This window comes from Camelimonas sp. FR25 (genome assembly GCF_059740505.1).
Genome location: NZ_JCAWFG010000107.1, coordinates 57,672 through 98,665, shown reverse-complemented (window position 1 = coordinate 98,665; position 40,994 = coordinate 57,672). Strand labels below are relative to the sequence as shown.

35 protein-coding genes and 1 tRNA gene are annotated in these 40,994 nt (G+C 66.3%); 11 read left to right on the top strand and 25 right to left on the bottom strand.

The features are described from left to right. The 3 genes from AC6A67_RS16625 to AC6A67_RS16615 form a co-directional block, all read left to right on the top strand. Positions 1–920, top strand: a 920-nt coding sequence (locus AC6A67_RS16625) for a glycosyltransferase family 4 protein (protein ID WP_498037675.1), incomplete at its 5' end; no start/stop codon positions are given. A 1,347-nt stretch (positions 921–2,267) separates the two neighbouring features. Continuing rightward, the gene (locus AC6A67_RS16620) at positions 2,268–4,421 is read left to right on the top strand and encodes a GumC family protein (RefSeq protein ID WP_498037674.1); all 2,154 of its coding nucleotides are present in this window, start codon (positions 2,268–2,270) and stop codon (positions 4,419–4,421) included. 753 nt (positions 4,422–5,174) lie between these two features. Continuing rightward, positions 5,175–5,951 carry a glycosyltransferase gene (locus AC6A67_RS16615; protein WP_498037673.1) on the top strand — a complete coding sequence of 259 codons (777 nt, stop codon included), beginning with the start codon at positions 5,175–5,177 and terminating at the stop codon, positions 5,949–5,951. Between the two features lie 314 nt (positions 5,952–6,265). On the opposite strand, the gene AC6A67_RS16610 is transcribed toward AC6A67_RS16615, so the two are convergent. From AC6A67_RS16610 to AC6A67_RS16575, 8 genes are all read right to left on the bottom strand, one after another. Beyond that, positions 6,266–6,592, bottom strand: a complete 327-nt coding sequence (locus tag AC6A67_RS16610; protein WP_498037672.1) for a hypothetical protein — start codon at positions 6,590–6,592, stop codon at positions 6,266–6,268. A 641-nt stretch (positions 6,593–7,233) separates the two neighbouring features. Then, positions 7,234–7,686 (bottom strand): acyl-CoA thioesterase, encoded by a 453-nt coding sequence (locus AC6A67_RS16605; protein ID WP_498037671.1) that lies wholly within the window; start codon positions 7,684–7,686, stop codon positions 7,234–7,236. Between the two features lie 21 nt (positions 7,687–7,707). Further along, on the bottom strand, positions 7,708–8,388 hold the full coding sequence (trmD, locus tag AC6A67_RS16600) for a tRNA (guanosine(37)-N1)-methyltransferase TrmD (protein WP_498037680.1): 681 nt from the start codon (positions 8,386–8,388) through the stop codon (positions 7,708–7,710). A gap of 119 nt (positions 8,389–8,507) precedes the next feature. Then, positions 8,508–9,245 (bottom strand): ribosome maturation factor RimM, encoded by a 738-nt coding sequence (gene rimM / locus AC6A67_RS16595; RefSeq protein ID WP_498037670.1) that lies wholly within the window; start codon positions 9,243–9,245, stop codon positions 8,508–8,510. A 6-nt stretch (positions 9,246–9,251) separates the two neighbouring features. After that, positions 9,252–9,611, bottom strand: a complete 360-nt coding sequence (rpsP, locus tag AC6A67_RS16590; protein ID WP_498037669.1) for a 30S ribosomal protein S16 — start codon at positions 9,609–9,611, stop codon at positions 9,252–9,254. 91 nt (positions 9,612–9,702) lie between these two features. Then, entirely contained in the window at positions 9,703–11,301 is a 1,599-nt protein-coding gene (gene ffh / locus AC6A67_RS16585) for a signal recognition particle protein (protein WP_498037668.1), read from the bottom strand. Further along, positions 11,301–11,555, bottom strand: coding sequence for a glutathione S-transferase (locus tag AC6A67_RS16580; RefSeq protein WP_498037667.1), 255 nt, complete (start codon positions 11,553–11,555; stop codon positions 11,301–11,303). Before AC6A67_RS16580 ends, ffh begins: the two co-directional genes overlap by 1 nt. 317 nt (positions 11,556–11,872) lie before the next feature. Beyond that, on the bottom strand, positions 11,873–13,024 hold the full coding sequence (locus AC6A67_RS16575; protein WP_498037666.1) for a GyrI-like domain-containing protein: 1,152 nt from the start codon (positions 13,022–13,024) through the stop codon (positions 11,873–11,875). 525 nt (positions 13,025–13,549) lie between these two features. On the opposite strand from AC6A67_RS16575, the gene dapF reads away from it, so the two are divergent. From dapF to AC6A67_RS16560, 3 genes are all read left to right on the top strand, one after another. Continuing rightward, on the top strand, positions 13,550–14,428 hold the full coding sequence (gene dapF / locus AC6A67_RS16570) for a diaminopimelate epimerase (protein WP_498037665.1): 879 nt from the start codon (positions 13,550–13,552) through the stop codon (positions 14,426–14,428). After that, on the top strand, positions 14,428–15,699 hold the full coding sequence (mtaB, locus tag AC6A67_RS16565) for a tRNA (N(6)-L-threonylcarbamoyladenosine(37)-C(2))-methylthiotransferase MtaB (protein ID WP_498037664.1): 1,272 nt from the start codon (positions 14,428–14,430) through the stop codon (positions 15,697–15,699). The genes dapF and mtaB overlap by 1 nt, the downstream gene beginning before the upstream one ends. A gap of 278 nt (positions 15,700–15,977) precedes the next feature. Next, positions 15,978–16,053: transfer RNA gene (locus AC6A67_RS16560), tRNA-Ala, on the top strand. Between the two features lie 198 nt (positions 16,054–16,251). On the opposite strand, the gene AC6A67_RS16555 is transcribed toward AC6A67_RS16560, so the two are convergent. The 6 genes from AC6A67_RS16555 to AC6A67_RS16530 form a co-directional block, all read right to left on the bottom strand. Beyond that, entirely contained in the window at positions 16,252–16,689 is a 438-nt protein-coding gene (locus tag AC6A67_RS16555) for an acyl-CoA thioesterase (RefSeq protein WP_498037663.1), read from the bottom strand. A 109-nt stretch (positions 16,690–16,798) separates the two neighbouring features. Further along, complete coding sequence (locus AC6A67_RS16550; protein ID WP_498037662.1) at positions 16,799–18,292, bottom strand: phosphomannomutase; 1,494 nt, start codon at positions 18,290–18,292, stop codon at positions 16,799–16,801. Between the two features lie 133 nt (positions 18,293–18,425). After that, positions 18,426–19,844: a mannose-1-phosphate guanylyltransferase/mannose-6-phosphate isomerase gene (locus tag AC6A67_RS16545; RefSeq protein ID WP_498037661.1), complete on the bottom strand. Its 1,419-nt coding sequence runs from the start codon at positions 19,842–19,844 to the stop codon at positions 18,426–18,428. A gap of 152 nt (positions 19,845–19,996) precedes the next feature. Further along, entirely contained in the window at positions 19,997–20,608 is a 612-nt protein-coding gene (locus AC6A67_RS16540; protein ID WP_498037660.1) for a TPM domain-containing protein, read from the bottom strand. 70 nt (positions 20,609–20,678) lie between these two features. Further along, positions 20,679–21,695 carry a TPM domain-containing protein gene (locus AC6A67_RS16535; RefSeq protein ID WP_498037659.1) on the bottom strand — a complete coding sequence of 339 codons (1,017 nt, stop codon included), beginning with the start codon at positions 21,693–21,695 and terminating at the stop codon, positions 20,679–20,681. Between the two features lie 327 nt (positions 21,696–22,022). Continuing rightward, positions 22,023–22,598, bottom strand: coding sequence for a LemA family protein (locus tag AC6A67_RS16530; RefSeq protein ID WP_498037679.1), 576 nt, complete (start codon positions 22,596–22,598; stop codon positions 22,023–22,025). Positions 22,599–22,976: 378 nt separating this feature from the next. Between AC6A67_RS16530 and AC6A67_RS16525 the strand changes: the two genes are divergently transcribed. Further along, a complete protein-coding gene (locus AC6A67_RS16525; protein WP_498037658.1) occupies positions 22,977–23,627 on the top strand; it encodes a LysE family translocator in 651 nt (216 codons plus the stop codon). Positions 23,628–23,641: 14 nt separating this feature from the next. Here AC6A67_RS16525 and AC6A67_RS16520 read toward each other — a convergent pair whose 3' ends face one another. From AC6A67_RS16520 to AC6A67_RS16475, 10 genes are all read right to left on the bottom strand, one after another. Then, a complete protein-coding gene (locus AC6A67_RS16520; RefSeq protein ID WP_498037657.1) occupies positions 23,642–24,193 on the bottom strand; it encodes a hypothetical protein in 552 nt (183 codons plus the stop codon). A 94-nt stretch (positions 24,194–24,287) separates the two neighbouring features. Then, complete coding sequence (gene rlmN, locus AC6A67_RS16515) at positions 24,288–25,568, bottom strand: dual-specificity RNA methyltransferase RlmN (protein WP_498037656.1); 1,281 nt, start codon at positions 25,566–25,568, stop codon at positions 24,288–24,290. Positions 25,569–25,739: 171 nt separating this feature from the next. Further along, a complete protein-coding gene (gene folD / locus AC6A67_RS16510; protein ID WP_498037655.1) occupies positions 25,740–26,630 on the bottom strand; it encodes a bifunctional methylenetetrahydrofolate dehydrogenase/methenyltetrahydrofolate cyclohydrolase FolD in 891 nt (296 codons plus the stop codon). A 200-nt stretch (positions 26,631–26,830) separates the two neighbouring features. Further along, complete coding sequence (locus AC6A67_RS16505) at positions 26,831–27,169, bottom strand: DUF167 family protein (protein ID WP_498037654.1); 339 nt, start codon at positions 27,167–27,169, stop codon at positions 26,831–26,833. A 6-nt stretch (positions 27,170–27,175) separates the two neighbouring features. After that, a complete protein-coding gene (locus tag AC6A67_RS16500; RefSeq protein ID WP_498037653.1) occupies positions 27,176–27,466 on the bottom strand; it encodes a YggT family protein in 291 nt (96 codons plus the stop codon). Positions 27,467–27,567: 101 nt separating this feature from the next. Beyond that, positions 27,568–29,103: a VWA domain-containing protein gene (locus AC6A67_RS16495; protein ID WP_498037652.1), complete on the bottom strand. Its 1,536-nt coding sequence runs from the start codon at positions 29,101–29,103 to the stop codon at positions 27,568–27,570. Between the two features lie 101 nt (positions 29,104–29,204). Continuing rightward, a complete protein-coding gene (locus AC6A67_RS16490; protein WP_498037651.1) occupies positions 29,205–30,203 on the bottom strand; it encodes an AAA family ATPase in 999 nt (332 codons plus the stop codon). Between the two features lie 161 nt (positions 30,204–30,364). Next, positions 30,365–31,396 (bottom strand): acyl-CoA dehydrogenase family protein, encoded by a 1,032-nt coding sequence (locus AC6A67_RS16485; RefSeq protein ID WP_498037650.1) that lies wholly within the window; start codon positions 31,394–31,396, stop codon positions 30,365–30,367. 77 nt (positions 31,397–31,473) lie between these two features. Continuing rightward, positions 31,474–33,312 (bottom strand): acyclic terpene utilization AtuA family protein, encoded by a 1,839-nt coding sequence (locus AC6A67_RS16480; RefSeq protein WP_498037649.1) that lies wholly within the window; start codon positions 33,310–33,312, stop codon positions 31,474–31,476. Between the two features lie 243 nt (positions 33,313–33,555). Then, positions 33,556–34,482, bottom strand: a complete 927-nt coding sequence (locus tag AC6A67_RS16475; RefSeq protein WP_498037648.1) for a glutamine amidotransferase — start codon at positions 34,480–34,482, stop codon at positions 33,556–33,558. Positions 34,483–35,045: 563 nt separating this feature from the next. Here AC6A67_RS16475 and AC6A67_RS16470 point away from each other — a divergent pair. From AC6A67_RS16470 to AC6A67_RS16455, 4 genes are all read left to right on the top strand, one after another. Next, on the top strand, positions 35,046–35,378 hold the full coding sequence (locus AC6A67_RS16470; protein ID WP_498037647.1) for a hypothetical protein: 333 nt from the start codon (positions 35,046–35,048) through the stop codon (positions 35,376–35,378). Positions 35,379–35,806: 428 nt separating this feature from the next. After that, positions 35,807–37,150 carry a cytochrome P450 gene (locus AC6A67_RS16465; protein ID WP_498037646.1) on the top strand — a complete coding sequence of 448 codons (1,344 nt, stop codon included), beginning with the start codon at positions 35,807–35,809 and terminating at the stop codon, positions 37,148–37,150. Between the two features lie 120 nt (positions 37,151–37,270). After that, positions 37,271–38,383 carry an NAD(P)-dependent alcohol dehydrogenase gene (locus AC6A67_RS16460; RefSeq protein ID WP_498037645.1) on the top strand — a complete coding sequence of 371 codons (1,113 nt, stop codon included), beginning with the start codon at positions 37,271–37,273 and terminating at the stop codon, positions 38,381–38,383. An 80-nt stretch (positions 38,384–38,463) separates the two neighbouring features. Beyond that, entirely contained in the window at positions 38,464–39,882 is a 1,419-nt protein-coding gene (locus AC6A67_RS16455) for an aldehyde dehydrogenase family protein (RefSeq protein ID WP_498037644.1), read from the top strand. A 108-nt stretch (positions 39,883–39,990) separates the two neighbouring features. Here the strand turns inward: AC6A67_RS16455 and AC6A67_RS16450 are convergent, their stop codons facing one another. Then, positions 39,991–40,881: a LysR family transcriptional regulator gene (locus AC6A67_RS16450; RefSeq protein WP_498037643.1), complete on the bottom strand. Its 891-nt coding sequence runs from the start codon at positions 40,879–40,881 to the stop codon at positions 39,991–39,993. Positions 40,882–40,994: the final 113 nt, after the last annotated feature.

Genomic DNA, 40,994 nt, shown 5'->3' with positions numbered 1-40,994 from the left:
ACACGCTTTTCCTCACCTGTGCGGCGCGATTATCAGGCTGCGTTCTGCGATTGCATCACCACAGCTACGCCCGCATTGGCCGGCGTAGCGCGCTATTGTCACTGCTCATCCTGTTGGCAGGCAAGCGTGCAATACATGTGGCCCTACGCCAGCCGATGGCCGAAGCATTGCAGAAGAATTATGCGGGCGCCAGGATCGTGACGCTGTCCAACGCCGCGTTCATTCGCCCTGGACCCGAGCCAGAACTGGAAGTCACAACCACAAAATTATCCGGCAAAGCAATTAATGTCGGGATGATTGGCAACCTTGGCGCCGCCAAGGGGTTGCCGTATTTTCTGGCGCTCGCCGATGCGCTGCGTCTGCGATACGGAGCGGCAGGCGTGCAGGCGCTGCTTGCGGGACCGGTCAGTGACCGTACAGACAGGGCGGCCGTTCGCCGACGCGTCAAAAGCGGCTCGTTGCATTGGCTCGGTCCGCTGAAAGACGATGAGCGTACGCACAGCTTTTACAGTCAGATCGATCTGCTGATTTTTCCATCGCAATACGTCCATGAGGCAGAACCCTTCGTCGTGCTTGAAGCACTGGCGCATGGCGTCGCGCCGATCGCCAGCGACCGGGGATGTATTGCGGATCTGGTGGGTGACGCGGGCATTGTCATTCCTGCCAATGGCGACTTCGTGCGCGCGTGCATGACGGCGATCGAGCAGTTGCTCAGTGATCCACCGATGCTGTTGCAGATGCGCATGGCCGCACGCGCCCGCTTTCTACAACTGCATTGTGCAGCGCTGTCTGAAGCGCGCGCCTTGCTTGAGGTGGATAGTGCTGGACGCCCCAGTGCGGCGCCTGTCGATGCGGTGGTCGCTGAACGCCGTGTCACCCTCCCGCCCCCATATTCCATGGAGGGCGTGCAGGATGACTGACCTCGCGATTGCCCTGGTGCTCGCCAGCGAAACAGCCATGCTGGCGTGGTGGCTCCGCCGCCATGGGTGGATGACGGCTGCAGGTCTGTTCGGCGGCTATCTGGTTATCGCGCAAGTTACGGCATGGCTGGCGATGCATGGCCTCGTCACCCATGAGATGATGCTGGTTTATGGCGGCACTGATCCTGCATCCGATCTGTTCCGGGCGATCGCAGCATCAGCCGCGCTGTTCCTTATTGTGTTCGCCCTGCAGCTGCTGGCGCAGCCCAGGGGCCGCATTCCTGTGCAAGTGAACGGCGCCAACGACGCGACGGTCCAGGACCACCGCCTGCGGGCCTTCGCCTGGCTGGCGGTCATTGCGTGGCTGGCGGCGCTGGCCACCGTCAGCGGGTCGCTGGATTGGTCGCGGCTCTGGTTTACCCCATTCTATCTGGAGTTGACCGATCCCGCTGTGATGACCAGCGGCGGCGGCGTCTCCGCCCTGGCGCTCAGCGCCCTGGCCCCATTGGGGGCGGTCTGCGCAGGGACAGCGGCGATCATCTTTGGCGCGATGAAACGCGTCTCCGCTGCAGACCTCGTTGCCGGCGGCCTGCTCGCCTGTTCGGCGACATTGACCATGTTGTGGCTGATGGCGGCTCATTCGCGCGCGGCGGCGCTACCTCCGCTGGCCTTCCTGCTCGCGACGATCATGACGCAGCGCCCTCCGCGCGCGTGGAAAATGGCGTCGGCGGCGGCCCTGCTCGCCGTTCTGGCGATTGCTGGAGCCCTTGTTGGTCGTGGCCAGAACAGCCATGGCTTCGCCAGCCTCCGCGACTTGCCTGATCTGCTGTCGCGGCCCGCGTTGTGGGCGCCGCAACTCGCCACCAATCTGGCAGAGGGAATTTTTGCCGTCGCATCTGGACTGGGCGAATGGAGCAAACGGGCGTCGGGCATCGAGCTGTTTCCGGTACAATATATCGAGCTCAGCTTCTCGCCTCTGCCATCGGCAATCGATGGTTTTTCCGATGTTCTGAATGCGCAGGTTCGTTTGCATGATTTTGCGCCAATGCCGGGCTTTGTCGAGCTGGTGTGGTTTGGGGCAGGGCCGGGGCTGGCGTTCATCGGCCTTGTCACGCTCGCCATGGTCATCGCCGGGTTGGCTGCACGTCATTCGCCCGTGGCCGGTCGATGCTCAGAAGCATTGCTGGCGGCCTGCCTTTATCTGATGGCCGCCTATCCGGTGCGCACGTCGCTGAAAATGCTGTGGCTCAGCCTCGGAGTGAGCTTGCTGTCGCTGGCAATGCGCGCGGGCGAGAGAGCGGGCGCAGAAGCTCGGGACAATCATGCAGACGTTGGAGCAAGCACGCCATGACGGCGCATCTGAACGACGTCACCGCAGGCCGCCTGCTCAGTGGAGCATCGCCGCAACCGCAATCCGCCTCCATGGTGTGGATCTATATGTTGCTGCATCACCGGCTAATCCTGGCTGGTGCGTTGACCGGCCTGGCGATTATGGGCCTCCTACAATTGTGGTCACCGCAGCCATGGCGCGCCTCGGCGGATATCGACATGCCGGGGATCACGGGGACCGACGCGGGCCGCGCGGATCTGGGCGCGGTCATGACGGATTCCATGGTGGAGAATCAGGGTGTGCTCGCGCTCTCCCGTCCGGTGATGACGCGCGCCGCGCAGACTCTGCAGGCAACCTTGCCTGATAAGGCCAAGCGTCAGGCCGGAGATGTCGACGTCAAGGCGTTGCAGCGCGACGTGACCGTGCGACGGCTGCCGCGCACCATGGTGTGGCGGATAACCGCCGCCGCGACGACGCCGGATGCGGCGGTGGACAAGGCCAACGCTGTCGCGGCAGCCTGGATGGCGGAGCGCAAGGCTGGCCAGGCGCAAACCGCAGCGCAACTGGGCGCTAATCTCGACAGGATCATTCCGGAACTGGAGCATCGCCTACAGCAATCGGAACGCGTCGCCGCGCAATGGCGGCGACGCCATGCGCTGGCGCCCCAGGGCGACGACGGCGCCAGCCTGGCTGATCGTCAGATCACCAGACTGAATGAGCAACTGGCGTCGGCGCGCGCAGCGACCATTGCGGCCCAGGCGCGCGTGCAACGGCTGCGGGCGAACGGAGCAGAGCATGCCGACGATGAACCGGAACCAGCCTTGCAGGCGCTCCAACTGGCTCTGGCTGCGCTGACGCGCCGTGAAGCCGAACTGGCCGCGCGCTACGGCCCTGGCCACCCTGATCGGGTCAATTTGCAGGCTCAGATTGCCGCGACCACGCGCAGCGTTGTCGCCGAGCGCGCGCGCCGGCAGCGCCAGTTCGAAGCGGAGCTCGAGGAAGCCCGGCAACGTGAAGAGGCGCTACGCCAGACGGTGGCCGCCGCTGGCGCACCCTCGTCCGCGGTACAGTCACAAACTGATCGGGCGGTGCAGTTGCGTGAACTTGAGCGTCAGGCCACTGCGGACCGGACTGCGTATGAGGCGGCGCTTGGCCAGCGTCGACAAGCACAGATGCTGCAGCATGTGGCGGGGCCAGAACCACGCATTGTTCGTGCCGAGCCAGACGACGCCGTGCGCAGGGCGACGCCCGGACAGTTAATGTTGCTCGGCGGCGCCTTCGGGGGCCTCGTGATGTTTGCCGTCGGGGCATTCTACACCAGGCTGCAAAACCCTTGCCTCACCCCGCAACAACTGGCGCTGGATCTTGGGGGCCAGCCGGTGGCGCAAGCTCCGCTGTTGTTCAGGGATGAGCGGAAGGCCCGCGGTCACATTGCGGAGCCCGCCACCCTGGTCGCGCTTCGGCCGCAATCGGCGTTCGCCCAGGGTTTCCGCGGGTTGCTCGCCTGTCTCGACGCGAGCAGACGAGCCGCCTCATCCCGGCGCCGGCCTGTCGAACCTGCTGGCCAGACACTGACGCCGGCGCCTGGTCGCGTCACCGTAGTGACCTCGGCCCAGCCAGGCGATGGCAAAACGACCACAGCAATCGGCCTCGGCCTGACCATGGCGGCGGCAGGCCGCCGGGTCCTGCTCATTGACGCCGACATGTACGAGCGAGGCATGAGCCGGTGGTTTGATCTGCCGGCTCACTCCGGTCTGGCGGAGCTGCTTCAGGATGAAGGAACCTTCGCCACCGCCAGCGCCCGGCGCCACAATCTCACGGTGGTGCCAGCGGGCATCGCCAGCACAGGCATCGGCGGCTCGCTACAGGCCCTTCCTGTCAGACGTCTCCTGCGCCGTTTCGCCATGGTGTTTGACGAGGTGATTGTTGATGCGCCGCCCCTCGACGTCACCGAGGACGCCGCCGTCGTCGTGTCGGCGAGCGACAGGGCGGTGATGGTGGTGCGCTGGGCGCATACGCCGCGTGTGCGCGCCAGGGCGATAGCGGCAGATCTGGCGGCGGAGGGCAAGCTGGGTGGCGTTATCATGACGCTGGCCGACCGGCGCCGTATGCCGCGCTCAGCCTACCAACCTCGCTATGGCCATCGGGTGGGAGCGGCGGTGCATGTCTGAAGCGCCAGTCGAGCTGCGGGGCCCTGACCCAGGCGGGGTTAGCATAGGTCGGGCAAACGTTGGGGCTGGCGGGCAGACGCCGCAGACCGCGCTGATCTGCGCGATGAATTACGCGCCGGAGGTGGTGGGGGTTGGGAGGTTTGTGGCGGATGTCGCGCGCGTGATGGCGCGTCGTGGCGACAGGGTGACGGTTGTAACCACGCCACCGCACTATCCGCACTGGAGCACGGGTCCATGGCGGGGGGCAGGTTTTCGCAATCGCTATTCATCTGGGTCGGAGCCGGTGGACCGGCCCATGGCGAATGTCGAACAAGGTGACCCGGTGGTGAACACTGACGTTTCGGTGACGGCCAGTCCCAGGCTGCGCGAGCGCATGATCGGACGCGAGGGCAGCGGATCGTCTCACGAAGTAACTGCGACCCTGACTGGCGTCCTCGCGTTGCAACGCTGCCCGCGGCCGTTGCCGGCACGCATGCGCGGCGCGTGGCGAATTCTTGCGCCCCTGGGGTTCGCGCTGTCGGCGGCTCCAGTGTTGATCTGGCGGATTATGTGGAGCCGTCCGGGGCTGGTCATCTGCGTTGAGCCGAGACCCTGGCCGCAGCTCCTCTGCTCGTGCTCCTTGGCCGCCTTACCGGCGCTCGCCTCGTTCTATATGTGCAGGACCTGGAGCCTGAGGCCTCCCTCGCGAAATATCACTGGATGCGCCCTCTGGCCTTGCTGCCGGGATGGTGGCGGCGGCGTTTCGACATAGTGGTGACGCTATCGGACGCGATGGCCGTGGCGTTGCAGGCCAGCGGCGTGGCCCCGTCGCGACTGCGTGTTTGCCCGAACTGGACCGACGCCCGGCGCATCGCCAGGGGGCGGGATCTGGACCAGGAGCGCGCCTGGCGGCAGGAGCTCGGCGTCGCGCCGGAACAGCGTATCGTGCTGTGCGCCGGCACGATCAATCGCAAGCACGCGCCGCAGCTGCTCATCGATACCGCGCGGGTGCTCGCCAATCGCCCAAATATCCTGGTGGTCGCGGCTGGCGACGGTCCATTGAGCTGTGTGATCCGTCACGCAGCGCAGGGCGCGCCCAACCTGCGCTGGCTACCTGCCCAGCCAGAGGCGCGGCTGGCTGCGCTCATGCATTTCGCCGGCGCCCATGTGCTGCCTTTGGATGACTCATTTGATGATCTTGCCATGCCGTCGCGTCTTGGGGCGATGTTGGCCAGCGGCCGGCCCATTGTCGTAACGGCTGCGCCACACAGCGCGCTCGCTACAGCGCTGGGCGATGCGGGAATAGTCTGTCCGCCGGGGCAGCCCGAAGCATTGGCCGCCGCCGTCGGCGCAGCTCTCGACCTGCCGCCTGCGGCGCTGACCCGCGTGCGACGCGCAGCCTTCCGCAAAGCGCTGGCCCTCGACCAGGCGCCCCGGATAGCAGCGCTGCTCGATGTCATTGATGGCCGCGAAAAATTGCCCGCGAGGGTTGAGGCGACGCAAGGCGTGGGTCGTCGGTTGACGCCTGACACCAGGTCTCGAAGATGCTGACACATCCGCGATGTGCGAAACTCAAGCGCCGCTCGAGCTTGACCAGAGCCCGAGGATTCGTGCTCATCGGGCTCTGGTATGAGCCGTGTGACTGCGGCACGCCCCGGGCGGGGTGAGCGCCAACCGACGCCGCCACCTGGCGGCAGCGGCTAGAGTGGCGGCCATCGACCGCCACAAAAATGCCCCAGGCGATGCGCGCTGGGGCAAGATTGGTTGATCTGGGTACGCCGCGTCACCGGAAGGAGAGAGGCGTCACTTTCGATTTTGCCCGGGTCCTCGCGCCATACCGGCGCAAGAGGCACAGCCCGGGCAGATCAGCGAATGCGTGCGACGGTGGCGCGCGGGGTGCGACGCTCGACAACCACCTTACGCTCCACCACAACCTGACGGGCGCTGCTGGATCGGGTGGCGATGGTCAGAACCTTCTGCGGCTTGACCCGGGCGAGACTGGCCGCCACCACGCGCACATCGGCGAGAGAGGCGCCGATCAGGCTTGCGGCCAGTTCAATCCGCTCCTCGGCGTCCTCCGACAGGTCGGCGGCGGCCGCGAGCGCTTCCTCAATGGTCGGAGGCTCGTGGCGCACGCGCAATGGCGGCAGGTCTTCTCGCTTCTTGTCGAAAATCAGTGCACAGCTGGTCATGATGCGGGGCCTATAGCACGGCTTGCTGGTGGACGCACTGGGTTGGATCGCCACAGATATGCGACTGGCACAAAACGATCATGCACAGGCTGAATATCTAAATGCCTTTTAGCCTTGTCAGGCACAGTTTCATGCGCAACGAGCATGGGAGCCGGGCGACGGCGCTGCGCGAATTGCAAAGCGAAGGAAGTTGGACGCCTCGCCCTGGCGAGAGCCCAAGGCCAGAAGCGGCGGGCCCGAAAGCGTTGGCTCGGGCCTCAAGGACCGGGCGCCATGTGGCTCAACGACGTCAGGCCCACATGGGCGTCTGATGCCGGAACCCGAGCGGCTATGACACTCAAGGTCGCGGATGCGCCGGGGCCTTCGCGGCCATGAATGGGACGGATGCGCTGGCAATCCCTGCCTCAGCGTGCCCCAAGCCCTGGGCTGCGTCTCACCCCACCGCGGGCAGCAGGCGCGGCACCAGCACCAGGGCGAGCGTAACGAATGCGATCAACGCGTAGCACAGGGTATTCACAGCCATGGGGAGATACTCGGTTGGCCCAAACGGTCCGGCGCAGCGACGGGGGGCTGCCAGCCAGTCGTCCTCATTTAAGGCAAGTTCGTGACCTTCGGGTAAACGGAAGGCGGACGGGCCAGATTCACTGTGTGTTTGTCAACAGATACGGCTTCATGGCGGCGCGCACCGCTTCGGGGATTGCTATGCCTGCCCCATCCTGGGCGAAGACCAGCGTCGTCTGGGCGACGGCGATGCAGCGACCGGGCTGAAACAGCCCCGTGGCGTAGATGCAGGAAGACCGACCGAGCTGCGCGACGCCGATGCCGGCGGTGACAACGCCTGGATAGTAGCCCTGGGCGATGAAGTCGATGCTCACCGCCGCCGTCAGCAATTGCTGGCCGCCGCTGGGACGCACCACGGCGTCTTCTCCGAAAACCTGCATGTTCAGGCTGGCGCAGGCTTCCTCAACGAAGCGCGACAGGGCGACATTATTGATGTGATGGTTGGCGTCGAGATCGCTGTAGGTCGCGCGAATGTCGATTTGCAACGGGTAGACGTGGAGGTCACGCCGACCGGGTATGCTGCTGATGCGCATGGAGGTAACCGGAAAGGGGGGTCAGGAGGTCGGTTTGACGTGCTGGGCCAGCAAATCAGGGCGGCGCTCACGGGTCAGCTTCATCGCCTGCTGCTTGCGCCAGCGCTCGATGCGGCCATGGTCGCCCGACATCAGCACCTCAGGAACCTCGCTGTCTTCCCAGGCGCGTGGCCGGGTATAGTGCGGATATTCCAGCAGCCCGTTTTCGAAGCTCTCTTCTCCGGCGGAGGTGAAGGCGCCCATCACGCCCGGGATCAGGCGGACACAGGCGTCGAGAATGGTCAGGGCCGCCATCTCGCCACCCGAAAGAATGTAGTCGCCGATCGACACTTCCTCGAGATTGCGCCCGGCGATCACCCGCTCATCGACGCCCTCAAAGCGGCCGCAGACCATGATCACCCCAGGGCCATTGACCAGCTCATGCACCCGGCTCTGAGTCAGCGGGCGGCCGCGCGGCGACATCAGCAGCCGGGGCCGGTTATCGCCAGCAGGGGCCGCGGCGTCGATGGCGGCGGCCAGCACGTCGGCGCGCAACACCATGCCGGGGCCGCCGCCAAATGGCGTGTCGTCCACCGCCCTGTGACGGCCCAGGCCGTGGTCGCGGATATTGCGCGCCTCGAGACTCCACAGGCCGCGCCCGAGCGCATCGCCAGCCAGCGACACGCCCATCGGTCCTGGAAACATTTCCGGATAAAGCGTCAGAACGCTGGCGCGCCAGGGCGTGCGTGCGCCGCTGCGCGCCTGAGCGCTATCGGCGGCGTCTCCTGAAGCTGGGGCGGGCTGCGCCCCGGCGGCTTCAGTTGTGTCGGTCCGGGGATCGTTCACGCCTCATCCCCGTGGCTCTCCGCCTCTGGGCCTGGCCCGGATGTCTCCTGATCAGCCTCGCCAAACGGGTTTTCTGACAGCACGACGCGGCGGCCAGCAAGGTCCACCACCGGCACGAACTGGCGCGTGAAGGCTACCATCGCCGTCGCCCGGCGCGGGCCGCCAAGGCCTGCGGCTGGCCGCACCTCGATCACGTCGCCGGCGCCAAAATCATGTACCGCCACCACGTCGCCAAGCTGGCGCCCGCTGTCGTCCAGGGCGGCGAGCCCGACGAGATCAGCGAGATAGAATTCGTCTTCATCGTCCAGCGCCGGCAATTGGGCGCGTGGCACAAACAGCTTCTGGCGCGCCAGCGCCTCTGCCGCGGTGCGATCGCCAATGCCTTCAATCTGTACGACAAACATGTCCGCCTCGCCGCCCGGCGCCTGGCGCAGGCTGGCGAAGACAATGCGCCGCCCGTCGGCCATGACCAGCGGACCATAGTCCGCAATCGCGGCAGGATCGGCAGTCCAGGATTTGAGACGGACCTCGCCCCGGACGCCATGGGCGCGACCGAATTCGGCCACCACCACATGGTCTTCGGGGATGCGGGAGGGCGCGGCGCGTCCTCCCCCTGCCCTGCCGCCCGCCCTGGCCGGCGGCGCGGCGCCATGCGTGGTCGCGCCGCCCCCGTCGCCGGAGGCAGCCCTGTCATTTGCCCGCGATGCGGGCGGCGCATGGAACCGCTTGGCCATCGTCGCTTACGCGGAGGCCTCTTCGCCGGCGTCCGCAGCGGCGGCGGCGGCAGCGGCGCGCTCCTTGGCCTTCTGGCCCGGCTCGCCCTTCTTCGGGTTATTGCGGGCCTCACGCTTCACAACGCCAGCGGCGTCGAAAAAGCGCAGCACGCGGTCGGTCGGCTGCGCGCCCTTGGCCAGCCACTCCTTGGCCTTCTCGACGTCCAGCACGATGCGATCGGCGGCGTCCTTGGCCTTCAGCGGGTCGTAGGAACCCAGACGGTCGATGAAGCGGCCATCGCGCGGCGAGCGGGCGTCAGCCACGACGATGCGGTAGAACGGACGCTTCTTGGCGCCGCCACGGGCGAGACGGATCTTGAGAGCCATGATTTACTCCTGAAAGCTCATTGAACTGATGTAGTAACGAGGCGCAGCGTTCTGCGCCGTTTGTGAAAACCCGCGACCAGATGGCTGCGCGTTATTTCTTCTTGCCGAACGGCAGCTTGCCGAGACCGGCGAGACCGCCGAGGCCTCCCATGCCGCCCATCCCCGGCAGGCCGCCCTTCAGCGCCTTGCCCAGATCGGCGGGAAGCTCCGGCATTTTGCCCCCCTTGCCCATCTGGCCGAGCGCCTTCTGCGCTTCAGCCAGCATCTCCGGCGTCGGGCCACCGGGCGGCATGCCCGGGAGACCGCCTGGCAGGCCACCTGGCAGACCACCAGGCATCCCGCCGCCGATGCCGAACATGTTGCCGAGCGCCGCGCCAATGCCGCCACGACCGCCCTTGCCCATGGACTTCATCACATCGGCCATCTGGCGATGCTGCTTGAGCAGCCGGTTGACGTCCTCGACCTTCACGCCAGCGCCAGCGGCGACACGCTTCTTGCGCGACGCCTTGAGCACATCCGGATTGCGCCGCTCCTGCGCGGTCATCGACAGGATGATGGCGCGCTGGCGACGGAAAATGCTGTCGTCGATATTGGCCGCTTCGACCTGGTTGCGGATCTTGGCCATGCCCGGCAGCATGCCGAGCACGCCCTTCATGCCGCCGACCTTTTCCATCTGCGCCAGCTGCTCGGCCATGTCCTCCAGGTCGAACTTGCCCTTGCGCATCTTCTCGGCGATGCGCTGGGCCTTTTCGGCGTCGATGGTCTCGGCCGCCTTCTCCACGAGCGAAACGATGTCGCCCATGCCAAGGATGCGGTTGGCGACGCGCTGCGGATGAAACTCCTCCAGCGCATCAATCTTCTCGCCAGTGCCGACCAGCTTGATCGGCTTGCCGGTGACCGAGCGCATCGACAGCGCCGCGCCGCCACGGCCGTCGCCATCCATACGGGTCAGCACAATGCCGGTGACGCCGACCTTGCTGTCGAAGGCGCGGGCGGTGTTGACCGCGTCCTGACCAGTCAGGGCGTCGGCGACCAGCAGCACCTCATGCGGATTGGTCGCCGCCTTGACCTGGGCGACCTCATCCATCAGCTCTTCATCGATGGTGACGCGACCGGCGGTGTCGAGCATCACCACGTCGTAACCGCCGAGGCGGGCCGCCTCCATGGCGCGTTTGGCGATCTGCACGGCGCTCTGGCCGGCGACGATCGGCAACGTGGCGACGCCAACCTGCTGACCAAGCACGGCCAGCTGCTCCATGGCGGCGGGGCGGCGGGTGTCGAGCGACGCCAGCAGCACCTTGCGCTTGTTGCGGTCCGACAGACGCCGGGCGATCTTGGCGGTGGTGGTGGTCTTGCCTGAGCCTTGCAGGCCGACCATTAGCACCGGCACTGGCGGAACGGCCTCAAGATCGAGCGTCGCGCCTTCCTCGCCGAGCATGGCGACCAGCTCGTCATGGACGATCTTGACCACCATCTGGCCAGGGGTGACCGAGCGGATCACCTCGGCGCCGACAGCACGCGAGCGCACGCGGTCAGTGAACGACCGCACCACTTCCAGCGCCACGTCGGCTTCGAGCAACGCCCGACGCACCTCACGCAGGGCGGCGTTGACGTCGTCTTCCGACAGCGCGCCGCGACGGGTGAGCTGGTCGAGAATGCCGGAAAGTTTTTCGGAAAGACTCTCGAACATTATTCGGAATTCCCCGCTGTTTCGGCGCGACGTACGGCCAGCGCATCTTCGAAGCGCCGCACGGCCAGATCGAACTGGTCACGCAGCTGCGCCGTGGCGAATCCCACCACCGCGCCGCGATACAGGGTGAGACCTTCAGCCGTCGCAGGCGCGCCAGTCCATGGGCAGCGTTCATTCACGGCGTCATCGAGCCGCAAAGCCTCGCGCATCCCTGGCTGGCCGGTCGGCGCCGGCGTCTGGCGTGGATCACCCAATCAACTGGTCCTTGTCTGGCCCGTCGCCTGCAGGTTTCTCCCGCGCGGCGATCAAGCCCCTGTCATTCCGCATTGCCCGCATACGCAAACGCCAACGGCGCCCGAGGGCGCATCGCGCTGTCGGACGTTGACCTCCGGAGAACCATTATGGCCCCTGCCGGTCGGCGGCTCGCGAACAAAAGTTCGGGCAATCGGGCCTTAATGGGCCGCATTGGCCTCCGAGTCAATATTTCAGCGCCTGCCATGGGCCTCGCCTGGCGCAGAGCCAGTTGCGTTCAACGCCTCGCGTCCCAGCCCGGCCGGCCTTGCCGGCCGCATCAGCGGCCCGCGCCGCCTGGCGCGCCTTGCCCCGGGGTGGTCGCGTCTGGTTTCGCCGGGCCCTGCGCCGGTGCGCCTTCCGCGCCGCTGGGCCCGGCGCCGGACTTAGCGTCCTTTTTGGGCTGCACGTAAATATTGATCTGCAGCGACGCATCCGATGGGTCGCGGGGATCGGTCACATATTCTTCGGTGAAGGCGTCTTCTGCGACGATGCCCTTGGAATCGAGATAGGCGGTGATCGCCTCATAGGTGGTGTCGATTTCCTCATAAGGGGCCTTGTGGGTGAAACGGATCGCCTTGCCGCCCTCGGCTTTCTCGAAGCGCACGCCGCCACCCACCTTGCCAGCCTCGGCGGGCGGCGCGGCGATCGGGGCCATGGCCTCATAGCTGAATCCCGCCTCATCGGTGGAAACAAAGACGGCGAACGGCCGACCAGAAGGCTTCACGCCGACCCTGGCCAATTCCTTCGCCAGAACGTCAAAGCTGTCGAACAGGCTGGTGAAGCCATCGTCCCAGCTGCTGCGCCCGGAGATCACCGCCACTTCGCGGCGCGGCAAGGTGACGTCGTCAATGTGGCCGGGCTCTGCCGGGGTCGGCAACGCCGTCGGCAATCCCGCATAGGCGCTGGGGCCGCGCGGGGCTGGCGCCGGGCCCTCGGCGCCGCGGCGCGGCTTGCCGTCCTCCGGCTCTGGCAGGGCGGTCGCGGCGTCCTCGTCTGTGCCCTCACCGCTTTTTGCGCCAACCTTTGCGTCAGCATCGCCGGCTGATGGGCTGGCGGAGACGGCTGGCGTCGCCGAGTTCGCGGCCGCGCCGCCAGCTGCATCGGCGCGAGCTTTTTCTGCGCTGTCCTTGCCAGTATTGGCCGGCCCAGCATTGTCCTGGGAAGAGTTGTGTAGGCCAGGACCGGGCTGGGCAGAGCCGCCCAGGGCGGAAGCACCCGCAGCAGGCGCTGGCCTGCCCTCCTGGGCCCGCAAGCCAGACGTCCATAGCCAGGATGCGAGGGCCAGCGACGACGCCAGCGTCAGGCCAATAGCGCGCCGCCCCCATGGGCCGCGGCTTGTGATCGAGGCGAGATCGCCGCCCCATGCCCGCGCCAAAGCGCTGGCGCGCATCCGGATCCGGGCCTCATGCACCTCAACATCCCACGCCATGCGCCGCATCGCCATTCCCCCACGCCGCCTTCATTGGCCCGCCGTCGCACGGGCAGTCCAGCCTGTCGGTGTTGGCATCGCCAACATCCGCTCACGACAGGCTGCGATGAACCTGGCCGCCTCACGACGAACCGGATCGCTCCTGACTGCGCCTGATCGCACAAAGGCACATCAGACATCAGCCCCGGCTGGCGACCCGTCATGGACAATTGGCGCCAGACCACGCCCCGGCGCGTCGTCGGGCCGTTGGCGGGGCCTGCCTTCGTCAGAGGCCGGCGCGATCCAGGCCAGCGGAATCGTCCACATTTCTTGCGGCGGAATGTAGGCCGCTTTGCGTCGTCTTGCGAGCGTCAAAGCCTGATCAGGACGTGAATATCGCTGACCGAACTGGCAGCTGCAGGGCCCGTCGCGGGCCTCCGCTGGCTTTTTGCAGCCATCGGCATCATATAGGGCGGGCAGAGCCGCCCGATGGCGGCCTTTGGCGCGCCGCGCCGGATCCTGTCCAGTTGACGCATTGGTGACGACATGAGCGCTGCATCCCCTCTCGCCGGCGCGCCATTCCTGAAGATGAACGGCGCTGGCAACCAGATCCTGGTGATGGATCTGCGTGGGCGCGACCATATTATCAGCGCAGCAGAGGCCCGGGCGATCGCAGTTAGCGCCCGCTCGGGCTTTGACCAGCTGATGGCGCTGCACGATTCCGACAGCGCCGACGCCTTCATGCGCATCTACAACAATGACGGCTCGGAATCGGCGGCGTGCGGCAATGGCACACGCTGCGTCGCCTGGGCGCTGGGCCGTCACGGCGGGCCGGGGCATGTGGCGCTGGAGACTTCGGCCGGGCCGATCGCCGCCGAGCGTGTCGGCGACGCCAGCTTCACCGTGGACATGGGCCGGCCGCGCTTTGACTGGCGGGACATTCCGCTTGCCCATGCGGTGAGCGACCCCGACGCCATCGACATCAGCCTGCCCGGCTGGACGCCGCCCGGTTACGGCTCGGCCCTCGGCATGGGCAATCCGCATCTGGTCTGCTTCGTCCCGGACCAGCACAGCTATGATCTGGCGGCCCAGGGACCGGCGCTCGAACACCATCCGCTGTTCCCGCAGCGGGTCAATGTCTCCTTCGCCCAGGTGCTTGATCGCGGCCACATACATCTGCGCGTCTGGGAGCGTGGCGCTGGACCGACGCTGGCCTGCGGCACCGCCGCCTGCGCCACCGCCGTGGCCGCCATCCGGCGCGGCCTCTGCGACCGAGAGGTGAAGATTGATCTGCCCGGCGGCCAGCTGACCATCGCCTGGCGCGCCGGCGATGATCATGTGCTGATGACCGGCCCGGTTGAGCTGGAATGGGAAGACGTGTTGCCAGCTGACTTTATGGCGGGCGCGACGCCGGACGCCGCCTGATGTCCGTTGAGGTGATCACCTTCGGCTGCAGGCTGAACGCCGCCGAATCCGAGACCATGAAGCGGCACGCTCTTGCGGCGGCGGGCCAGAAAAACGCGCCGGTGGTGATCGTCAACACCTGCGCGGTGACGGCGGAAGCCACACGTCAGGCGCGCCAGACCATCCGCCGCCTCGGCCGCGAAAATCCTGACGCTACGATCGTGGTCACTGGCTGCGCCGCCCAGGTCGAGCCCGACAGCTTCGCCGCCATGGCCGAAGTGGGCCATGTCATCGGCAACGCCGAGAAGATGCGCGGCGAGGCCTGGCGGCGGCTGCTGTCGCCATGGGAGGCCCAGGCGCCGCGCACGCTGGTCGGGGACATTATGGACGTGCGCGAGACCGCGCCGCATCTGGTCGACGGCTACGCGGTGAAAGCCCGCGCCTTTGTCCAGGTGCAAAACGGCTGCGACCATCGCTGCACCTTCTGCATCATCCCGTTTGGGCGTGGGCCCTCGCGCTCGGCGCCGATGGGCGTGGTTGTCGATGAGGTGCGCAAGGCGGTGGCGCTTGGGGCCGCCGAAGTGGTGCTGAGCGGCGTCGACATCACCAGCTATGGCGATGATCTGCCCGGCCTGCCGAAGCTCGGGACCCTGGTGCGCCAGGTGCTGAAACATGTGCCGGAACTGCCGCGCCTGCGGCTATCGTCGATCGATTCTGTCGAGACCGACCCGGATCTGTTGACGGCGCTGGCCGAGGAGCCGCGGCTGATGCCGCATCTGCACCTGTCGCTGCAGGCTGGCGACGACATGATCCTCAAGCGCATGAAGCGTCGCCACAGCCGGGCCGACGCCATCGCCTTCTGCGTCGAAGCCCGCCGCCTGCGTCCGGATGTGGTGATCGGCGCCGACATTATCGCCGGCTTTCCGACCGAGACCGAGGCGATGTTCCAGCGCTCGCTGGACCTGGTCGAGGAATGCGGCCTGACGCATCTGCACGTCTTCCCGTTCTCGCCCCGCCCAGGCACCCCGGCGGCGCGGATGCCCCAGGTCGACGCCGCCGTGGCCAGGGAGCGCGCCAAACGCCTGCGCGAGCGCGGCGATATCGCCTTGCGCCAGCACCTTGACGGCGAAGTGGGCCAGCGGCGCAGCGTGCTGGTCGAGCGCAAACAGGCCCGCACGGAGGCGTTCACGCCGGTGCGTCTGGCCGGCCCCGCCGCTTATGGCGCCATTATCGATGTCGAGATCGCCGGTCACGACGGCCGCATGCTGGTAGCGGCGCAGGCTTCGGCCTGAGTGATCTGCAACTGACCGCTGACGGCGCCCACCCTGGCTTGCGCCAACGGCTCGGAGGCAGCCGACCCGGCCCGCTGCAAGCTCTGGCCATGGGCGTCCCAACGAGCGACAATGGGGCGTCTGTCTGGTGATGCGCCAGCCGTTCGTCGGCCGTTCGTCGGCCCTTGCCCGGACCTGCCATCCAGCCGTCAGCGGCGCCTTTGCGCCAGATGTGCGCTACCTGCAAGACGCGATTGACAGCCCGCGCGAACTGGCCTTAAACAACGCCATCCTGGTCGGGGGCTGTAGCTCAGATGGGAGAGCGCTGCAATCGCACTGCAGAGGTCAGGGGTTCGATTCCCCTCAGCTCCACCAAGGATCTCCCAATAGATGTCATGACGTGTCACCGCCCGCTCAGGTCGGCTTTTGCGTCGCGTGGCGCGCCTGCCGCGCGGCCGTTGGCCCATGTCGCGGCCCTTCAGTGTGCCGCGCTGACGGTCGCGTTATCCTTGGGCCTGGCGCCCGGTCGCAGCTGACGAGGCGACGCCGTTGGACGGCCGTCGCCTCGTGCAATCAGGCGAACTCGGGCTGGCGCATCTCCATGTCGGTGAGCGCCGCCCGCAGGCTGGCGCTGAGCGGCGTCGCCTGGTCTGATTCCAGATAGACGATGGTCGTGGTGCAAATGCCCTTGCAGGCGTCGCCCACAAACAGCGCCTGGCCAATGTCATAGGAAGAGTTGCCGATACGCAGAATGCCGGTGCCGATCTCGATGCCCTGCATATGATAAACTTCGGCCAGATAGGATTGCCGGCTCTCGGCGGCGACGATGCGGCCATTGGCCGGCACGCCGGCACGCCTGAAAATCTCCCGTGCAAACCGCCAGCGCGCTTCGTCATAATATTCGACGATGGCGACGTTGTTGATATGCGCCAGCTCATCCCGGTAGCGGGTCTGGATCGGGCTGAAGAACGGGTAGGCAGTGCGGTCCTTACGCCACGCCGGAGGTTTCATGCAGATTGGCCTTACGACTTTGGTATGAGGCCAAGCGTGTAGTCCGACCTACAGCTTATCGCAAGCTTTCGGCGTTGGAGCCTGTATCTCGCCGCGCCAAAATCCGCAGTTAACCGGACAGTGCGGTCGGGGCGGACGTGCGGTCGACCGTCTGGGCGCGCGCCAGATCCAGCCCTTCCTGCAGCAGCGCCACCGCATCGTCCTCGTGCATGGCCTCCACATAGACGCGCAGTTCCGGCGCATTGCCGGAGGCGCGGAAGTGCACCGTGGCGCCATCCGCCAGGCCAAGACGCAAGCCGTCCTGGCGATCCCTTGCGGTGACGCCGCCGCGTGCGGCGAAGGCGTGGTCGCGAAACGCCGGATCATCGGCGTCGAGCCGCGCCAGAAAATCCGCCGTCCGCTCCTGCGGCGTGTTCTCCAGCCGGTCAGACAGCGCGCACAAAAATCCCATGCGCGCGGCCAGCTGTGACAGCGGCTGGCGATGGCGGGTGATCTGCGCGAGGCAACACAGGATGGGGGCCACAGCGTCACGCGTTGGCAAGGCAGCCAGAAGCCGGCCATCATGCTGGATGTCCGAACCCAGCAGAACGCCGCCATTGGCCTCAAACCCCACGACCGTGCGGGCGCCTGCCCGCCTCGCCTGCTGCATGCCGGCGATGACGTAAGGACTGCCAACCTGGGTGCGTATGACCTGGGTGAAGCCGCCGCACCGCTCGAGCGCCGAATTGGACGTCACAGGCGTCACAACAGCATCGGCGCCGAGCGCCTGGGCGGTCATGGCGCCGACCAGATCGCCGCGCAGAAACACGCCATACTCATCGCTGACCAGCGGGCGGTCGGCGTCGCCATCGGTGGAGACAATGGCGTCGAGCGGTGTTTCGGCTGCCCAGGCGCGGGCCAGCGCCACATCTTCGGGGCGGAGCGCCTCGGTGTCGACTGGAACGAAGCCAGCGGCGCGGCCCAGAGCCACCGGTTCGGCGCCCAACGCCGCCAGCAGCTGAACAAGCAGATCGCGGCCGACTGACGAATGCTGGTAGACGCCGACACGCAGGCCGGCCAACGCCTCGCGGCCGAAATAATTGATGTAGCGACCGAGATAATTGGGCGTGACGTCCAGGCTGGCGAGGGGCAACCGCTCTGCCTGGCGCAAATCGCCTGCGGCTTGCCGACGGACGTGGTCAGCGTACCTGGCGTGGGCTGCGCCATGCAGGGCGACAATGCGCGCCTCGTCCTGTTTGTCGATTTCACCGCTGGCGCGGTAAAATTTCAGGCCATTGCGTTCGTCAGGGATATGGCTGCCTGTCACCATGATCGCCGCCGCGCCGCGCTGCGTCGCCGCCAGCGCCAGCGCCGGAGTGGGGACGGCGCCGCAATCCACCGGCAGCAAGCCCGCCTCGCTGACTGCGCCAGCGCACAGCAAGGCGATGGCTGGCGTTGACGCGCGCAGATCGCCGGCGATCAGAACCTCGCCGGCAAAGCCATCCTGCCGCAGCATCTCGCAGAATGCGCGCGTGTAGGCGATCGCCGGTTCGCCCAGCAATTCGCTGACAAGGCCACGCAGGCCAGAGGTGCCAAATTTCAGTGAGCCCTGCTGTGAGGACATGCCAACCTCCAGGGGAGCAGAATGGGCGCCAATTCAGCGGCGTTGCCGCCGCCTGCAGCAGAGGCGAAGCCAGCCGATGCGCTCGCCAGGCAGACGAGGCGCGCTGGACAGTCGCGTGAGGAAACGGCCTGCGTCAGGCGCGCTGGTAGACGTCCTCAAAGCGCACGATGTCGTCTTCGCCAAGATAGGAGCCGACCTGCACCTCGATCAGCTCCAGCGGAATTTTGCCCGGATTGGACATGCGGTGGATGGCGCCAATCGGCAGATAGACCGACTCATTCTCATGCACGACGATGATCTCGTCATTGCGGGTGACCTCGGCCGTACCGCGCACCACAATCCAGTGCTCGGCGCGGTGGAAGTGCTTTTGCAGCGACAGCACCCCACCTGGCTTCACGGTGATGCGTTTAACCTGGTAGCGGTCACCGGTGTCGATCGACAGATATTTGCCCCAGGGCCGATGGATTTCGCGATGCTGCCCGGCTTCGGCGTTGCCCTGACGGGCGATGAGGCCGACCATGTCCTTGACCTTGTCGGCGCGATCGCGCGGCACCACAAGGGTGGCGTCGCGGGTTGAAATCACCGCCACATTGTCCAGTCCCACGACGGCCACCACACCCTCCTCCGAGCGGATCAGATTGTCGGCGCCGTCGAGCACATAACCGCGCCCCTCAATCGCGTTCCCGTGCTCGTCCTTCTGCGACAGCTCCCACACCGCCGACCAGCCGCCGACATCGGACCAGCCAAAGTCGCCGACGACCACCGCGGCGCGGCTGGTCTTCTCCATCACCGCATAATCGATCGAGGTGGCGCGCGCCCGGGCGAAGGCCGCAGGATCAAGGCGCAGGAAATTCAGATCCTGGGTCGCCGCGGCGACCGCCTCGGCCACTGGCGCCATGATATCCGGCGCGAAGGCGTCGAGCTCTTCTCGCATGGCGCTGGATTTGAAAATGAAATTGCCGGAATTCCACAAATAGCCGTCGAGCAGATATTGCGCCGCCCGGGCGCCATCTGGCTTCTCGACGAAAGCCGCCACGTGGCGGGCGCCATCGTCCAGCTCCGCGCCTGGCCGGATATAGCCATAGCCGGTGGCCGGACCAGACGGCGGGACGCCAATGGTGACGATCCGCCCCGGGCGAGCGACGCGCGCGGCGGCGGCGCAGGCGCTAACAAAGCGCGCGCCATCCTGAACCACATGGTCAGCGGCGAACACGCCGGCGACCGCCTCGGGGTCACGCGCCAGGGTCAGCGCCACCGCAGCCGCCACCGCAGCCGCCGAGTCGCGACGCTGTGGCTCCAGCACGATGTCGGCTTCGACCCCAGCCTCCTGCAATTGTTCGGCGACAGTGAAACGGTAGTCCGCGTTGGTAATGACGATCGGCCGCAAGAACACATCCGAATCCTGCAGCAGTCGCATGGCGCGCTGAAAGGTCGATTCAAGACCAAACAGTGAAATGAACTGCTTTGGCATGGAATCGCGGGAGACAGGCCAAAGTCTTGAGCCTGCGCCGCCGCACATAACCACAGGTATCAGCCCAGAATTATTAGCCATTGGTCAGCATCCGGATTGCAGTGAGCTGCGCGTATTCTGCAGAAGATGCGACGTCATCCGGCCAAACGCAATGAGCTTACTCGTACTATTCTTGTAACTTATTGGCGTATGACAAAGGCATGAGACTGTACCACCTGCGAGGTAGACGGCGCTCACATCAGGATGACATGATCAGGCAGTTGATTGAGCGGCGCTTCCGGCGCCGCCGGATAGTGTTGCGCCAGCAGCGCGCCGAGGCGCTCAACCACCTGTATGAGGCCGGCGCCGGGAGCCCCCGTGCGGAGGGCGACGACGAGTTGCTCGACGGCGGCGCGCCACTCGGCTTCGCCTGCCAGAGCCGCGACGCCGTCATCGGCGATGACTTCGACATAACGCTCGCTCGCCGCGATATAGATCAGCACGCCGGTGCGGCCCGACGTCGCCTGCAGGCCGCGAGCAATGAACTGCCGGTGCGCCGCGTCCCGCGCCCGTTCGCGTTTGAGAAAGCCCGGCGTCAGCGCGAGGCGCAGGCGCCTTGGCCACAGCAACAGGCCGACGCCGAGCGCCACCAGCAGTTGCACGGCCCAGACAAGTCCAGCGCTCCACGCGGTGAGCGCCAGCAAAAGGCCTGGCGTGGCGAAGCCAGCGGCGGAGGCGAGGAACAGCGCCCAGCTCCTGTAGGCGCTGGCCTCGCGCGCGATGATGCAAACGATCTCGCCTGTTGTCCGCTGCTCCGCATCGGCGATCGCCGCCGCCACCGCGCTCCGCTCCGCTTCACTCAGCATCTGTCGCTCTCTCTCATGGCCATGGCGCGCGCCTGCGTCTGGCGGCGCGCCTGAACAAATCGCACCTGGCTCACCAGCTGCCCGAGGCGCCGCCGCCGCCAGATGAACCACCGCCGCCGCCAAAGCCTCCGCCGAAGCCGCCGCCGCCACCGAAGCCACCGCCCCACCCTCCGCCCATGGGCGGAATGACGACGGGGCCCCAGCGGCCCGTACGGCTGCGGTGCATGCCGTTGCGACCGCCGCCGCCACGCGCCATGCGCGACATGATGCGGATGAAGATCAGCAGCAGCACAATGTAGAACAGCACGGCGAGCAGTGACGGTGCCTTGTCGCCCTGGCGTTGCTGCTCCGCCTTGCGGCTCCAGGTTTCGGCGTCGCCATTGAGCACGTCCAACATGGCGGCGGCGCCGTCCTCAACCCCGCCAGCGAAATCGCCCTGGCGGAATTTCGGAATGATGGCGCCATTGATGATCACGCTGGAGATGGCGTCGGTGAGCCCGCCTTCCACGCCATAGCCCACCTCGATGCGCACCTTGCGCTCGCGCGGCGCGACGAGCAGCAGGGCGCCGTTGTTCTTTTCCTTCGTGCCAAGTCCCCAACGTCGGAACAACTGGTTGGCGTAATCCTCGATGCTCAACCCATCGAGCGAAGGAACCGTGGCGACCACCACCTGGTCGCTGGTCTTGGCCTCATAATCGGCGAGCTTGCGGGTGATGCGCGCCAGCGCGGCCTCATCGAGAATGTGGGCGGCGTCGACCACCCTGCCGGTCAATGGCGGAAAACGTGGCGCCAGCGGGTTCTCGCCAGCCGGATCATCGGCTGGCGGCCGCTTTACCTCGGGTGGCGGCGCAGGAGCTGGAATTTGGCTGGATGGAGGCGCCTGTTTTGGCGGCTGGTTTTGCGCTGGCGCGGAGGTCGGGCTCGCCGGCGCCTTCGGGAATAGATCGCGGCTGATCTCGTCCAGGACAGAAGCATTCTGCGCATGGGCGCCCGGCGCCACGACCACCGGCGACAAGGCCAGCAACGCGGCCAGAGCCCACGCCAGCGCACGACCAAAAGCTGCGCGACGCCTGATCTTCGATTGCATCGGCCCGTTAAAGATTTGCCGTGGCATAGGCCTCAGTCCTGTTTGATCAGTGGCTGCGCAGCGACGGCATGCTGGCGCCCCAGACGGCGGATGGAGGCGCAGCCATGGACTGCGCCTGCGCCGCACCGTGGCGCCATCAGCAGGGGAGCTGGTCCGCCGGGCCTTGCAGGGTGAGAGGATGGCCGCGCGGCGCGCCGCCATCATCCGTGAAAACCGGGCCATGCCGTGCGTCCCGTCGGCGCTCTCCTCAGCGCCTGGCGGTGGCATGACCCGACCGGAACGAGCCGGATCATGCTGCGGGCGCATGCACGCCCGATGGCCGCAGCCTCAGAACTTGACGCTTGGGGCGGTTTGCGCGCCGTCCACCGCGGCGAAGGTCTCCATGGGCTTGGCCGACGGATAGAGGATTTTCGCCACCCAGGCGCCGGGGATGGTGGTCATCTCGGTGTTAAAGGCGCGCACCGCCTCGATATAGTCGCGTCGCGCCACCGATATGCGATTCTCGGTGCCTTCCAGCTGCGACTGTAGCGCGAGGAAATTCTGGTTGGCCTTGAGGTCAGGGTAACGCTCGACGCTGACCAGCAGACGGCTGAGCGCGCCGCTCAGCTCCGACTGGGCCTGGGTGTATTGCTTGAACTTCTCCGGATCGGTGATGGTGTTGGCGTCGACCTTGACCTGGGTCGCCTTGGCCCGCGCCTCGATCACCTGGGTCAGGGTGCTCTGCTCGTGGCCGGCGTAGCCCTTCACCGTCTCGACCAGATTGGGGATCAGATCCGCGCGGCGCTGATACTGGTTCTGCACCTCGGACCATTTTGCCTTGGCCTGCTGCTCAAGCGTCGGCACCGCGTTGATCTGGCCGCAGCCAGCCAGCGGCACGGCGACAACAAGGGCGGCGAGCGCCATACGAATACGGGAAAACAGAGCCACAGACGCCTCCGGATTGCGGGTTCCTCGCCTGGGCGGGACCCCGTGACTACGCTTGATCCGGCGCGCCCTTTCGGCGCCGGATCTCGATGGTGTTCTCAGGAAAAGTGTCGCGCACTTTTCGCGATAATGGGCCGCCTTGCCTGACCGCTGACGCAGGCGCTGCGCGCCGGCGCGCCCAGCAGATGCAACATGGCCTTCGTCCCTTCGCCTCCAGACGCCGCCCGTGCCAGAGCCCCCCTGGCGGCGCCGCTTTGGCGGGCTGACGCGCGGCCATTCAACCGATAATACAGGCAAACAGTTCCACACGCGACGTCGCCGCAGCCATGGCGGCTACACAATCAGGGCGCCACGCCAATGCATTTCATCCCCGACCTTGCGGTGCTCGTGTCGTTTTCCATCGCCTGCGTGGTGCTGTTTGTGACGCCGGGGCCCGACATGAGCCTGTTTCTGGCCAAAACCATTACGGAAGGGCGGCGCTCGGCCTGGGCGGCGGTGGCGGGGGCCGAGACGGGCTGCCTCACCCACACCCTGCTGGCGGCTTTGGGCGTATCGGCCCTGCTCGCTGCCTCGGCGACGGCGTTTACTGTGTTGAAAGTGGTGGGCGCAGCTTATTTGCTGTGGCTGGCGATCGGCGCCATCCGCCACGGCTCGGTGCTGAAGCTGGATGAAACGGTCCAGGGCAAGACGTCCGGCATCATGCAGTCCTATCTCACCGGGCTGGGCATCAATCTGACCAATCCGAAGATCGTGCTGTTCTTCGTGACCTTCCTGCCGCAATTCGTCAGCGCCGAGGACCCGCACGCCATGGGCAAGCTGGCGTTTCTCGGCGTGTGGTTCGTGGCGCTGACCACGCCCATGTCGGTGGCGCTGGTGGCGGCCGCCGGCTCGATTGTCAGCGGCGTCCGCCGCAGGCCGCGGCTGCTGCGCGCCATCGATTATTGCTTCGCGGGAATTTTTGGTCTGTTCGCCCTTAAAATCCTGGCGACCCAGAGCCGCGGCTTCTGACGGCGCGCTGTGGCTCAGGGGCGCGGCGCATCGGCGCCGCCTGGCGCCGTCCCGGCAAGGGGAGCCGCGGGCCCTGACGCCTCGCCCCGTCCCTCGCCAGCGCTGCGGCCCGCCACCAGCCAATAGGCCAGACCGGCCATGGCGCCGCACAGAAACAGCGCCAGCGTCACCCGCCCCTCGCCCCAATTGCCCGAAAACGCGCCTGAGCCATAGCCCGACCGCGCCAGCCACGGCAGACAGGCGGTGACCGCGCCGGTCGCGCCAGAATACCAGACGAAAGAACGCACGCGGGTGATCTCGCCGATCAGGCCGATGAGCGTCACTGGACCTGCGAGCACCAGAGCCATGATGGTCCAGATCCGCGCCAGCATGTCGAAGGCGGCGCGCGGATCGTCATAGGCGAAGGCGTAATTGAACGCGTAATCAATGAATGAGCGGGCGGCGAAACCAACCATGGCGCCGAAGCCAGGCTCAACAATGGCGGCGAAGCCAAGGGTCAGCGCGCCGACGGCGAAGGCGCAACACAAAGCGAAGAGGATGAGAAACGCCCGACCGATCACGCCCATGCTGGCTCCTCGCTTGCTGCCCGGCGCACGCCGGGGTCAGTGTGTCGCCCGTGGCGCGCAAGTTGCGCGTATGGCTCTGCGACGCCCCAGCTGCTCAGGCCTGCGCGTCCGGCGCGCCGCCCTCTTCCAGCATTAGCCGGGCGCGCGCCCGCAGCTTCTCGGTTTCGCTCTTCAGCTGCCCACAGGCGGCGAAAATGTCGCGACCGCGTGGCGTGCGCACCGGGCTGGCGTAGCCGGCCCGGAAAACGATCTCCGAGAACGCCTCAATAGTGTCCCAGTCGGAGCACTCATATTTCGTGCCCGGCCAGGGATTGAACGGGATCAGATTAATCTTGGCCGGGATGCCCTTGAGCAGCCGCACCAGCTCCCGCGCGTGGGCCGGGCTGTCGTTGACGCCCTTCAGCATCACATATTCGAAGGTGATGCGCCTGGCGTTCGACAGGCCTGGATAGTTGCGGCAGGCCTCCAGCACCTCGTCAATCTTGTATTTTTTGTTCAGCGGCACGAGGCCATCGCGGATGTCATTGCTGGTGGCGTGCAGCGAAATCGCCAGCATCGTGCCGATCTCGGCGCCTGCCTTCGCGAGCATCGGCGCGACGCCTGCCGTCGACAACGTGATGCGCCGTTTGCCAAGGCCAATGCCGTCGCCATCGCTGATGGTGTCGACTGCGGTTTTGACATTGTCGAAATTATACAGCGGCTCGCCCATGCCCATCAGCACGATGTTGGTGACGAGACGGCCCGCTGGCGCAGCATCATCGTCCTCATGCTGGACGGCTTTGGAGGCCTTGTTGGGCCCAGGTGCATTCCAGTCGCCGAGCCGGTCGCGCGCCACCATGACCTGGCCGACAATCTCGGCGTCTGTCAGGTTGCGGACCAGGCGCTGGGTGCCGGTGTGGCAGAAGGTGCAGGTCAGCGTGCAGCCAACCTGGCTCGACACGCAAAGCGTGCCGCGATCCGCTTCCGGAATATAGACGCACTCAATCTCGGCGCCCTTGTCGTGCGGCCCGGTCGACGGCATGCGCATCAGCCATTTACGGGTGCCGTCGACCGAAATCTGCTCCGAGATCACCTCGGGGCGCTCGATGCTGTAGTGCTCGGCCAGCGTCGCCCGCAGCGCCTTGGAGATGGTGGTCATCTCGTCGAAGCTGGTGACGCCGCGCACATAGATCCAGTTGAACAATTGCGCCGCGCGCATGCGCTGTTCTTTCTCCGGCACGCCAATATCGGCCATGGCCTGCCTGAGACCGGCGCGCGACAATCCGGCCAGCGAGCGGCGCGCGGGCGCGGCCAGCTGGGTCGCCGACGCAGCCGCCGCCACCGGTGCGGCGGCCTCGCGGCGGGCGGGAGAATTGATGTCGAGCAACACGGTCATGGCGGTCCGGAACACTGGTCAGGGTGGCGGACTGGCTGCAGCCCCCGCCCCGGAAAACGATTGAACAATGGCGGCGCGCCGCCATGGTCGCGACGTGTCGCCAGTATTTGGCTGCGGCGCTCTGTGGGTGATCGCCGCTGCATGCACAGCAGTTTAGCGCGCCTTGTCGCCTCAGAATGTGGGCGGGGTAAGGCCGCGACGCAAGCTCGCCGCCGTCAGCGTGTTGGCCAGCAGGCAGGCGATGGTCATCGGGCCGACGCCGCCTGGCACGGGGGTGATCGCGCCAGCAACAGCCTTGGCCTCGTGGAAAGCGACGTCGCCGACGAGGCGGGTCTTGCCCTCGCCCTTCTCGGGCGCCGGGATGCGGTTGATGCCGACGTCGATCACCACGGCGCCTGGCTTGATAAAGTCGGCCTTGATCATTTCGGGGCGGCCAACGGCGGCGACCAGCACATCGGCGCTACGGCAGACCTCGGCCAGATTTTTGGTGCGCGAATGGGCGATGGTGACCGTGGCGTTGGCGGCCAGCAGCAGCTGGGCGATCGGCTTGCCGACCAGATTGGAGCGGCCCACCACCACGGCGTTTTTGCCCGACAGGTCCGGGAGCACCGATCTGATCAGCATCATCGACCCCAGCGGCGTGCAGGGCACGAGGCCAACGGCGCCATTGGCCAGCCGGCCGGCATTGGCGTGGGTGAGGCCATCGACATCCTTGTCCGGATGGATGGCGGCGATCACCGGCTCGGCGTCAAGGCCAGCGGGCAGCGGCAGCTGCACCAGGATGCCGTCGACGGCAGGATCGGCGTTGAGCTGGGCGACCAGCGCCTCAAGGTCCTTCTGCGCGACGTCGGCGGGCAGGCGATGCTCGAACGAGCGCATGCCGACTTCCACAGTCTGGCGCGCCTTGGAGCCGACATAGACCTCGCTGGCCGGATCATTGCCGACCAGCACCACGGCGAGGCCCGGATGCACGCCGTCGGCCTTCATCTTCTCAACAACGCCGGCGATGCGGCCGCGCAGGCCTTCCGCGAAGCTCTTGCCGTCAATGATGGTCGCGCTCATGGGCATTCTCCAGGGCCGCGATCGCTCCGCAACAGTCGGGCGTCTCGCGCGGGCTCGAAACAAACGGACAAAGACCGGACAGGTCTTGACGCCCCGCCGGCCTCGCATTGATCTGGAACGTGGTCAGGCGTTACGCCTGTCGCGATTGTCCTGACCGGTCTGGACGCCATTGTCCAGTCAAACCAGCGCGTTTGCGCCGATCAGCCGCCCGTATGCCGCGCCAGCGTCGCCGCCATCAGCTCAAGCTCTGCTGCATCACCGCTGATGCTCAACGCCTTGACCCGCGCGGTGTGCCCGGCCGTCACCCTGACCTGCGAGGCGGAGACGCCGAGGGTTTTGGCGAGCAGCTTCACCAGAGCGGCGTTGGCCTGGCCATCCTCAGGCGCCGCCCGCACCCGGGCCTTCAGCACCGGCCGGCCATCATCGCGGATGGCGACGCCGTCAAGGCCGTCGCGCCCGCCGCGCGGCGTCAGGCGGACGAACAGGCGCAGCTCGCCCTGCTCGATGCGCCAGGGGCGCTCGACCGGCGCTTGCGTCATCGCCGATCAGATCACTGCGGGGTAGAGGTAGAGCGTGATCACGCGCTGCACGAAGAAGATGATCAGCAGCAGGATCACCGGCGACACGTCGACCCCGCCCAGATTGGGCAGGATGTTCCGGATCGGTCGCAGGGCAGGTTCGGTGACCCGCTCCAGAAACTGCCAGATGCTGCGCACAAAATCATTGCGCACATTGATGACGTTGAAGGCGACCAGCCAGCTCAGGATCGCCGACGCGATAATGAGCCAGGTGTAAATCTCAAGAACGACCATCAGGACGTCGAGAATTGCGCGCATAAGGCCTCTCACCAACAACAGATTCCAGCCGCCGGTTTAAACCGGAACCTGGCGGGGAACAAGCGCCGCGCCAGGCGCGGGCCAGCGCGGTCACACCGTCGTCACACCGCCGTGCGCAGCAGGTCGGTCACCACCCGCTCCAGCTCCTTGAGCGAGCCGCAACTGATGGTGCGGTTGCAGTATGCGGCGTAGGTCGGCATGACGCTGTCGCCAGTGCCCCAGCGGCTGCGGTGCTCGGGATTGAGGAACAGGACGCGCTTGGCCCGCTGCTGGATACGCTTGAGGATCTCCGCCTGCGGATCGCCGTTATTGTTGCGGGCGTCGCCGAGGATGATCACCGTGGTGCGGCGGTCCACGTCGTCCATGGCCAGCTGCTCAAAGTCGCGCAGCGCGTGGCCGTAGTCGGTGGAGCCGCCGAAGCGCTGCATGGTCCTGCCCATGGCCACGTCGGGCGGATAGTTCTCGAACAGCTCCGTCACTTCGCCGAGATTGCTGGAGAATGCGAAGGAGCGCACCTCCGGCAGCACCTCGTGCAGCGAATGCAGGAACAGCAGAAGGAAGCGCGACACCTGGGCCACCGAGCCCGAGACGTCGCAGACCAGCATCACCTTGGGCCGGTCGACTTTAGTGCGCTTCCAGATGGTGTGGAACGGCACGCCCTCGAACTGGATGTTGGAGCGGATGGTGCGCCGGGCGTCGAGCGTGCCGCGCCGCGCCCTGGTCTTGCGGCGCGAGTGCAGCGACACCAGTCGCTTGGCCATCTTGCGCACCAGCGTCTGCATGATCTGCATGTCGGAGCGGTCGATCATGCCGATACGCTGGCTGGCCAGCATGTCCTCGCGCAGCCGGCGGCCTTCATTGCCGGCGAACAGCTGCAGCTGGGTTTCCACATAATCCCGCACCTGCTCATGCAGGCCCGAGCGCAGACCACGCAGCCGTGTGGCGCGGGCAGCGGCGGCGGCGTTGGAGCCGCCCTCCGCCTGGTCGATCCAGCGGCCAAGCTCCTCGCTGCCCATCAATTGCAGGATGCGCCACTGATACATGCCGCGCTGGGTGAAGAATTTGATGTCGGACAGGCCCGCCTGTTGCGAGGCCTCGGCGAGCCGCAACGCCAGCCGCGCGCTGTCGCCGCTCTCCAGCAATTGCGCCAGCTCCTCGGCCAGCGGCAGGCTCTCGCCCTGCGGCGTCGCCACCGGCGCGGCGTCACCGCCCTGACCGTCGGGCGTCTCGCCGCCCTTTCCCTTGCCTTTGCCTTCGCCCTTGCCGGTCGCCTTGCCCGAGCCCTGGCCAGAGCCGCCAGCGGAGGCCATGCCGGTGATGGCGGCGTCATCCTCATTACCGTCGGCGTTGTCCTCGGCGCCGTCATCGTCGCTGTCGTCGCCCTGCTGCTGGTCACGCTCCGCCTGCTCAGGCGGGGTGAACGGCGCGAAGGCGAAGAATTTGTCGAAAACCTCCCAGAACGCCGCCTTGTCGCCATCGGATTTGGCCAGCGCCTGGCTCAGGCCATGGGCCAGCAGCAGGCGGTCGTCATAGCCAACCAGACCCAGCACTGACTCGGCGTCGATGACCTCGGACGGCGATATGCGCACGTCCGCCTCGCGCAGCGCCTTGATGAACTCGCCGAGAACCTGGGTCATGGCGTTGTGTTTCCCTGGCGCGCGCGGCGCAGATATGTTGTGGCGACGGCGGCGGGGCCGCCGTCGGCTGGATGACGCTGGACGCCCGCAAGTGGCGACGGTTAGCGCAGGCTGGATTTGGCCTTGCCGACGAGGTCGTTGAGCTTCTCGCCGACGCGCTCGATGTCATCCTGGAACTTCAGCAGCACGTTGAGCGTGTCCTCGACCAGCTTGCGATCCAGCTCCCGGGCGTGCAGCAGCACCAGCGTACGGGCCCAGTCGATGGTTTCGCTGATCGCCGGGACCTTCTTGAGATCCAGCTCGCGCAGCGACTGCACGAAGCTGACCAGCTGCGTCTGTAGCCTCTCTTCGGCCTCTGGCACCCGCGAACGGATAATCGCCCGCTCCAGCGCCTGGTCCGGGAACGGGATATGCAGGTGCAGGCAACGGCGCTTCAGCGCGTCCGACAAATCGCGGGTGTTGTTGGAGGTCAGGAACACGATCGGCTTGACGCGCGCCGTGATGACGCCCAGCTCCGGGATCGAGATCTGGTAGTCCGACAGCATCTCCAGCAGGAACGCCTCGAACTCCTCGTCGGACTTATCGATCTCGTCGATCAGCAGCACGGCGCCTTCCGGCTGCCACAGCGCCTTGAGCAGCGGGCGCGGCTCGAGGAATTCTTCCGAGAAGAACGTGTCGTCGAACTCGTGCAGGCGCGCCACCGACGCCTTCAGGCCTTCGGCGCCCGACAGCACGTCAGCCAGCTTGTCCTTCAGCACCTGGGTGTAGAGCAGCTGCTTGGAGTATTTCCACTCATACAGCGCCTTGGCCTCATCCAGCCCCTCATAGCACTGCAGGCGGATCAGCGGCTTGCCGGTGATGGCGCTGACGGCTTTGGCCAGCTCGGTCTTGCCGACGCCGGGCGGGCCTTCGACCAGCATCGGCTTGCCGAGATTCTGCGAGATAAACAGCGCCGTGGCGATGGCGTCAGAGGAAATATAGCCCTGCTGGCCGAGCAGGCGGTGGATGTCGGCGACGCTGTCGGCCGGCGAACGCGCGCCGTCATTGGCGGCGCGCGGACCCTCTGCGCCTTGCGCAGTCTGGTGAATGGCGGTGGTCATGAAACTGTTCGGGCCTCTTTATCCGGATCAGCGCGCTGCCGGTCGTCGCTTGCCAACTGCGCCATGGCGCCGTTGATGATTGGGCCGCCGGACGTGACCAGGCGGCGTGAATATCATTGCGGCGCCCGCCTGCTGCGGCGCGGCGCCTTCAGTGCGCCAGCTCAGTGGCCGGCGCGAACGCCTGTCGCCAGCCGCTCCTGATAAGCGGCGCGGGCGTGCCTCGCCACGGTGGCCCATAGCGCGAACCACTTGAGCAGGCGCTGCGCCTCCGGCTGGCTGGCGCCGTCGCCTGGCAGCGCCTCAAGCCGCTCGAGCGCCAGCGACAGCACATTCTTGACGCCGACGATGGTGGCGATGTCGTGCTGGTCGCGACCTGGCCCGCGATCCAGCGCCCGCGCCGCCGTCTCCGCTCCCTGCCGCATCAGCGCAGCAAAGCCCGCCAGCGCGCCAATATCGCCATTGGCCTCGGCAGGCGCCGCAGCGGCCACACGCGTCAGCAGCAGGTCAAAGGCAGCGGACTGAGCGCTCAGGCCGACAGAATCTTCCAATGTCCGAAACGGCAAGGCAAGCGCGACGAATGCATCGCCATCGACCGGCAACAGCGCCTCATCGGGAAGCGCCACATCATTGAGCGCCACCGGGCAATGCTTGCCGTGCTTGCCCGCGTCCTCACCAGCCTGGATATCAAGGCCAGGCGCATCGCGCGGCGTCAGAAAGGCGCCGAAGCGCTTGCGACCGTCGATCTCCTCGACGATGGCGATGACGATGATCAGCCCGGCCACCGGGGCATTGGTCACCCAGGCCTTGCGGCCATTCAACCGCCAGCCGCTCGCGGTTTTCTCGGCGCGGGTCTTGAGCAGCTTCGGTCGGGCCCCGGCGTCGGGCTCAGACACCGCCAGCGACAGGGCGATGATCTCGCCCGAGGTGAGCAACGGCAGCCAGCGCTGCTTCTGCGCCTCGGAGCCGCGCTCGCCGATGAACGAGCGGCAGGCGATCTGGCGCACGGCGTAGCCGATGCCGATGGTCGGATCGCCGGACTCAAGCGTGAGCTGACGCGAGGCCTCAGCGATGTCGGCATAGCCGCCGCCGTCGCCCCAGGGCGCTGGAATGCCGACACGGAACATGCCGCGTTGGCGCATGTCTTCCATCCATTCGCCCGCGCTCTTGCGCGTCGTGGCCGCCTGATCGCTCATGCCTTCCCCCTGGTTGCGGCGCGGCCTCTGTCCGGACTGACGTCCGCCGGGCCGCCTGCGCGATGTCTTTTGCCCGGTTAGCCCGCGGCGGCGCCTGTGGTCTGCGGCCTGACCAGCGCCAGCAGGCTGGCCGGAACCTTCACCTGCATGTCGAGCAATTGCTGCGCCTTGCCCTTGGCCAGCGGGTCCATGCGCAGGCTGGCGAACTGGCCGCCGCCGAGCGCATCGAGCAGGTGGAAGTTCAGGGCGTTCATGCCCGGCAGCTCATAGGCGCGCACCTCTGGATTGGCGCCGCCTTCGAGCTCGTGAGCGAAGAAAGTGAGCAGCGCCTCTTTGGTCAGGGCGTTGCGGATCACAGGCAGCAGCGCCGGATGGCGGGCGATGACGCCAATATTGAAGGCGTCGCCCTTGTCGCCCGAGCGCGCCCAGGCGATGTCGACCAGCGGAACTTCCACCAGATCGTCATTGGCCGGCAGATCGGCGACGGCGACCTCAGGGCGCGCCAATGCCGCCGGGTCGAACGGCGCCGGCGACGGGCCTTCCTGCACGACGATATTCCTGTCGCCGATGGAGACCACCGGCGTCAGCTCGCTGCGCGGCAGCAGGAAGGAATAGACCCGCGCCACTGGCGAGATCGCCGGACGACCGCCGAACCAGCCGGTGGTGCCGACAGACATCGACGTGGTCGGCGCATCGAATTCGCGCAGGAACAGATCCATGGCGCGCCGATCATCGTGTTCAACGCCGATGCGGCTGACCACTTCGCGCGGGCGCAGATCGCGGGCCTGGGCGCCATAGCTGGCTTCGGCGCCAAGGATTTCGACGCGCGTGGCGCGGAATGGGCCAAGGTTGCGCTGGCGCAGCAGTTCGTCGAGCCGGATCAGCACCGCCTCAGCCTGGCGCTGCGCCTTGCGGGCCGCATCGCGCCCCACTACCGGCATCGGCGCGATGCAGCGCCAGCCGTCGGTATAGGTCACCGACACCTTGTAGCTGCCGGAGGGCGCATAGCCCCTGGTGTTGTCGACCAGCACGCGATTGTCGCCGACCGAGGTCACAGTCACACCCGAGAAATCGCACACCACATCTGGCAGCGCGTAGGCCTGCGGATCGCCAACCTCGTACAAAATCTGCTCGGCGACCACGGCGGGGGTGACGAGGCCGCCTGTGCCCGGCGGCTTGGTGACGATGAAGCTGCCGTCGGCGTGGCATTCGATCACCGGATAGCCGATGTGGGCCCAGTCCGGCACGTCTTCCCAGTCGGTGAACAGGCCGCCCGTGGCCTGGGCGCCGCACTCAATGACGTGACCCGCAAGCGAACCTGCGGCCAGTTGGTCGTAATCCGTGTCCTTCCAGCCAAATTCATGGATCAGCGGCCCGAGCGTCAGGCTGGAATCCACCACGCGGCCAGTGATGACCACATCGGCGCCTTCGGCCAGCGCCCGGGCGATCGGGAAGCCGCCGAGATAAGCGTTGGCGCTGAGAATACTGTCGGCCTGCGGGAAGGCGTCGCCCTTGAACATCTCGCTCTGGCCAGCGAACTCGCCGACGCGACCCAGCAGATCGTCGCCCTCGATCACCGCGATGCGGAAGGAGAAGCCGGCCTCAGCCGCAATCTTCTCCATGCGGGCGCGGCAGGCGTGCGGATTGACGCCGCCAGCGTTGGTGACGATTTTCACCTTGTGCTCGCGGATGGCCGCCAGATTGTCTTTCCAGACCCAGTCGGTGAAATCGCGGGCGTAACCCTCGGCCGGCGCCTTGCGGCGCACGCGGCCCAGCACCGACATGGTGGCCTCGGCCAGATAGTCGAGGATCAGATAATCAAGCTGTCCGCCAGCGATCAGCTGTGGCGCGGCGACGGAGGAATCGCCAAGGAACCCACCTGCTCCGCCGATCCTTACGGCTTTGACGCGCCCCATGCCTGTTTCTCCCGAACAATCGCTTGATTGGGAGCAACGTTACATGGCTTCCGCTTCACCGGCAACGCGCGCCGCCTGACAGGCCGCGCTCTTGCGCCCCAGCCAGGCCCCCAGCGCATGGCGCAAGGCTCCAGCGCATGGCTCGCGGCGCGGGCCACGCCCAGGCAGCCGGGCGACGTGTGGCAAGGCGCCCGTAAGCAGGACGCTGACGCCGCTTCTTCGCCATGCGTCGACGACACCCGATCAGCCGCTGCGACGCAGCGGCCGTGGCGTCGCTGGCGGGGCGACATGCGCTGCGCCGACGGTTTCCTCCAAGGCCTGATCGCCGTGGCGCGGCGGCGCCAAAGGCGTGGCCGCGGCGGGATGGGTCGCATGGCCGCTGTCCGCCGCGAGGCCGGCCGGCGCGCCGCTCTCCAGCCAGTGGTCGAGGAACATGCCCAGCCACAACCGCACCGCCGGGTCATACATGAAGCGGCCGCGGTGATGCAGGTGGGCCGGCTGGGCCCCTGGCGCGTTCAGACGCGCCGCCGCCAGCGTGGTCCAGCGGTAGACCATGGCGTGGGTGACTTCCGGATGGAACTGGAAACCGAAGGCGCTGTCGCCGACCCGGATCGCCTGCACCGGAAAATCATCGCCCTCGGCCAGCGCAACAGCGCCGCGCGGCGCGTCAAAGCCTTCGCGGTGCCAGTGGTAGACATGGGTCGGCCACGGCGCCCCCAGGTCGTCAGCGAAGGCGTGTCCCTCACTGGTCGGGCGGATCGGATAATAGCCGATCTCCATCAGGCCGCCCTGATGGGTCGATACCTTGCCGCCGAGATGTCGCGCCAGCATCTGTGCGCCGAGGCACAGCCCGAGGAGCGGCTTGTTCTCCTTAAGCGCGACGCCGATGAAATCGGTCTCGGTTTTCAGCCAGTCATCCGGGTCATTGGCGCTCATCGGGCCGCCAAAAATCACCACGCCGGCATGCAGGGCCAGGGTTTCCGGCAGCGGGTCGCCGAAGCGCGGCCGGCGGATGTCCAGCGGATGTCCGCGCTCGGCGAGCAGGCGACCGACGCGGCCCGGCGTCGAGCCCTCCTGATGCAGGATGATCAGCACCGGCAGGCGTTCCGCGCGCGCCGCCGGACGCCGGATCAGCCGGTCATTTCTCCCCACCAGTCCTGTTGCGCGCATGTCCATGCTGTCCGTCCCGTTGACCACCTGCAACCAGTGCGCCGCCAGTCGGCTGACGCGATCACCCGCCCTGGCCTGTAGCCTCGCTGGCATCCCGCACCGCACAGCCGCGGTCCCAATGCCGCCGCAGCTGATTCAATATCAGACTAGACGGCGGAACCAGCGGCGCCGACGTTTTTCTGCGGTCGCGCGCTGTCGGGAACAATGTGCGCCGCTGGGCTGACTATCGCCATGACAGCGACCGGGCGCATTCATCCGGCTCATGCGCGCCACAGGCGCCGATCGGCGCAGCCATGCTGCTGTAGCGACAACAAGACCATGAGAATCATTAACAATTCTGATTTGACTCGCGACCCGGCGCGCTGTCGAATGGCCGCGCCGTCATCATCGTCGCCGCCCGCCCTCGGCCAGCAGGCGCATGGTGGCGGTGACGGCGGCGAAAGGGTGTGATGATGCACGAATGCGGCGTGAACCTGGCGATCAAGGATCATGACGCACGTCGAGCCGGCGCGTCGCCTGCGCCTGGGCAGCGAAGGGCGTGGATATTGAGGGAACTGAACCGATTGACCGGGTGCGGAAGCCTGGGCCCTCTCACCAGCCTGGGCGCCATCGCCGCCTTGTGGTTCGCTGCAAGTCTGTCGCCGGCCGTCGCGGCGCTGGCGCCCAATTACCAGCGTCTGGCCGAAATGCGCGCCATTCTCGATAGCCCGGAGGTGCAGGAGGCGTTTGACGTGCGGCGCCCGCTTGAGGGCCTGGCCTATCTCGGCCCAGACCATTACCAGGCCAATGGCGGCGGCTGCCAGCTGGACATCCGCCTGGTCGGCGTCGCCATGCCCGACGGCATGGTCGGCGCGCGCCGGTTCAAGGTGCAGGCCGGCAGACTGGCCTGTCGATAGCGTCCTGGCCAGCAGATGACGTCCGCGCTGATACTAGAACCCGCTGGGTATGACTCATCGGGTTCTGGTTAAGCCCGTGCGGCGCCTGAGCATTTCAGGATGCGGATGCGTCAGCATCTTCGCATCCTGGTAAGAGGCGATGTTTGCCTCGGGCCGGAGAGGAACCGCCAATTCTTGAGGGCTCGCGCCATTTGGGCGCCAGCCGCGAAGTTGCGCGCGCCCGGGTGATTGTGGCCCTGCAAAGCCCATCGACGGCATTCGACTTTTTGTGAATAGGAATATTGAAAAATTGAATAGCGAAGATGTAGCGCGAGACACGTGTACCGCATAAGCTCCTGCAGGCTGTAAAACGGTAAAAGCCGGCAGCACATGATGCATGACTACATCGAAAAAACCCGGAACATCCGGGCGCGAGCGGAGGGAAACCCATGACGCAGCAGACGGCGGCGGTCGCGAGCAATGACACGCCCATCGACATTCCGGAGCACATCGCTGTCGCGCTGGTGACGCCGCGCAGCTATTCCAACGGCGAAACCACGGAGGCGCACCGCTGGCTGCGCGCCAATAATCCGCTGGGGCGCGCCACTGTTGAAGGTTACGACCCGTTCTGGGTGGTGACGAAATTCGAGGACCTGTCGGCGATCTCGCGCAACAACAAGCTGTTCCTGAGCGGCGAGCGCCAGACGACGCTGACCGACCAGCGTGGCGACAAGCGGGCGCGCGAGATCACCGGCGGCTCGCCGCATCTGGTGCGGTCGCTGGTGCAGATGGATGCGCCGGACCACCCCAAATATCGCGCCCTGACCCAGGGCTGGTTCATGCCGCAGAACGTCAAGAAGCTCGAAGCGGCCATTCGCGGCATCGCCCGCAAGAATGTTGAGAAATTTCTCGCCTCGAACGGTTCGTGCGATTTCGTCAAGGACGTGGCGCTGGGCTATCCGCTGCATGTCATCATGAGCATTCTCGGCGTGCCTGAGGAAGATGAGCTGCGCATGCTCAAGCTCACCCAGGAGCTGTTCGGCGCACGAGATCCGGAGCAGGCCCGCGTTATGGGCGAGATGTCGCCGGAACAGCTGGCGATGATCCTGAAGATGGTGCTCGATGACTTCGCCAATTACTTTGGCGCCATCAGCGAAGCGCGCCGCAAGGAGCCACGGGACGATCTGGCGACGGTGATCGCCAACGCCATCGTCGACGGTGAGCCGATCTCCGATCGGGAAGCAGCGGGCTATTACACCATCGTGGCGACCGCGGGCCATGACACCACCTCGACCACCACCGCCACCGCCATGGCGGCGCTGGCTGACGATCCGGAACTGCTACGTCAGCTCAAGGAAGATCCCGCGAAGATCGGCGCTTTCATCGACGAGGCCATCCGCTGGGCGGCGCCGGTGAAGACCTTCATGCGCTCGGCTTCGGAGGACACGGAGTTGCGTGGCCGCAAGATCGCCAAGGGCGACTGGATCATGCTGTGCTACGAATCCGCCAATCGCGACGAGGAGGTGTTTGAGAACCCCTACCAGTTCCGTCTCGATCGTAGCCCGAACCGGCAGATCTCCTTTGGCGCCGGCGGCCATGTCTGTCTCGGCCAGCATCTGGCGCGTATGGAAATGCGCATTCTGTTCGAAGAATTGCTGCCGCACATCAGCGCCGTGCGTCGCAATGGCGAGCAGCGGATCTCCGAGGGTGTGTTCGTCGTCGGCCTGAAGACGCTGCCGATCGCCTGGGAGCGTGACCCCTCGGCGCCTGCGCCCGAACGCGCTGCAGCGTAACGCTCCGAACCGCAAGGGGCGCGGTGCGTCCGCGCCCTCCAATCTTGCTGCGCCGTCGCCGCGCGCCCGCTTTATGCTGCGGACGCGCCGTCGGGTCGCATCTGCTTGCAGGATCAGGCCATGAAAGTTCAGGCTGCGGTCGCCGTCGGCGCCGGACAACCCTTTGAAATCACCACCCTTGAGCTCGATGACCCGCGCGATGACGAGGTGCTGGTGCGCATCCTCGGCGTCGGCGTGTGTCATACCGACCTCGTGTTCCGCGAGGCGGGCATGATCGCCTCGCCAGCCGTGTTCGGCCATGAAGGCTCGGGCATCGTCGAGAAAGTTGGCGCGGGCATCAGCAAATTTGCGCCAGGCGACCGGGTGGCGATCACTTTCCGCTCCTGTGGCGCCTGCGTGCGCTGCAATTGTGGCGACGCCGCCTACTGCCTGACCATGCCGATGCTGAACTACGCCGGCATGCGTACCGATGGCAGCAAGGCTTTCCGCGCCGACGACGGCCAGGAGGTCAGCAGCAATTTCTTTGGCCAGTCGTCCTTCGCCACCCATGCGCTGACCTATGAGCGCAATCTGGTGAAGATCCCCGACGATCTGCCGCTGGAGCTGATGGGGCCGCTGGGCTGCGGCATCCAGACCGGCGCAGGCGGCGTCATGCGCTCGCTAGCCTGCGAGGAAGGCTCCGCGCTGTTGATCACCGGCGGCGGTCCAGTCGGTCTTGCGGCGGTGATGGGCGCCAAAATCCGCAAATGTGGCGTGGTGATCCTGGTGGAGCCTGTCGAGGCCCGACGCAAGCTGGCGATGGAATTCGGCGCCACCCATGTGATCGACCCCACCACGACGGAGGATGTCGCCGCCGCCGTGCGCGCCATTGTGCCTGACGGCGTCAATTACGCCTTCGACACCACTGGCCTGCCACAGGTGCACGCAGCGATCATGGGATCGCTTGGCCCCAAGGGCACGGTGGGGCTCGTCGGCGTGGCGGCGCCGGAGCAGAAATTGCCTGGCGACGTCAATACGCTGATGACCTTTGGCCATAGCATCAAGGGCATTATCGAGGGCGACAGCGACCCGGAGGCGTTCCTGCCTGAGCTGCTGCAACATTATCGCAATGGCGACCTGCCCTTCGACCGCATGATCCGGACCTATCCGTTCAGCCAGATCAATGAGGCGATCGTCGCCCAGCACATGGGTGAATGCATCAAAGTGGTTCTGTTAATGGATCAGGCGGCGTAAGCTGTTGTTTCAACGATCAGATATGACTAGGGCGCCGCGCGGTGCGGCGATGCCCTGGCGGTTCATCGGGGAGGTGCGCCATGGTGTTCAATGACGTTTATGAGATGACGATCAACGGTCGCGGCGTCGCTGGCGCTGCAACGATTGACGTCATCAATCCGGCGACTGGCGAGGTGTTCGCCAAGGCGCCGGACTGTTCGCCCGAACAGCTTGATGAAGCCGTCGCGGCGGCGAAAGCAGCCTACAAGACCTGGCGCGACACACCGATCGAGGAGCGTCAGGCGCTGGTGCGCAAGGCTGGCGAAGCCATCGCCGCCAATGCCGAAGCGCTGGCCCGCCTGTTCACCCGCGAACAGGGCCGGCCTGTCGACGCCGCCATGCTCGAAGTGCAGGGCGCCGCGCAATGGCTGCAGGCGGTGTCGCAGATGACGCCGCCGGTGCATGTGGCCGAGGATTCGGACGCGCAATATATCGAGACGCGCTATGTGCCGCTTGGCGTGGTTTGCGCCATCGCGCCATGGAACTTCCCGCTGACCATGGCGACGTGGAAGCTGGCGCCGGCGCTGGTGGCTGGCAACACCATGGTGCTCAAGCCGTCGCCGTTCACGCCGCTGTGCACGCTGAAGCTGGGCGAAATCTTCCGCGATATCTTCCCGCCTGGCGTGATCAACATCATCTCCGGCGGCGACCAGCTCGGGCCGCAGATGACGGCGCATCCGGGCTTCGCCAAGATCTCCTTCACCGGCTCGACCGCCACCGGCAAAAGGGTGATGGAATCGGCCGCCAAGGATCTGAAGCGGGTGACGCTGGAGCTTGGCGGCAATGACGCCGCGATCGTGCTGCCGGACGTCGACCTCGACGACGTGGCCCAGAAGATTTTCTTCGGCGCCTTCTACAACACCGCGCAGATTTGCGTCGCCACCAAGCGGCTCTATGTGCATGAGGACGTCTATGAGGGGCTGCGCGACCGCCTCGCCGGCATCGCCAAGGCGGTGAAGGTGGGCGACGGCGCCGAGCAGGGAACGGTGCTGGGCCCGATCCAGAACCGCCGCCAGTATGAGCGGGTGCTCAATCTGCTGGAGGACGCGAAGAAGAACAATCTGACGCTGATCCAGGGCGCCGACGTGCCTGACAACGCCGGCTATTTCATCCCGGTGACCATCGTCGACAACCCGCCGGAAGACTCGCGTGTGGTGCAGGAGGAGGCGTTTGGCCCGGTGCTGCCAATGCTGAAATTCAGCGACATTGAGGATGTGATCGAGCGCGCCAACGCCAGCGACTACGGACTCGCCGGCGCCGTGTGGGCGAAGGACACGGACAAGGCGGTGGAGATCGCCCGCCGTATCGAGACCGGCACGGTGTGGATCAATCATAACCTCAACCTGCGTCCGGATACGCCGTTCGGTGGTCACAAGCAGAGCGGCTTCGGCGTGGAGAACGGCATGGATGGCCTGCTGGAGTTCATGGCGCCCCAGTCGATCTATGTGGCGCGTGGCTGACGCCTGAGCCTCGGCGTCGGCGTTTAACGCCCAAGGTTGATTGCGACAGGCCCGCCTCACCGGCGGGCCTGTTTGCGTAAGGCAATGGCGGCAGGTGACCGTGGCCGATCAGCCAGCCATTGATCGCAGCACCTGCTCGACAAATTTCGCGGCGGCGACCGGCAGGGTGCGACCGCGCAACTGGCCGACGACGATCTGCGCTGGCGCCATGTCGCGCAGGTCAATGTCGCGGGCAGCCAGCCGGGGGTCCTGCAATGGGATGCCGGGGCGGATCTGAAAGCTGACCACGTGCTCCTGCAGGGCGTAACCGCGCATCGCCTCAAACGAGCCGGTCTCCAGCGCCACCTGCACCGGCAGCGACAGCCGCATGCGGGCCGCGTCGAACAGCCGGCGCACCGCCAGGGTGCGGTCTGGCATGATCACCGGCCAGCGCAGGCAATCACGCAGCCGCACGGGTCCTGGCTTTTCCGCCAGGGGATGATCGGCGGCGAACACGGCGCACACCGGCTCATCCAGCGCCAGCAAGGTCTGGAACTCCGGCGCTGGCGGCGGCTGCAGCGCCACCGCCAGATCGGCCTCAAAAGATGTCAGCACCGGAGTGAGATTGGCGTAATCACGCACAATCAGGCTGAACGACACCAACGGGTGCGCGGCCCGGTAAGCGGCGATCTGGGTTGGCAGGAATTCATGGGCGAAGGCCTGGCTGCAGGCCACCGAGACATGCCCGCGTCGCACGCCTGACAGATCGGCGATCTGGGTGCGGATGCGCTCGAAATCCGAGAGCTGGTCGCGGATATGCCGCACCACCAGCTCGCCCGCCGGATTGAGGCGCATGCCATGGGGCAGGCGCTCGAACAGCTCCACCCCCATCTCCTGCTCAAAATCCTGGATTTTTCGCGTCAGCGCCGACGGCGTCAGCGCCAGCCGCTCGGCGCTCTTGCGGATCGAGCCGCTTTTGGCGACGTCGAGAATGCACTCGAAGGTGCGCAGATGCTTCATGGAACGGCCCTGTCTTCCCGCAGCGCCGCGGACGCAGGCTTCCTCCAGAAATGTAGGAGAGCCGTCGATCCATGAGGCTGCAATCATTGCCGTTTACACTAGCTGTTGCGTTT

Excerpts from the sequence above, each read along its gene's own strand:
- AC6A67_RS16620 (WP_498037674.1), top strand. The coding sequence starts at position 2,268 with ATGACGGCGCATCTGAACGACGTCACCGCAGGCCGCCTGCTCAGTGGA.
- AC6A67_RS16610 (WP_498037672.1), bottom strand. The coding sequence starts at position 6,592 with ATGACCAGCTGTGCACTGATTTTCGACAAGAAGCGAGAAGACCTGCCG.
- AC6A67_RS16605 (WP_498037671.1), bottom strand. The coding sequence starts at position 7,686 with ATGCGCATCAGCAGCATACCCGGTCGGCGTGACCTCCACGTCTACCCG.
- rimM (WP_498037670.1), bottom strand. The coding sequence starts at position 9,245 with ATGGCCAAGCGGTTCCATGCGCCGCCCGCATCGCGGGCAAATGACAGG.
- rpsP (WP_498037669.1), bottom strand. The coding sequence starts at position 9,611 with ATGGCTCTCAAGATCCGTCTCGCCCGTGGCGGCGCCAAGAAGCGTCCG.
- ffh (WP_498037668.1), bottom strand. The coding sequence starts at position 11,301 with ATGTTCGAGAGTCTTTCCGAAAAACTTTCCGGCATTCTCGACCAGCTC.
- AC6A67_RS16575 (WP_498037666.1), bottom strand. The coding sequence starts at position 13,024 with ATGGCGTGGGATGTTGAGGTGCATGAGGCCCGGATCCGGATGCGCGCC.
- dapF (WP_498037665.1), top strand. The coding sequence starts at position 13,550 with ATGAGCGCTGCATCCCCTCTCGCCGGCGCGCCATTCCTGAAGATGAAC.
- mtaB (WP_498037664.1), top strand. The coding sequence starts at position 14,428 with ATGTCCGTTGAGGTGATCACCTTCGGCTGCAGGCTGAACGCCGCCGAA.
- AC6A67_RS16555 (WP_498037663.1), bottom strand. The coding sequence starts at position 16,689 with ATGAAACCTCCGGCGTGGCGTAAGGACCGCACTGCCTACCCGTTCTTC.
- AC6A67_RS16550 (WP_498037662.1), bottom strand. The coding sequence starts at position 18,292 with ATGTCCTCACAGCAGGGCTCACTGAAATTTGGCACCTCTGGCCTGCGT.
- AC6A67_RS16545 (WP_498037661.1), bottom strand. The coding sequence starts at position 19,844 with ATGGCTAATAATTCTGGGCTGATACCTGTGGTTATGTGCGGCGGCGCA.
- AC6A67_RS16540 (WP_498037660.1), bottom strand. The coding sequence starts at position 20,608 with ATGCTGAGTGAAGCGGAGCGGAGCGCGGTGGCGGCGGCGATCGCCGAT.
- AC6A67_RS16535 (WP_498037659.1), bottom strand. The coding sequence starts at position 21,695 with ATGCAATCGAAGATCAGGCGTCGCGCAGCTTTTGGTCGTGCGCTGGCG.
- AC6A67_RS16530 (WP_498037679.1), bottom strand. The coding sequence starts at position 22,598 with ATGGCGCTCGCCGCCCTTGTTGTCGCCGTGCCGCTGGCTGGCTGCGGC.
- AC6A67_RS16525 (WP_498037658.1), top strand. The coding sequence starts at position 22,977 with ATGCATTTCATCCCCGACCTTGCGGTGCTCGTGTCGTTTTCCATCGCC.
- AC6A67_RS16520 (WP_498037657.1), bottom strand. The coding sequence starts at position 24,193 with ATGGGCGTGATCGGTCGGGCGTTTCTCATCCTCTTCGCTTTGTGTTGC.
- rlmN (WP_498037656.1), bottom strand. The coding sequence starts at position 25,568 with ATGACCGTGTTGCTCGACATCAATTCTCCCGCCCGCCGCGAGGCCGCC.
- folD (WP_498037655.1), bottom strand. The coding sequence starts at position 26,630 with ATGAGCGCGACCATCATTGACGGCAAGAGCTTCGCGGAAGGCCTGCGC.
- AC6A67_RS16505 (WP_498037654.1), bottom strand. The coding sequence starts at position 27,169 with ATGACGCAAGCGCCGGTCGAGCGCCCCTGGCGCATCGAGCAGGGCGAG.
- AC6A67_RS16500 (WP_498037653.1), bottom strand. The coding sequence starts at position 27,466 with ATGCGCGCAATTCTCGACGTCCTGATGGTCGTTCTTGAGATTTACACC.
- AC6A67_RS16495 (WP_498037652.1), bottom strand. The coding sequence starts at position 29,103 with ATGACCCAGGTTCTCGGCGAGTTCATCAAGGCGCTGCGCGAGGCGGAC.
- AC6A67_RS16490 (WP_498037651.1), bottom strand. The coding sequence starts at position 30,203 with ATGACCACCGCCATTCACCAGACTGCGCAAGGCGCAGAGGGTCCGCGC.
- AC6A67_RS16485 (WP_498037650.1), bottom strand. The coding sequence starts at position 31,396 with ATGAGCGATCAGGCGGCCACGACGCGCAAGAGCGCGGGCGAATGGATG.
- AC6A67_RS16480 (WP_498037649.1), bottom strand. The coding sequence starts at position 33,312 with ATGGGGCGCGTCAAAGCCGTAAGGATCGGCGGAGCAGGTGGGTTCCTT.
- AC6A67_RS16475 (WP_498037648.1), bottom strand. The coding sequence starts at position 34,482 with ATGCGCGCAACAGGACTGGTGGGGAGAAATGACCGGCTGATCCGGCGT.
- AC6A67_RS16465 (WP_498037646.1), top strand. The coding sequence starts at position 35,807 with ATGACGCAGCAGACGGCGGCGGTCGCGAGCAATGACACGCCCATCGAC.
- AC6A67_RS16460 (WP_498037645.1), top strand. The coding sequence starts at position 37,271 with ATGAAAGTTCAGGCTGCGGTCGCCGTCGGCGCCGGACAACCCTTTGAA.
- AC6A67_RS16455 (WP_498037644.1), top strand. The coding sequence starts at position 38,464 with ATGGTGTTCAATGACGTTTATGAGATGACGATCAACGGTCGCGGCGTC.
- AC6A67_RS16450 (WP_498037643.1), bottom strand. The coding sequence starts at position 40,881 with ATGAAGCATCTGCGCACCTTCGAGTGCATTCTCGACGTCGCCAAAAGC.